General features: G+C 70.4%; 60 protein-coding genes and 1 pseudogene. 33 read left to right on the forward strand and 28 right to left on the reverse strand.

Translation table 11 applies throughout. The annotated features are described in order from the left end of the window. Nucleotides 1-245, forward strand: a 245-nt coding sequence (locus ACWGDE_RS06405; RefSeq protein ID WP_453387832.1) for a hypothetical protein, incomplete at its 5' end; no start/stop codon positions are given. Nucleotides 246-407: 162 nt separating this feature from the next. On the opposite strand, the gene ACWGDE_RS06410 is transcribed toward ACWGDE_RS06405, so the two are convergent. The 3 genes from ACWGDE_RS06410 to ACWGDE_RS06420 all read right to left on the reverse strand — a co-directional run bounded on the left by ACWGDE_RS06410 (nt 408) and on the right by ACWGDE_RS06420 (nt 3,235). Beyond that, on the reverse strand, nt 408-1,616 hold the full coding sequence (locus ACWGDE_RS06410) for a cytochrome P450 family protein (protein ID WP_453387833.1): 1,209 nt from the start codon (nt 1,614-1,616) through the stop codon (nt 408-410). A 153-nt stretch (nt 1,617-1,769) separates the two neighbouring features. Further along, nucleotides 1,770-2,558, reverse strand: a complete 789-nt coding sequence (locus ACWGDE_RS06415; protein ID WP_453387834.1) for an SDR family oxidoreductase — start codon at nt 2,556-2,558, stop codon at nt 1,770-1,772. Nucleotides 2,559-2,659: 101 nt separating this feature from the next. Next, a complete protein-coding gene (locus ACWGDE_RS06420; RefSeq protein ID WP_453387835.1) occupies nt 2,660-3,235 on the reverse strand; it encodes a TetR/AcrR family transcriptional regulator in 576 nt (191 codons plus the stop codon). A gap of 148 nt (nt 3,236-3,383) precedes the next feature. On the opposite strand from ACWGDE_RS06420, the gene ACWGDE_RS06425 reads away from it, so the two are divergent. Both ACWGDE_RS06425 and ACWGDE_RS06430 read left to right on the forward strand, forming a co-directional pair. Continuing rightward, entirely contained in the window at nt 3,384-4,010 is a 627-nt protein-coding gene (locus tag ACWGDE_RS06425; RefSeq protein ID WP_453387836.1) for a TetR/AcrR family transcriptional regulator, read from the forward strand. Next, on the forward strand, nt 4,007-4,450 hold the full coding sequence (locus tag ACWGDE_RS06430) for a PaaI family thioesterase (protein WP_453387837.1): 444 nt from the start codon (nt 4,007-4,009) through the stop codon (nt 4,448-4,450). Before ACWGDE_RS06425 ends, ACWGDE_RS06430 begins: the two co-directional genes overlap by 4 nt. 14 nt (nt 4,451-4,464) lie before the next feature. On the opposite strand, the gene ACWGDE_RS06435 is transcribed toward ACWGDE_RS06430, so the two are convergent. Continuing rightward, nucleotides 4,465-4,641 carry a hypothetical protein gene (locus ACWGDE_RS06435; RefSeq protein ID WP_453387838.1) on the reverse strand — a complete coding sequence of 59 codons (177 nt, stop codon included), beginning with the start codon at nt 4,639-4,641 and terminating at the stop codon, nt 4,465-4,467. Between the two features lie 296 nt (nt 4,642-4,937). Here ACWGDE_RS06435 and ACWGDE_RS06440 point away from each other — a divergent pair, with 296 nt between their 5' ends. The 3 genes from ACWGDE_RS06440 (at nt 4,938) to ACWGDE_RS06450 (ending at nt 7,184) form a co-directional block, all read left to right on the forward strand. Then, entirely contained in the window at nt 4,938-6,596 is a 1,659-nt protein-coding gene (locus ACWGDE_RS06440; RefSeq protein ID WP_453387839.1) for a hypothetical protein, read from the forward strand. Between the two features lie 91 nt (nt 6,597-6,687). Then, nucleotides 6,688-6,924 (forward strand): hypothetical protein, encoded by a 237-nt coding sequence (locus tag ACWGDE_RS06445; RefSeq protein WP_453387840.1) that lies wholly within the window; start codon nt 6,688-6,690, stop codon nt 6,922-6,924. After that, nucleotides 6,924-7,184 (forward strand): hypothetical protein, encoded by a 261-nt coding sequence (locus tag ACWGDE_RS06450; RefSeq protein ID WP_453387841.1) that lies wholly within the window; start codon nt 6,924-6,926, stop codon nt 7,182-7,184. Before ACWGDE_RS06445 ends, ACWGDE_RS06450 begins: the two co-directional genes overlap by 1 nt. Nucleotides 7,185-7,250: 66 nt before the next feature. Here the strand turns inward: ACWGDE_RS06450 and ACWGDE_RS06455 are convergent, their stop codons facing one another. Next, nucleotides 7,251-8,744, reverse strand: a complete 1,494-nt coding sequence (locus ACWGDE_RS06455; protein WP_453387842.1) for an IMP dehydrogenase — start codon at nt 8,742-8,744, stop codon at nt 7,251-7,253. A 382-nt stretch (nt 8,745-9,126) separates the two neighbouring features. On the opposite strand from ACWGDE_RS06455, the gene ACWGDE_RS06460 reads away from it, so the two are divergent. The 9 genes from ACWGDE_RS06460 (at nt 9,127) to ACWGDE_RS06500 (ending at nt 15,628) form a co-directional block, all read left to right on the forward strand. Next, entirely contained in the window at nt 9,127-9,597 is a 471-nt protein-coding gene (locus ACWGDE_RS06460; RefSeq protein ID WP_453387843.1) for a DIP1984 family protein, read from the forward strand. A gap of 383 nt (nt 9,598-9,980) precedes the next feature. After that, nucleotides 9,981-10,454, forward strand: a complete 474-nt coding sequence (locus ACWGDE_RS06465) for a hypothetical protein (protein WP_453387844.1) — start codon at nt 9,981-9,983, stop codon at nt 10,452-10,454. Nucleotides 10,455-10,687: 233 nt separating this feature from the next. Beyond that, nucleotides 10,688-11,731 carry a redoxin domain-containing protein gene (locus ACWGDE_RS06470; RefSeq protein ID WP_453387845.1) on the forward strand — a complete coding sequence of 348 codons (1,044 nt, stop codon included), beginning with the start codon at nt 10,688-10,690 and terminating at the stop codon, nt 11,729-11,731. Next, nucleotides 11,728-12,348, forward strand: coding sequence for a TetR/AcrR family transcriptional regulator (locus ACWGDE_RS06475; RefSeq protein WP_453387846.1), 621 nt, complete (start codon nt 11,728-11,730; stop codon nt 12,346-12,348). Before ACWGDE_RS06470 ends, ACWGDE_RS06475 begins: the two co-directional genes overlap by 4 nt. A 483-nt stretch (nt 12,349-12,831) precedes the next feature. Continuing rightward, nucleotides 12,832-14,103: a phospholipase D-like domain-containing protein gene (locus ACWGDE_RS06480; protein ID WP_453387847.1), complete on the forward strand. Its 1,272-nt coding sequence runs from the start codon at nt 12,832-12,834 to the stop codon at nt 14,101-14,103. Between the two features lie 179 nt (nt 14,104-14,282). After that, a complete protein-coding gene (locus tag ACWGDE_RS06485; RefSeq protein WP_453387848.1) occupies nt 14,283-14,498 on the forward strand; it encodes a hypothetical protein in 216 nt (71 codons plus the stop codon). Continuing rightward, entirely contained in the window at nt 14,495-14,743 is a 249-nt protein-coding gene (locus tag ACWGDE_RS06490; RefSeq protein ID WP_453387849.1) for a hypothetical protein, read from the forward strand. Before ACWGDE_RS06485 ends, ACWGDE_RS06490 begins: the two co-directional genes overlap by 4 nt. A 63-nt stretch (nt 14,744-14,806) precedes the next feature. Further along, nucleotides 14,807-15,097, forward strand: coding sequence for a hypothetical protein (locus ACWGDE_RS06495; protein ID WP_453387850.1), 291 nt, complete (start codon nt 14,807-14,809; stop codon nt 15,095-15,097). A 132-nt stretch (nt 15,098-15,229) separates the two neighbouring features. Then, nucleotides 15,230-15,628 (forward strand): hypothetical protein, encoded by a 399-nt coding sequence (locus tag ACWGDE_RS06500; protein ID WP_453387851.1) that lies wholly within the window; start codon nt 15,230-15,232, stop codon nt 15,626-15,628. An 81-nt stretch (nt 15,629-15,709) separates the two neighbouring features. Here ACWGDE_RS06500 and ACWGDE_RS06505 read toward each other — a convergent pair whose 3' ends face one another. Continuing rightward, nucleotides 15,710-16,117: a ribosomal protein L7/L12 gene (locus ACWGDE_RS06505; protein ID WP_453387852.1), complete on the reverse strand. Its 408-nt coding sequence runs from the start codon at nt 16,115-16,117 to the stop codon at nt 15,710-15,712. Between the two features lie 427 nt (nt 16,118-16,544). Here ACWGDE_RS06505 and ACWGDE_RS06510 point away from each other — a divergent pair, with 427 nt between their 5' ends. Then, on the forward strand, nt 16,545-17,231 hold the full coding sequence (locus ACWGDE_RS06510; RefSeq protein WP_453387853.1) for a DUF4232 domain-containing protein: 687 nt from the start codon (nt 16,545-16,547) through the stop codon (nt 17,229-17,231). Between the two features lie 319 nt (nt 17,232-17,550). Continuing rightward, nucleotides 17,551-17,967, forward strand: a complete 417-nt coding sequence (locus ACWGDE_RS06515; protein WP_453387854.1) for a hypothetical protein — start codon at nt 17,551-17,553, stop codon at nt 17,965-17,967. Between the two features lie 141 nt (nt 17,968-18,108). Here the strand turns inward: ACWGDE_RS06515 and ACWGDE_RS06520 are convergent, their stop codons facing one another. Continuing rightward, entirely contained in the window at nt 18,109-18,480 is a 372-nt protein-coding gene (locus ACWGDE_RS06520; RefSeq protein WP_453387855.1) for a hypothetical protein, read from the reverse strand. 57 nt (nt 18,481-18,537) lie between these two features. Beyond that, nucleotides 18,538-19,131 carry a DinB family protein gene (locus ACWGDE_RS06525; protein ID WP_453387856.1) on the reverse strand — a complete coding sequence of 198 codons (594 nt, stop codon included), beginning with the start codon at nt 19,129-19,131 and terminating at the stop codon, nt 18,538-18,540. A gap of 148 nt (nt 19,132-19,279) precedes the next feature. Between ACWGDE_RS06525 and ACWGDE_RS06530 the strand changes: the two genes are divergently transcribed. Continuing rightward, nucleotides 19,280-19,810 (forward strand): DUF6584 family protein, encoded by a 531-nt coding sequence (locus tag ACWGDE_RS06530; protein WP_453387857.1) that lies wholly within the window; start codon nt 19,280-19,282, stop codon nt 19,808-19,810. Between the two features lie 86 nt (nt 19,811-19,896). Here ACWGDE_RS06530 and ACWGDE_RS06535 read toward each other — a convergent pair whose 3' ends face one another. After that, nucleotides 19,897-20,364, reverse strand: coding sequence for a hypothetical protein (locus ACWGDE_RS06535; RefSeq protein ID WP_453387858.1), 468 nt, complete (start codon nt 20,362-20,364; stop codon nt 19,897-19,899). On the opposite strand from ACWGDE_RS06535, the gene ACWGDE_RS06540 reads away from it, so the two are divergent. The 4 genes from ACWGDE_RS06540 (at nt 20,363) to ACWGDE_RS06555 (ending at nt 22,868) form a co-directional block, all read left to right on the forward strand. Next, complete coding sequence (locus tag ACWGDE_RS06540) at nt 20,363-20,626, forward strand: hypothetical protein (RefSeq protein WP_453387859.1); 264 nt, start codon at nt 20,363-20,365, stop codon at nt 20,624-20,626. The genes ACWGDE_RS06535 and ACWGDE_RS06540 overlap by 2 nt on opposite strands. 369 nt (nt 20,627-20,995) lie before the next feature. After that, nucleotides 20,996-21,388 (forward strand): NUDIX hydrolase, encoded by a 393-nt coding sequence (locus ACWGDE_RS06545; RefSeq protein WP_453387860.1) that lies wholly within the window; start codon nt 20,996-20,998, stop codon nt 21,386-21,388. 260 nt (nt 21,389-21,648) lie between these two features. Further along, on the forward strand, nt 21,649-22,509 hold the full coding sequence (locus tag ACWGDE_RS06550) for an ATP-grasp domain-containing protein (protein ID WP_453387861.1): 861 nt from the start codon (nt 21,649-21,651) through the stop codon (nt 22,507-22,509). Between the two features lie 20 nt (nt 22,510-22,529). Next, nucleotides 22,530-22,868, forward strand: coding sequence for a hypothetical protein (locus tag ACWGDE_RS06555; RefSeq protein ID WP_453387862.1), 339 nt, complete (start codon nt 22,530-22,532; stop codon nt 22,866-22,868). Nucleotides 22,869-23,232: 364 nt separating this feature from the next. Here ACWGDE_RS06555 and ACWGDE_RS06560 read toward each other — a convergent pair whose 3' ends face one another. Both ACWGDE_RS06560 and ACWGDE_RS06565 read right to left on the reverse strand, forming a co-directional pair. Then, complete coding sequence (locus tag ACWGDE_RS06560; protein ID WP_453387863.1) at nt 23,233-23,397, reverse strand: hypothetical protein; 165 nt, start codon at nt 23,395-23,397, stop codon at nt 23,233-23,235. Nucleotides 23,398-23,511: 114 nt separating this feature from the next. Then, on the reverse strand, nt 23,512-24,114 hold the full coding sequence (locus ACWGDE_RS06565; protein ID WP_453387864.1) for a DUF6529 family protein: 603 nt from the start codon (nt 24,112-24,114) through the stop codon (nt 23,512-23,514). Between the two features lie 308 nt (nt 24,115-24,422). On the opposite strand from ACWGDE_RS06565, the gene ACWGDE_RS06570 reads away from it, so the two are divergent. Continuing rightward, on the forward strand, nt 24,423-24,605 hold the full coding sequence (locus tag ACWGDE_RS06570; protein ID WP_453387865.1) for a hypothetical protein: 183 nt from the start codon (nt 24,423-24,425) through the stop codon (nt 24,603-24,605). A gap of 85 nt (nt 24,606-24,690) precedes the next feature. Here ACWGDE_RS06570 and ACWGDE_RS06575 read toward each other — a convergent pair whose 3' ends face one another. After that, on the reverse strand, nt 24,691-25,314 hold the full coding sequence (locus ACWGDE_RS06575) for a histidine phosphatase family protein (RefSeq protein WP_453387866.1): 624 nt from the start codon (nt 25,312-25,314) through the stop codon (nt 24,691-24,693). Nucleotides 25,315-25,989: 675 nt separating this feature from the next. Between ACWGDE_RS06575 and ACWGDE_RS06580 the strand changes: the two genes are divergently transcribed. After that, nucleotides 25,990-27,225: a serine hydrolase domain-containing protein gene (locus ACWGDE_RS06580; RefSeq protein ID WP_453387867.1), complete on the forward strand. Its 1,236-nt coding sequence runs from the start codon at nt 25,990-25,992 to the stop codon at nt 27,223-27,225. 406 nt (nt 27,226-27,631) lie between these two features. On the opposite strand, the gene ACWGDE_RS06585 is transcribed toward ACWGDE_RS06580, so the two are convergent. Then, nucleotides 27,632-28,168 carry an SMI1/KNR4 family protein gene (locus tag ACWGDE_RS06585; protein WP_453387868.1) on the reverse strand — a complete coding sequence of 179 codons (537 nt, stop codon included), beginning with the start codon at nt 28,166-28,168 and terminating at the stop codon, nt 27,632-27,634. Between the two features lie 125 nt (nt 28,169-28,293). On the opposite strand from ACWGDE_RS06585, the gene ACWGDE_RS06590 reads away from it, so the two are divergent. Beyond that, the gene (locus ACWGDE_RS06590) at nt 28,294-28,557 is read left to right on the forward strand and encodes a DUF2695 domain-containing protein (protein WP_453387869.1); all 264 of its coding nucleotides are present in this window, start codon (nt 28,294-28,296) and stop codon (nt 28,555-28,557) included. Between the two features lie 178 nt (nt 28,558-28,735). Next, nucleotides 28,736-29,407 carry a hypothetical protein gene (locus ACWGDE_RS06595; protein WP_453387870.1) on the forward strand — a complete coding sequence of 224 codons (672 nt, stop codon included), beginning with the start codon at nt 28,736-28,738 and terminating at the stop codon, nt 29,405-29,407. Between the two features lie 13 nt (nt 29,408-29,420). On the opposite strand, the gene ACWGDE_RS06600 is transcribed toward ACWGDE_RS06595, so the two are convergent. Together ACWGDE_RS06600 and ACWGDE_RS06605 are read right to left on the reverse strand one after the other, a co-directional pair. Further along, nucleotides 29,421-29,801 (reverse strand): VOC family protein, encoded by a 381-nt coding sequence (locus ACWGDE_RS06600; RefSeq protein WP_453387871.1) that lies wholly within the window; start codon nt 29,799-29,801, stop codon nt 29,421-29,423. A gap of 233 nt (nt 29,802-30,034) precedes the next feature. Continuing rightward, nucleotides 30,035-30,727, reverse strand: a complete 693-nt coding sequence (locus ACWGDE_RS06605; RefSeq protein WP_453387872.1) for a DUF4386 domain-containing protein — start codon at nt 30,725-30,727, stop codon at nt 30,035-30,037. Between the two features lie 139 nt (nt 30,728-30,866). Between ACWGDE_RS06605 and ACWGDE_RS06610 the strand changes: the two genes are divergently transcribed. Further along, entirely contained in the window at nt 30,867-31,550 is a 684-nt protein-coding gene (locus ACWGDE_RS06610; protein WP_453387873.1) for a TetR/AcrR family transcriptional regulator C-terminal domain-containing protein, read from the forward strand. Between the two features lie 27 nt (nt 31,551-31,577). Here the strand turns inward: ACWGDE_RS06610 and ACWGDE_RS06615 are convergent, their stop codons facing one another. Next, complete coding sequence (locus ACWGDE_RS06615) at nt 31,578-32,693, reverse strand: serine hydrolase domain-containing protein (protein ID WP_453387874.1); 1,116 nt, start codon at nt 32,691-32,693, stop codon at nt 31,578-31,580. Nucleotides 32,694-32,948: 255 nt separating this feature from the next. On the opposite strand from ACWGDE_RS06615, the gene ACWGDE_RS06620 reads away from it, so the two are divergent. Then, on the forward strand, nt 32,949-33,833 hold the full coding sequence (locus tag ACWGDE_RS06620; protein ID WP_453387875.1) for an AraC family transcriptional regulator: 885 nt from the start codon (nt 32,949-32,951) through the stop codon (nt 33,831-33,833). 121 nt (nt 33,834-33,954) lie between these two features. Here the strand turns inward: ACWGDE_RS06620 and ACWGDE_RS06625 are convergent, their stop codons facing one another. The 3 genes from ACWGDE_RS06625 to ACWGDE_RS06635 all read right to left on the reverse strand — a co-directional run bounded on the left by ACWGDE_RS06625 (nt 33,955) and on the right by ACWGDE_RS06635 (nt 36,471). After that, entirely contained in the window at nt 33,955-34,080 is a 126-nt protein-coding gene (locus ACWGDE_RS06625) for a hypothetical protein (RefSeq protein ID WP_453387876.1), read from the reverse strand. Nucleotides 34,081-34,239: 159 nt separating this feature from the next. Next, nucleotides 34,240-35,262 (reverse strand): sigma-70 family RNA polymerase sigma factor, encoded by a 1,023-nt coding sequence (locus ACWGDE_RS06630; RefSeq protein WP_453387877.1) that lies wholly within the window; start codon nt 35,260-35,262, stop codon nt 34,240-34,242. A gap of 603 nt (nt 35,263-35,865) precedes the next feature. Further along, nucleotides 35,866-36,471, reverse strand: a complete 606-nt coding sequence (locus ACWGDE_RS06635; protein WP_453387878.1) for a hypothetical protein — start codon at nt 36,469-36,471, stop codon at nt 35,866-35,868. A gap of 383 nt (nt 36,472-36,854) precedes the next feature. Between ACWGDE_RS06635 and ACWGDE_RS06640 the strand changes: the two genes are divergently transcribed. The 3 genes from ACWGDE_RS06640 (at nt 36,855) to ACWGDE_RS06650 (ending at nt 39,026) form a co-directional block, all read left to right on the forward strand. Then, entirely contained in the window at nt 36,855-37,337 is a 483-nt protein-coding gene (locus ACWGDE_RS06640) for a hypothetical protein (RefSeq protein ID WP_453387879.1), read from the forward strand. A gap of 330 nt (nt 37,338-37,667) precedes the next feature. Continuing rightward, a complete protein-coding gene (locus ACWGDE_RS06645; RefSeq protein ID WP_453387880.1) occupies nt 37,668-37,925 on the forward strand; it encodes a hypothetical protein in 258 nt (85 codons plus the stop codon). 108 nt (nt 37,926-38,033) lie between these two features. Then, nucleotides 38,034-39,026: an AraC-like ligand-binding domain-containing protein gene (locus ACWGDE_RS06650; RefSeq protein WP_453387881.1), complete on the forward strand. Its 993-nt coding sequence runs from the start codon at nt 38,034-38,036 to the stop codon at nt 39,024-39,026. Here ACWGDE_RS06650 and ACWGDE_RS06655 read toward each other — a convergent pair whose 3' ends face one another. Further along, the gene (locus tag ACWGDE_RS06655) at nt 39,027-39,989 is read right to left on the reverse strand and encodes a hypothetical protein (RefSeq protein WP_453387882.1); all 963 of its coding nucleotides are present in this window, start codon (nt 39,987-39,989) and stop codon (nt 39,027-39,029) included. A gap of 421 nt (nt 39,990-40,410) precedes the next feature. Between ACWGDE_RS06655 and ACWGDE_RS06660 the strand changes: the two are divergent. Beyond that, nucleotides 40,411-40,831 (forward strand): annotated as a pseudogene (locus ACWGDE_RS06660) (IS5 family transposase); the annotation flags it as partial. Nucleotides 40,832-40,837: 6 nt separating this feature from the next. On the opposite strand, the gene ACWGDE_RS06665 reads toward ACWGDE_RS06660, so the two are convergent. From ACWGDE_RS06665 to ACWGDE_RS06675, 3 genes are all read right to left on the reverse strand, one after another. Then, on the reverse strand, nt 40,838-41,155 hold the full coding sequence (locus ACWGDE_RS06665) for a DUF2625 family protein (RefSeq protein WP_453387890.1): 318 nt from the start codon (nt 41,153-41,155) through the stop codon (nt 40,838-40,840). Between the two features lie 352 nt (nt 41,156-41,507). Beyond that, on the reverse strand, nt 41,508-42,098 hold the full coding sequence (locus ACWGDE_RS06670) for an SMI1/KNR4 family protein (protein WP_453387883.1): 591 nt from the start codon (nt 42,096-42,098) through the stop codon (nt 41,508-41,510). 97 nt (nt 42,099-42,195) lie between these two features. Then, a complete protein-coding gene (locus ACWGDE_RS06675) occupies nt 42,196-42,618 on the reverse strand; it encodes an SRPBCC family protein (protein ID WP_453387884.1) in 423 nt (140 codons plus the stop codon). Between the two features lie 23 nt (nt 42,619-42,641). On the opposite strand from ACWGDE_RS06675, the gene ACWGDE_RS06680 reads away from it, so the two are divergent. Beyond that, nucleotides 42,642-43,106 carry a MarR family winged helix-turn-helix transcriptional regulator gene (locus ACWGDE_RS06680; RefSeq protein WP_453387885.1) on the forward strand — a complete coding sequence of 155 codons (465 nt, stop codon included), beginning with the start codon at nt 42,642-42,644 and terminating at the stop codon, nt 43,104-43,106. Between the two features lie 190 nt (nt 43,107-43,296). On the opposite strand, the gene infA is transcribed toward ACWGDE_RS06680, so the two are convergent. The 5 genes from infA to ACWGDE_RS06705 form a co-directional block, all read right to left on the reverse strand. Beyond that, on the reverse strand, nt 43,297-43,518 hold the full coding sequence (gene infA / locus ACWGDE_RS06685) for a translation initiation factor IF-1 (protein ID WP_401180220.1): 222 nt from the start codon (nt 43,516-43,518) through the stop codon (nt 43,297-43,299). Between the two features lie 80 nt (nt 43,519-43,598). Continuing rightward, nucleotides 43,599-44,396: a GNAT family N-acetyltransferase gene (locus tag ACWGDE_RS06690; protein ID WP_453387886.1), complete on the reverse strand. Its 798-nt coding sequence runs from the start codon at nt 44,394-44,396 to the stop codon at nt 43,599-43,601. Nucleotides 44,397-44,724: 328 nt separating this feature from the next. Beyond that, complete coding sequence (locus ACWGDE_RS06695) at nt 44,725-46,578, reverse strand: methyltransferase (RefSeq protein ID WP_453387887.1); 1,854 nt, start codon at nt 46,576-46,578, stop codon at nt 44,725-44,727. A 194-nt stretch (nt 46,579-46,772) separates the two neighbouring features. Continuing rightward, nucleotides 46,773-48,005, reverse strand: coding sequence for a 4-hydroxybenzoate 3-monooxygenase (locus ACWGDE_RS06700; protein ID WP_453387888.1), 1,233 nt, complete (start codon nt 48,003-48,005; stop codon nt 46,773-46,775). 259 nt (nt 48,006-48,264) lie between these two features. Continuing rightward, the gene (locus tag ACWGDE_RS06705; protein ID WP_453387889.1) at nt 48,265-48,831 is read right to left on the reverse strand and encodes a DUF4291 domain-containing protein; all 567 of its coding nucleotides are present in this window, start codon (nt 48,829-48,831) and stop codon (nt 48,265-48,267) included. Nucleotides 48,832-48,968 lie beyond the last annotated feature (137 nt).

Below are 48,968 nucleotides of genomic sequence, written 5' to 3' on the forward strand. Positions count from 1 at the left end.
CCCTCGCCGCGGAGGTGGACGCCCCGGGGCTCGAACCGACCGAGCGGGGCCTGCTGGTCATCCTCCGCCTGTCACACCCGCCCGACGCCGCCGAACAGGAGGCCCTGCGGGACGCGGGCGTGAACGACACCGGCACCGGCCGCACCATCGTGACGGCGACGCTGTCCCGCCAACAGGTCGAAACCCTCTCCCAGCAGCCCTGGGTCGTCTCCCTGGCCCTCTCGACGAAGCGCCGCCCGACCTGATCCGGAAGACACGCCCTGACCGCGGCGCGCCGTTCGCCCCGCTTGGCGGTGCGCCCGCCCGGGCGGACACGGCAAGGCCCGGCCGCCGGCGGCCCGACGGGGACGCACCCCGTTCAGGCCGCCGACGCAACCGCATCGCCCGACACGGGCGCCCGCAGGGGCTCACCAGCGCACGGGCAGCTCCCGTACGCCGCGGATCAGCATTCCGGGCACCCACGCCGGCGCCCCGCCCTCGGCATCACGGGCCAGGGTCGGGAAGCGCTTCAGCAGGGAGCGCAGCGCGATGCGGCCCTCCATGCGGGCCAGCGGCGCGCCCAGGCAGTGGTGCAGGCCGTGGCCGAAGGCGATGTGGCCGCGGGCGTCGCGACGGATGTCGAAGCGGCCCGCGTCCTCGAAGCGGGCCGGGTCGCGGTCCGCGTCGGCCATGGAGATCAGTACGGTGGCGCCCGCCGGGATCACCACCCCGCCCATCTCCACGTCCACCAGCGCGAGTCGCTCGGTGGAGTTCTCGACCGGGCCGTCGTAGCGCAGCATCTCCTCGAGCGCGCCGTCCAGCAGCCCGTCGAGGTCCGCGCGCAGGGCGGCGAGCTGCTCGGGGTGGTCGAACAGGGCGCGCAGGCCGTTGCCGATCATGTTGACGGTGGTCTCGTGCCCGGCGATGAGCAGCAGGACGCTCATCCCTATCAGCTCGGGCGCGGTGAGCCGGTCGCCGCCCTCGTCGACGGCGTGGATCATTCCGCTGAGCAGGTCCTCGCCTGGGGCGGCGCGCTTGGCCTCGATGAGCCCGGTCAGGTACTGGGGCATCTGCGCGTACGCGGCGGCCTCGGCCTCGGGGCCGGTCGGCGCGACCATCTCGTTGGACCAGGAGCGGAAGGCATCGCGGTCCAGCTCCGGAACGCCGAGCAGCTCGCAGATGACGGTCATCGGCAGCGGGAAGGCGAAGGCGTCGACCAGGCCGGTCCGGCGCCGGGGGTCGGCCTCCATCGCGTCGAGCAGTTCGTCGGTGATCTGCTGGATGCGCGGCGCGAGGGCCTCGATGCGGCGCGGGGTGAACTCGCGGGAGACCAGGCGGCGCAGCCGGGTGTGGTCCGGCGGGTCGGCCATCAGCATGTGCGCGAGCGCGGGGTGGTCCTGGTCGGCGTTGATGATCTGGCCGACGTTGCCGGAACGGCGCCAGTCCCGGCTCAGCCGTGGGTCGTTGAAGGCCGCGCGGCAGGCGTCGTGTCCGACGACCAGCCAGGTCTCGCGGCCGCCGGGTGCGCGCACCTGGTGGACGGGGCCCTGCTCACGGAGCTTGGCGTAAACGGGGTACGGGTCGCGGACGAAGTCCGGGCTGATGTCCAGTAATTCCACGATGGGCTGTTGCGTCATGTTCCATTCCCCCTGAATCGAGCATGTGTTGCGACGTTGTGTGGCGGTACGTCACTTGTCCACCATAGCCCCGGCCTTGCCGATCCGGCCGTTCCGGGAAGCGGCCTGCCGGCCCGGGCGCCCGCGTGTCAGGCACCCGGGCGCGGCCCGATCTCAGGCGGCCTTGAGGGTGCCCCCGTCGATGACGTGGTCCGCGCCGTGGATGCTCGCGGCGCGCTCCGACAGCAGGAAGGCGACCAGGTCGGCCACCTCCGCGGGCTCGGCGATGCGCCCCGAGGAGATGCCGAACTGCCCGGGCAGACCGGAGAGCAGGTCCCCGTGGCCCACTCCGAACGACGCGGCCACCTTGCCGCCGAAACCGTCCGGGTCGGTCCACAGCGGACTGGCGACGACACCGGGGGAGACGGTGTTGACGCGGACGCCGCGCGGCGCGAGCTCCTCGCTGAGCCGCTTCCCGAACAGGGTCAGCGCCGCCTTGGCCTCCGCGTAGCCGACCGGTGAACCGCCGGGCACGCGGGCGCTGATGGAGGAGATGTTCACGATCGCGCCCTTGCGTTCCAGGATGCTCGGCAACGCCGCCTTGGTGGTCCACACCGCGCTGAACAGGTTGAGATCGAAAATCCCCTGCCACTGGTCGTCGTCGACGTCCAGGAAGCCGGCGAGCGACAGGCCTTCCGGGTCGCCCGCCCCGACGTTGTTGACGAGGAAGTCGATGCCGCCGACCGCGGCCAGCGCCCGATCGACGACCGACCGCGCACCCTCGCGGGTGCTCAGGTCGACGGCCACGGTCGCGGCGGCGACCTTCTCCAGCTCGGGGGTGACGGTCCGGGCGGCGCCCACCACCCGGACACCCTCCGCGGCCAGGGCCTGAGCGATCGCGAGGCCGATGCCGCGACTGGCGCCGGTGACGAGAGCGGTCTTCCCGCTGATACCGAGTTCCATGACTTCCCCATTCGTGGTTCTGCGTTCTTGGATGACGGATTCTTGAACTGGAGGTCTAGAATTAGGGCGCAAAAAGCCCCCGCGGCACGAGGTGTCGTGCCTCAGAGGCCCGCCAGGGCCGTGTCGATGATCTGATGCAGGGCCGGCCGGTCGAACGTCTTGAGCATGACGCGCAGCCCGGCGAGGGTCGTGTGGAGGAACAGCGCATACGCCTTGGCGTCGACGCTCCGGTCGACGTCGCCGTCCCGCTGGCCTTGCTGGATGCGGGCGGTGAAGAGCTCGATGTTGCGCTCCTCCATGCGGTGCGCCGCGCGGGTGGCTTCCTGGTCCTGCCCGCCGAGTTCCTCGACCGTCTTCTGGGCGAGGCACCCGCGACGGGCGGGCCCGTCCAGGCTCATGTCCACGAGCATCACGAAGTGCGCGCGGATGCACTCCTTCGTGGTCCCCGGCCGGGCGAGGGACTCCTCGGTCGACTCCGAACACATCCGGCCGTAGAGGTCCAACACCTTGCCGAACAGCTCGCGCTTGGAACCGAAGGAGTGGTACAGGCTGCCCTTGGCCACTCCGGTCGCCTCGGCGAGGTCGGCGGGGGAGGTGCCGGCGTAACCCTTGGTCCAGAACGTCTCCATCGCCTGCGCGATGACCACGTCCGGTTCGAAGCCCTTCGGTCTGCCCATGCCGGCACTGTAGTGATTTTTTGACCTGTGGGTCAAGTACTCGCGGCGTGGCAGGTTCCTTCTTGCATGTTCTATGGCATACCGCATAGGTTACCGACAGGTAGCCCACCAGGTGGGCCGCGTTGTCGTCGGGAAGGCGGTGGAACCGGTGAGTCCGCGCAAGAGCGACAGCCGTGACCGGATGATCCTCAGCGCCGCCGTTCTCCTGCCGGAGTACGGGGCGAGCGGGACCAGCATCGACCGGGTGCTCGCCCACAGCGGAGCCCCTCGGGGTTCGGTGTACCACCACTTCCCCGGAGGGCGGACGCAGCTCATCGACGAGGCGGTGGCCCTGGCCGGGGACTTCATCGCGGGTCTGATCGACTCCATGACGCAGGCGGAGGATCCGCTCGATGCCATCGACGCGTTCTTCGTGCTGTGGCGCGACCGGCTCGTGGAGAGCGGCTACCGGGCCGGCTGCCCGATCGTGGCGGTGGCCGTGGAGAGCAACGACGACGCACCCCAGCTCGCCCGCTCCGCCGCCGCGGTCTTCGCCCGCTGGCAGGAGGCCTTCGCGGCGCTGTTCGTCCGGGAAGGTCTGAGCGAGGAACGCGGCCGGAGGCTGGGTTCCTTCGTCATCGCCGCGGTCGAAGGCGCGGTGATCATGTGCCGGGCCGAGCGGAGCACCGCCCCGATCGAGGCGGCCGCCGCCGAGATCCACGACCTCCTCCGGTACGCCCTGCGGGAGCGCCCCGAGGCGGCCGACCAGTACCCCATCCAAGGAGAACGACCGTGACCACCACCGACCTCGCCGCCCTGACCGGCCTGGAACTGATGCGCTGGGTGCAGACCGAACGCCCCGCCGACATCCCCTCCATCGGCCGACTGCTCGGCATGCGCTTCGACGAGGTCGAACACGGCCGCATCGTCATCTCCCTCGATACCCGCCCGGACTTCGCCAACCCCCTCGGCACCGTCCACGGAGGCATCGCCGCCACCCTCCTCGACTCCGCCATGGGCTGCGCGGTCCACACCACCCTCCCCGCCGGCACCGGCTACACCACCCTCGAACTCAAGGTCAACTACATCCGCGCGGCCCGTACCGACGGACAGGTACTCACCGCCGAGGGCACCGTCATCCACGCGGGCCGCCGCACCGCCACCGCCGAGGGCAAGGTCCTGGACGACCAGGGCAAGCTGATCGCCCACGCCACCACCACGTGCATGATCTTCTGAGGTCCTTCGCGCGCTCAACCGTCCCCGTCCCCTCCCTCCTCCTCGGGCCGGCTCGCAGGGCGTCGGCGCCGCCAGGCGCGCAGGGCCGCGGCCGACGCCGCGAGGACGGCCGCGGTCACCAGTTGTGAGGGCACTTCGGTCAACAGCCCTTGTGCCAGCAGGTCGATGGAATGCTGGAGTGAAGTGGGCATCGGCAGATCTCTCCAAGACGCAGGGGGGCGCCGCCTTCTGTCGGCGACCGATGATCGGCCGCCTTCGACGTTCGGCGGCGCTCCACAGCCTTCATCTGCTGAGATGGACGGGTCCAGTTGTCCGGGCGGGCGTCCGTACAAGCCCGAACAAGCCCGGTTGTCCGCTCAGGCGTCAGGGGGAAGAGTTGCCCAGGGGAGGACAGAGGAGGACCCGCCCGTGGGGGGTCCTGCGCGGCTCGACGGACGAAGCCAACAGGCTGGCACGGCTTCTCCGTACCTGGCTGGACGAGTCCGACATGCGGGTCGACGACGTCCTGTCCCAGCTGACTCCGGAACACTTCTCCAGCGGCAGGATCCCCAGCCGCACCACCGTGGCGGAACGCCTGGCAGGAGTCGGACTCGACTCCGATTTCGTCGAGGCGATCGCGGACGTCTGCTCGAGCAGCGAAACGGCACGACTCCACCGGATGGGCCAGGTCGGCTCCTTACGGGAGTACGGGGCCACGGCCGAACGCGAGCAGCGGAAGCAGGAGCCGCCGGGAGGACGTACTGACGACGGCGGCTCCGAGCTGGCCGCCGAACTGGTCGTCGTCCAGAAGAGATCCATCGAAGTCTCCGACAAGCTGATGCGCGCCATGGAACGAGCCACCGAGCTCGAACGGGAGCGCAACAGCGCGAACCACATGGTGCTGTTGCTCCTCACCATGGTGGAGAAGCTCCAACGGGACATCACGACGCTGGCACGCGAGCGGGACCGGCTCAGGACCACCGCGGCCGACGCCTCCTTGCGGCAGGTCCGCGCACGCCTCGTCCGGAGCGAGGAACAACGTACGACGGCCGAGTCCGAGCTGGAACGTGCCCGCGCGGAACGCCACAAGGCCGATCTCCTCGCCGAGGAAGCCGCGGACCAGGTGCGCATCCTCACCGAGGAACTCGAACGCCATCGAGGACGTTTCCCGGCGCATGAGACGGAAACCCGCGGAGCCATGACGGCTCCTCCTGCCCTGCGCGAGGCGCTGGACACCGATCCCGACGACATCGACGACGCCCTGGCGAAGGCCGCCCGCCACCTCGACGACAGAGCCCACCGCCTGGATCGCCTCGCCGACGAACTCCACCAGGACAGCTCCCCGGACGGCGAGGCGGACATCGAGGCGGACAACGAGGCGGACAACCCTCCCACCAGCGGCATCGTTCCGGACTACTGGGTCGGCGACGACCGCCCCGGCCAACCAGCCGGCCCACCGGCCGCCCACATTCCCGGGCTGGTCAGCGGCCTCCGGGGGAGGGGCCGCCACGGCGACGCCGTACAGCTCCTCAACGCCGTCGGACAGCTCAAGGACAGCACGGGGCTGCGGCAGGTTCTCACCGTCCTGCGCGAGGCGGGGCAGGAGTACGACGCGGACCTCGTTCTGGCGGCGGTGGGCCGCCTCAGGCTGTCGGCAGACGTGCCCGACGTACTCGCCCACCTCACCGAGCCCGACAGAATGCGGATTCTGGACGCCGCACACCGGGAGCGCCCGCTCCCGCAGGTCCCGTCGCTGATCGAGGCCCTGAGCGGTGCGAACCTTCATGAGGAAGCCAGTTACCTCTCGACGGCGCTCGGCGCCGGTCAGGAGGGTTCCGATCAGCACCGGTTCCACGACGCGCCACCCGGGGGGTACGACGACTCCGAACTGATGTTGGTTCTCGAGGAACGCGGGGGCGTATCCCTCGAACTCACCCGGCGGTCCACCTACGGCCTGGGCTTGACCACAGTGGTCCGCACAGTCGGTGGGGCGAGGAAGGAATCAGGTCTCCCCCTGTTCCCCTTGCGTGTCTTGAACTACTGCCTGAGCCCCAGTTCGGTCGGCCAGATAGCCCAAGGGTTGGGCCTTCCGTTCGGGTTCACCCAGAGCGTCGTGGAGGAACTGGTGGCGGCCGGGCAGCTCGTGATCGTCTCCGGGGCCGAATGAGGCGTGCCCCCGGGTTGGGCGAGACGGCAGCGCCCGGTGGCCGTCCGGCGCTACGGTGAACGCGCAGCCACACCACCGCCTGGAGCCCGCCATGAACGACCGCGAACACGACCAGCCGCCGGCCACCGAGCCCCGGGCGACCCCCGGAGGATCCGACTCCCTCCTCGCGTACGCCGCCCGCACCCGCGCGAAGGCGAACGACCTGGCCGCCTTCCTCGAGGACGTCGCCGTCAACGGAGTGCCGGGACCGGAGGCCACCACCCCGTGGGAACTCGTACGTGACCGTCGCCTGGCCGAGCTCGACGCCGAGCGAGGACACGTCGCCTGATGGGCCGGCACACCGGCCGCCGCGCCAGGATCACGTTCACCGACAGCGCCACTGACCAGATAAACAAACTGGGCCGCCAGGAGATCCACGCCCTGGACCGGGCCCTCGCCGCCCTCTCCGTCGACCCCACCATGGGCGACCCCATCCCCGGGTCCACCCCCGAACTCCACCGGTACGACGACGACCTCGAGGAGGTCACCGTCATCTACTACGTGACCGTGCTGCGCACCGTCGTCGTCGTGGCGTACGTAGAGGCCTGAACGAACCTCCCCCCAGCAGCCGCGGCCGAGTCGCCGGACACCGCGGCCGCTGGAGGGAGTACGGGGTCAGACCGTCGTCGGGGTGTCCCGCAGGGTGACGTTGGCGTGGCTCTCCTGGAAGCTCTGGTCCGAGACGAGGGTCAGCCTCGCCGTGGACTGGAACTCCGGCAGGGTGGTGGAGCCGCAGGAGACCATGGTGGTCTTGAGCTTGGCGACGGTCAGGGCGAGCCCTTCGTTGAGGTCGCCGGCGTAGGGGACGTAGCCGTCCACACCCTCCTCGAACACCAGCCCCTGGCCTCCCTGGCCGTAGCGCTGCCAGTTGCGGGCCCGGTTCGAGCCCTCACCCCAGTACTCCTTCACGAAGCCGTCGCGGGTGGGCAGCTTCGCGCCGGCCGCCTGGTCGAAGCGAGCGAAGTAACGCCCCATCATGACGAAGTCGGCACCCATCGCCAGCGCCAGGGCCACGTGGTAGTCGTGCACCAGGCCGCCGTCGGAGCAGATCGGTACGTACTCGCCGGTGCGTTCGCGGAACGCGTCCCGGGCCGCCGCGACGTCGAGCACGGCGCTGGCCTGGCCGCGGCCGATGCCCTTCTGGTCCCGGGTGATGCAGATGGAGCCGCCGCCCACCCCGACCTTGACGAAGTCCGCTCCCGCCTCGGCGAGGAACGTGAACGCCTCCCCGTCGACCACGTTGCCGCCGCCGACCGGGATCTCCGGATAGTGCTTCTTCACCCAGGACAGCGCCTGCGCCTGCCAGTCGCTGTAGCCGTCGGACGAGTCGAAGCAGAGCGCGTCCGCGCCGGCCTCGAGCAGGGCCGGGACGCGCTCCTGGTAGTCGTGGGTGTTGATGCCCGCGCCCACGCGCAGTCGCTTGGCGGCGTCGACGATCTGGTTCGGGAAGCGCTTGTTGTCCGCGTAGTCGGAACGGAACACCAGATGCTGCAGGTGGCCCTCGGCATCCAGTACGGGGAGGCAGTCCAGGCGTTCGTCCCACAGCCGGGCATTGGCTTCGGAGAGCGTGATGTCGGCCCCGGCATGGGCCAGTTCGGCGATGGCGGTCATCCGGCCGCTGACCGGTCCGTCCAGATCATGACGCTGGGGGTGGAAGTCCCGGGAGGTCACCAGGCCGAGCAGACGGCCGGTGGCGGTCCCGTCGTGGGTGACCGCGGCGGTGCTGTGACCGGTGCGGCGCATGACGTCGACCAGCAGGCCCAGGCTGTCCTCGGGGCGGACGTTGGTGTCGCTGGTGACGAACCCGGCCTTGAAGTTCTTCACCTTGCGGACCGCCGCGACCTGGTCCTGGATCGTCTGATTGTGGTGCAGGAAGCTGAGACCGCCGTTGCGGGCGAGCGCGATCGCGAGATCGGGCGTGCTGACGGCCTGCATGATCGCGGACGTGAACGGGGACTGCAGCTCGATCGCCGACGCCTCGCCCGCGATGTGCCGTACCAGGGGCGTGCGCAAGTCGACTGTCCCGGTCGAACAGTCGGTCCGAGTCCGGTTCGGCAAGAGCAGAAACTCGTTGAACGTCCGCGAGACCTCGGCGATGATCTGTGCCACTCGTTCCTCCTGACCCGTCGGCCGGGGCCCGACTGCCCCGCCGTGAGGGACCGCCCCCGTTCCGGGGCCCGGGCAGGCAGAGACCGGCACGGCAGTCGTGGAGGTGCCACCAACCGCGGCAGAGCCCTGACCGGCCCGTTGATCGAACGGGGGTACGGTCGTGACCAGGCATCTTATCGAATGGCCCGGCCACCGCACGAATCGTGGCCGCCGCAGGCAACCGCCCGGCCCGCCCCGGCCGTTGACCGGAGACAGCAGGTGCCTCGTCGTGGCTTGCCGAGCCTGCCGAGCAGGTCCGGTCCGTGGCGTGACGTAGGGTGATCGCCGTGGCGGTACCGCAGTACCGCACGACGGACGGCACCACGGGACGGGACCTACCACGATGAAGCTCGGCGAAGCACTGGCGGAGCGTGCGGAAGCGGTTCGCCGCGTCGAACAGCTGCGGGCCCGCATCGTGGCCAACGCCCGGCACCAAGAGGGCGAAACCCCCGCGGAGGACCCGGCAGGGCTGCTGGTCGAGGTCACCGAGACCCTCGACGCCCTGGAGTCGCTGATCCGGCGCATCAACCGGACCAACGCGGCCGTCGACATGGGCTCCGACGGCACCCTCACCGACGCCCTCGCCCGGCGCGACACCCTGCGCCTGCGCCACTCCGTGCTCACGGCGGCCGCCGACGCCGCCGCCGGCAGCGGGGACCGCGGCTACGGCCGCCAGCTGCGCTCCGAGCTGATGGTGCTCCCCGCGCTGCCCGTCGCCGAGCTGCGCGCCCGCGCCGACGACGCCGCCCGCAAGATCCGCGAGATCGACGTGCGCATCCAGCGCACCAACTGGGAGGCCGACCTCCTGGACTGAGACCCGCGATGTGGAGCAGGTAGTCGCTCCGGAGGCGTGCACAACCGAGGGCCGGCGGTTACCGGCCCGGCTGGCGCGCGGAGAGCAGCGCATCGGGTTCGACTCCCGAGACGACAGTGCAGCTCAGCAGCGTGACGAGTCACCGTGCATCGCGCACATTTCATCACCACGTGCAGATCCGGTCGTGACGAGGGCGGGTTCGGGGCATCCGCATCGCAGGACGGCGCCCGGACGGGGAGCGTGAGCTCCCGGTCCGGGCGCTGTGTCGTGCACGGGGAGGCGGGCAGTCGGAGTCAATCTGGAGACCTGTTGCCGAGTTCCGGAAGGCCTCGCCACCCCCGCCACCTCACCACCGAGACCGACAACCCGAGAGGAACCAACCCTTGACGTCCATATGGCCTTCGATCGTTGCCGTACTCGGTACCCTCGCCGGCGCCCTGACCGCCGGCCTGCTCCAGCACCGTTCGGCACGCAGCGCACGCGCGGAGGAGCGCGCCGACGCCCACAGCCGGCACCAGCTCGACGCCGTCACCGAGTTCGCGGCCGCCCTGGACGCTCACCGCTCGGCGATGTTCCATCGGGAGCGCCTGGCCCTGGCCGAGGCGGGGGCCGAGCAGCAGTTGGAGGCCCAGACGAGGTCCCACGACACCCGGGCGGCCATCACCGCGCCCCACATCCGCCTTCAGGTCCTGGTCCCCGAGCTGTCCGGCCCCGCCCAGCAGGCCGCGGATGCCACGTACGCCCTGCGCAAGGCCGTGGACCGGGCCGAGTTGGACGCCCGGCGGCATGAGGCCAAGGAGGCATCCGTCGCCTTCATCGCCGCGGCCGCCGGGCTGTTGAGCCCCGACAACCGCTGACCGAGGGCGACCGCTGACCGAGGACGACCGCGGCCGGAGCCCTGGCCGTCCGGTCGTCCCGCGCCTGTCCAGCCTCGGCGATGCCGAGCCCTCTCGCCTTCCGCTCCATGAACTCCCCACATCGGGCGACGAGTTGATCCGTAGCTCTCGTCCGTACAGTCTTGCCACACCGTCGATAACGTTGTTATTTTTTGAGCACAACGTTTCTTCGAAGCGTCACTGGGGGGTTGGGAATGGACGTCACGATCCTGGACGACGGTACGGAGACGGCCGTCGCCGCGCAGGTCGGCCCGGAGGGCCGGATCCTGCTGACGCCGGAGGCGGCCGAGCGGGCTCTGGGCTGGGTCCGCAAACCGCACGGCTGGTGCCGGGACGAGCTGTGCGTGCCCTCGTACGCCGCAGCCAAGGCCGAACACGAGGGCCTGCTCGACCCGGTGGCGTTCGCCGAGATCCTCGACCGCCCGGCGGCGACCGACACCGGAGTCGTGGCCATCGGCGTCTCGGCGCAGGAGCGTTCGCTGACGCTCGCCGGGACCACGGCCCCGGACTTCAGCCTGCCCGATGTCGACGGTGTCCGGCACGCGTTGAGCGATCTGCGCGGCCGCAAGGTCGCCCTGGTCTTCTGGGGTTCGTGGTGCGGCTGCCGCTACGACCTCCCCGAATGGGAGCGCCGGCATGCCGCTCTGGCCGAGCACGGCTTCAGTGTCCTCAGCGTCGCGGTGGACCGCCGGATCGCCGACGCGGCGCCGTGGATCGCCGAGGCGGCCGTCACTCACACCGCGCTCGTCGACACCGACGGCGCCGTCGCCGACCTCTACGACGTACTGAACGTCCCCACGGTCCTGTGGATCGACGAGGAAGGCCGCATCGTCCGCCCCCACGACACCCAGTTCGCGACCGACCTGTTCCGTGAACTGTCGGGCCTGGACTCCGGGGCGGCCCTCGCCGCACTCGACCGCTGGGTCCTCACCGGCGAGACGGGACTGTCGGCGGAGGACGTCGCCCTGCACACCCGCCGCGCCACGGCATCCCAGCAGTCGGCCCGCACCGAGGCGGCTCTCGGCCTCTGGCTGCACCGCAACGGCCGTACGGCCGAGGCCGAACGGCACTTCGCACGCGCCGAGCAGCTCGCACCGGAGGACCTCACCATCTGGCGCGGCACGATGCCGCTGCGCGGCGTGGACCCGATGGGCGACGAGTACTTCGCCAAGCGCACCGCGCTCACCGAGGCGGGCATACCGATCTACCGTCCCCTCGGCGACTGGCAGCCGACGTGACCGGCGACCTCTTCACCCGTACCCAGGCCCGCGGCCAGGAAGCGATCCGAGCCGCCCTGCTGGACCTCGCGGCCCAGCTCCTCGCCGCGGAAGGGCCGGCCGCGCTCACCATGCGCCGCATCGCCACCGCGGCCGGCTGCTCGACCACGGTCCTCTATCGCCACTTCGGCGCGAAGGACGGTATCGCCGAAGCCCTGTACCAGGAGGGCTTCGAACGCCTCCGCCACCGACTGGAGAGCGTCCCGGCCCACGACGACCCACCCGTGCGGCTGGCCGCCCTGGGCCGCGCGTACCGCGAGAACGCCCTGACCGAACGCAACCTGTACCAGGTGATGTTCGCCGGTCTCATCCCCGGCTTCACCCCCACCGAACGGGCCCGTTCCATCGCCACGGCAAGCCTCGAAGTCCTGCGCGAAGCCGTGCGCTCCTGCGCGGCGGCCGGGGTCTTCCGCCCGGACGTCGACGTCAACGAGGTGACGGACACCATCTGGGCGGCCGCCCACGGATCGATCAGCCTGGAGCTGGCCGGCCACTTCACCGCCGAAACCGCGGAGCTCCGGTACCAAACCCTCACCAGGGCAGCCGTATCCGCATTCCTGCAGGTGCCGGGAGCGTGACCTCACCCGTGGGGTGGCCGGAAGTCGACCGAGGCGAGTGAACAGGCGGCTACCTACTGGTAACTTGCACGGGTTGATCAAGGTCGGGGCCGTGGCCGACCACGCTCCCGGCCGGAGCCACCCCCCAGTTCAAGGAACCACATTGGCACGCACCGTCCGTACGACGGCCCTCGTCTCCACCTCGGCCCTCGCACTCGGCTTCTCCCTCCTCGGCGCCACCGGCGCCACCCCCGCGTCCGCCGCGGAGGCGCCCACACCGCACCTGGACTCGATCGAGCAGACCCTGCGTCAGGTCTCGCCGGGCCTGGAGGGCTCGGTCTGGGAACGCACCTCCGGCAACCGGCTCGGCTCCTCCACCCCCGGGGGCGCCGACTGGCTTCTCCAGACCCCCGGTTGCTGGGGCGACGCCGCGTGCACCGACCGGCCCGGATCTCGCCGCCTCCTGGAGAAGATGCGCCAGACATCGCCGCCGCCCGGCAAACGGTGGACATCTCGACGCTGGCGCCCTTCCCCAACGGCGGCTACCAGGAGGCGATCGTCGCGGGCCTCAAGGAATCCGCCCAGAAGGGCAACCGGCTCAAGGTCCGCGTCATGGTGGGCGCCGCACCCATCTACCACTCCACGGTGATCCCGTCGTCCTACCGGGACGAACTGCTCGCGAAGCTCGGTCCGGCCGCCGCGGCCAACATCACCCTCAACGTGGCCTCGATGACCACCTCGAAGACCGCGTTCTCCTGGAACCACTCCAAGTTGGTCGTGGTGGACGGCAGTTCGGTGATCACCGGCGGCATCAACAGCTGGAAGGACGACTACCTCGAGACCACGCACCCCGTCAGCGACGTCGACCTCGCGCTGTCCGGGCCCGCAGCGGGCTCCGCGGGCCGCTACCTGGACTCCCTGTGGGACTGGACCTGCCGCAACAAGAGCAACTGGGGCTCGGTCTGGTTCTCCGCCTCGTCCGGCGCGGACTGCATGCCCTCGCTGCCCCGCCCCGCGGCCCCGGAGGGCGGCGGGAACGTGCCCGCGCTCGCCGTGGGCGGCCTCGGCGTGGGCATCCGCCAGAGCGACCCCACCTCCTCCTTCCGCCCGGTCCTGCCCACGGCAGGCGACACCAAGTGCGGGATCGGGGTGTACGACAGGACCAACGCCGACCGGGACTACGACACGGTCAACCCGGAGGAGAGCGCCCTGCGCGCCCTGGTCTCCAGTGCGACCTCGCACATCGAGATATCCCAGCAGGACGTGCACGCCACCTGCCCGCCCCTGCCCCGCTACGACGTCCGCCTCTACGACGCCCTCGCCGCGAAGCTCGTCTCCGGCGTGAAGGTCCGCATCGTCGTGAGCGACCCGGCGAACCGCGGCACGATCGGCAGCGGCGGCTACTCGCAGATCAAGTCGCTCTCCGAGGTGAGCGACGCCCTGCGCGGCCGGGTGACGGCCCTGACCGGTGACGGCGGCCGGGCACGGACGGCCCTGTGCGAGAACCTCCAGCTGGCCACGTTCCGCGCCTCCGACCAGCCGACGTGGGCGGACGGCAAGCCGTACGCGCAGCACCACAAGCTCGTCTCGGTCGACGGATCGGCCTTCTACATCGGCTCCAAGAACCTGTACCCGTCCTGGCTGCAGGACTTCGGCTACGTGGTCGAGAGCCCGGCCGCGGCCGGACAGCTGAAGAGCGACCTGCTGGACCCGCAGTGGCGCTACTCCCAGGCCACCGCCACGTACGACTACGCCCGCGGCCTCTGCCAGGGCTGACGTCCCGCGCTGCCGGCCGGTCGGTCGCACGGCTCGCCTCCCTCATGGGGGGGGCGGGCCGGCGGCCCCGGCCGGCGCGAAGTCGCCTATCGTGTCTCCGGGCCTTGGGCTTGCCGGAAACGGGGATGCCGCCGAGGGGCTCGCGCTCCTACCCTGGCGGAGAGGAGCGGGGGAGAGTCATGGCGGAGAAGAAGCCGATGCAGCCGATCGCGGGGCTGTGGATTTCCGGCGTCGTCGGGGTGGTGTGGTGCGCCGTGCTCGCGTTCTGGGTGCTGGCCGTGCCGGAGCCGTTCGAGATGCCGGGCGGGCTGGCGCCGGTGATCCTGGCGGTCGGCGCGGTCGTACAGCTCGGCATGGCGGCCATGTACGCCGTACGGATGCGGCGCACCCGGTGACGGACCGCGAGCGGGTACCGGCCGACCACCGCGATCCGCAGACCTGGTACGCCCGGGGCATGGTCCTCCTCGCCCTGGGCGCGTTGCTGCGCCTGGTGGTGTGGGCGAACCGCCCGCCGCAACCGTGGCTCCTCCTCGACTTCCTCGACGGACTCGGTTACGCCCTCCTGGCTTCCGGCGCGCTGCTCTTCGCCCTCGGAGTGGTCCTGCGAGTGGTCCTGCGGGTGGCGCGCCGCCGCCGCTGACGTCCCGGGCCGTGCGCGCGATGCGCCGGCCTGCTCTCGCCCCGACGCCGATACGCTGAGCACATGAGGAGCGGGCAGCCGGACCTGGACGAGATCGAGGCGTGGTTCGCCGCGGTGGTCGAGGGGCGCACGAGCCGGGACGCGGCTGACCGGTGGGCCGGGCAATGGGCCGCCGACGACACGCTCGACTGGGACGAACTCTCCTGGTGGGCACTGAGCCTCCTCCACGGGATCGATCTGCGACCGGGTCCGGGAGAGCCGTACCTGCACGACGACGAGCAAGTACGGGGATGGCTGGAGGCCCTCCGCCGCCGCCGAGCAGGTCGGGGGCGACCTGAGGATGAGCCGAGTTGATCCTGCTGTTCCAGCAGGGATGCCCGCATCCAAACCTCCGAGGTGCCAGTCAGGCTCGCCCCCCCCCCGCATTCGCGATCGCCGGGCGGGAGTCCGTCCCCTGGCCCCACCCTTCGACGACCAGGAGTGCACATGTCGATCGAGCTCGACCACCCGGAGTTTCCCTACGAGGAGCCCCCTGGCCGGATCACCTGTCAGCAGAAGCCCTGGAACGGCGTCCTCGTAGCCTTGGACGGGATACCTCTCCAGCGCGGCGACAAGGTCACCTTTCACGTCACGGTCTGCAGTGATGCCCATGGGGACACCGCGGCCGCGGAGGACCGGGGCATCGTGAGCGTCACCTCCGACACCACCTCGGCCGCCTACACCATCCCCTGGGGCGGCGTTCTGGACACCGTCACCGAGGGGTCCATCGTCGCCTTCTACACCGTCGCTCCGGCCGACGGCAGCGCGCCATCGACCTCGGAGGCCGCCATCGTCCGCTACTCCCGTTTGCAGCCGGGCGGCGCCATCTGCGGTCCGGACGACTGAGCCGCGTTAGGCAGGCCTTGGCGGTGGGGCCTTCCTGGCGGAGAGGAGTCGCTGCCCCGAGCGGAGCCTGGGGTGTGTCCTTCAGGTCGAGTCGGCTGGTCGACCGGTCGCCCAGCAGGTCTCGAGGGACTCTGGGTCCATGAAATGCGCCTCGTTGGTGGGGAAGGCTCCCCGTCTGATGGTGCGGCCGCAGCAATCGCAGAGCAGTGTGATGCGGGCGTGGGCGCCTGCGTCCTCGAAGACCCGAACCGCCGAGTCGGCGCCCCCGCGGCCTCCGACCAGCGTGATTTCTACGGGTGCGCCGTCGAGCAGAAGTTTGCTGTTCCAGAGACTGAGGCCGGTTATGGTCCGTGCCGCACGGACTGCCTCCATTCTGCGGTCCCCTGCCTCTGTCAGCAGCACACGGAATCCTGGTTCCTCCACACACCCTCCCCGGCCTTCCACGACTTCTCCCGCAAGTGAATCACCACCGCAACTGCGGTGTGCCATGGGCGGGTCGGTTGCTTCGCGGCGGATGTCCTGAATTCAGCCTCAGGATTCTCGGCTCCTCTTCGTTCCGGACCCTAGGGTCGAGCTTCCAGTGGCGGGGCCGATTCGGCTCCCGCCGTCCAGAGATCGCCGAGGAGGGGATGAACCTCCCCATCGGCCGGGATGAAGGGGCTTCTTCACCTGGCAAGGCCTACCCCAGCGTGCCCACGTGACCCTGGCGGCCGCCTGGCTGGCGGCCCTGGCCCGGACGAGCCGGCCCCCGACCCCGGCGAGCGGGGTGCTGCCCGCCGGACCCGGTGATCGTAGATGCGTCCCGGACACGTCACGGAACCGCCACAGCGCCGCGTAACGCAGAACCGGATCCGACGTGATGCTGTGTTCTCCGATGTGTGCCGGCGCGGGCCGGTTGTGAACCTGAGGAGAGCTCATGCAGTACTCGGCTGGTATCGGCAGGACCGCGGCTGCGCTGATCGCGGCGGTGGCGGTGACCGCCCTGGCAGGGGGCTGCAGCCCGTCCGAGGACGACGCCGCGAGCGCCGGCCCGTCGGCGCCGCCCGTGAGCTCGCCGTCGCCCACGCAGAGCGCCGGGTCCTCCTCCGCCGGGGGCACGGGCGGCGGCTCCGGGCATGCCACCCCCAGCCCTTCGGCACCCGCCTCGGGCGGCGGGGCGAAGCCCTGTACCGCCGAGCAGGTGAAGGTGTCCGATGCCCACCAGGCCGCCGTCCGACCGACGGGTACGGGAACCGGAGCCGCCCTCGTCTCGGTCACCAACTCCTCGACGCACACCTGCACGCTCACCGGATTCCCGACGGTCGCCGGAGCCGGCAACGGCTCCCCGGACCGGAACAACCCGCTCGCCACCACCCACACCGGGTCGTCCGCCACGGTTTCCCTGGCCCCGGGCGCCCGCGCCTGGACGAAGCTGACCTTCGTCAACGTGCAGGGCGAAGCCGATGGTTACTGCGTATCCGGCACGACGCCGGTCACGTACCCCACGCTCGTCATCGGCGTTCCCGGCGCGGGCTCGCACCAGATCGCCATGGACGACGGGGTGTTCGCCGAGTGCGACAACAAGGTGACGGTCACCGCGTACTCGTCGACCAAACCCTCCTGAACACAGCCGCCAGGCGCCCTGCCCGACGGGTTACGATCCCGGACACACACGGGGGGTGCTCATGCGCTACGGATTTCCGGCTGCTTTCGGCGCGGCTCTACTGCTGGTCACGGCTTTGACGGGCTGCTCGGGAGGTACGGGGGGCTCGGCAGCGCCGGCTCCCTCCGGCGCCTCCACGCCCATGGCCACGCCCATGGCCACACCCATGGCTACGCCACCACCCTCGCCTCCGGACCTGACCGCGGTGATCGGCCGGACGCGTAACGCCTTGATGGCGTCGGGGGCATCGGGAGCCGATGCCCCCGGTGCTCAAGGCCTGATGCTGGTCGAGGCATGGGCGACCGGCGCCGCCTACGCGTGGGAGACCCGTGACCGGCGACTGTGCTGGGCCTCGTCCAACGAGGTCGGGTTCTCGGAGCAGGGCTGCAGCACGGCACCCGAGCCTGTCGCACCCTCGAGAGGCGTGGACCCCGTGACCGTCCTCTTCACTGACGGCTGGGTCCAGCTCTTCGCCGCGGACCACCAAACAGTGACCTCGGCGACCTGCGGCAAGGCACCCCTGGAGGTCCGCCGAGTCGGCACCGTCGCGGACGGAACCCGAACGCTGTACTCCGTGTGGTTCCCGACTTACACGAAAGGCAGCATCGAGCTGTCGCTGAGCCACGACGGCACGACGTCGAAAGCCCCGTTCCCCCTCGGCGGCCTCGGCGACCGCACCTGCGAAACGGACTCCTGAGCCTTCCCCGTACAGCTAAGGGGGAGTCAGATCCTCGGAGCCATGCGATGGCGGTGTGTGTGGGCGCGAAGACTGGACGAGGTGAGTTGCAGGACCCGGTCATCCTCATCTGGTCGGCCTAGGTGCCCCGAACCCGGCTGGCTAGACCCAGCCGTCGTCGAGGTGGATCGTCCAGGTTTCTCCCACTGCTTTCTTCAGTTCGACCATGGCCGCAACGTCCGTGATGACTGCTGGTGCGTCGGACAGCCGCAGCGGGGAATCCGGGACACCGTGCCGGGTGTAGGTCGGCAACTCGCCGTGACAGCTGAAGGCGTGGAGTGGCGGGAGGCCAGGGTTGAACCATGCAGGGCGATGTTCCTCCGCCCACGCGGCTGCGGCGTCGACGCGGTTCACTTGTGCCAGGAGGTACTCGGGGGCGGGCCCGCCGCTGAACTGTACGAGGAATCCCGCGGTGTCGACGGCCCACCAGTCCCACGTGAATCCAGGACGAGGGTGCCGCAGGATCGTCGCCATGCCGCCACCGTACCTACGCAGGCACAACCCTGGGGAAGGTGATCCACAGGAAATGGCTTAGCCGTTGTAGGCCTTGATCGATGCCGCCGACCTGGCGGCCTGCTCGATCTTCGCGCAGTAGGCCGCGCGGGCTTCCTCGTCGATCTGCTTCTCGTGTTCGGCGCGCAACCCGGTCCGGCCGTCGAGGCCCTCGCGCAGAATGTCGGCGTGCCCGGAATGCCGGATGGACTCGCCGAGGACATGGACCATGACGCCGAACAGATTCGTTTCGGCATGCGGCTCCGGCCACCACGGCACGTGGCCGGGGGCGTCGAGGGGGAGCTCGTTGATCGTCGCGTCCGAGTGTTCCCACGTGCGCCGGTAGAACCCGATGATCTGATCGCGGGTCTCGTCCTCCGTCGCCCACAGATCGCTGCCGTTGGAGTCCTGCCACCGGGGCAGCGGTTCAGGGGAAGGCCGGTCGAAGACCTCCCCGAAGTACCTGGCCTCGACGCTGGCCACGTGCTTGACGAGGCCGAGGAGGTTGGTCCCGGTCGCTGTCAAAGGTCGGCGGGCGTCGTACTCGGACAAGCCGTCGAGCTTCCAGAGCAGCGCCTCGCGGTCCCGCCGCAGTCTTCCGTGCAGGGTGTCTTTCGCGAACTCATCGATCATGCGGCATGAGCCTGCCATGGGCTGGTCGTGTTCTCAAGCGGCGGCGTCTCGTCTGCGTGAGCGCCGGCAGGATGTCGTGGAGAGCGAGTGCGAGCTGAGTGGCGAAACCCGGTCGACGCAGGTCAGCGCGGTACCCGATCATGCCTGCATGCCCCTGAGCGAGACCCTTGCCCGAGTCGACGCAGACCTGGCCGCCGGCCGGGTTCCCGTTGCGCGCCAGCGTTTGCGCGGTCTCGTCTCGTCCTTCCCGTACGACTTGACGCTCCGCCGGCGTCTGGCCGAGGTGTACCGGCTCTACGGCGACGCCGCCGAGGCCGGACGCTGGACGTACCTCGAAGTGGACCGTCACGACGACGAGACCGCCGCTTTCGAGGCGCGGTACGGGTCTCCGGCGTGGCGGATGAAGGCCCTCGCCTGGCGAGGCCCCGAGGCGATGGCCGCCACGGTCTTCGCGGAGGGGCAGCTGGCCGCGGTGCGGGCCGCCTGCGCGGAGGAACTGGGGCACCCCGTCGACTGGGACGACCCCGCCTCCTACCGCGACGGCCTGGAGGAGCACTACGAGGCGCCGCCTTCCGAGCCGTGGTCGGTGAGCGAGGTCCTGGCGGGCGTCGGCTGCCTGGTGGGGGTCCTGGCGTTCCTTGCGGTCTGGGTGAACGGAGTCGTTGCGCTCTTCGACTGACCCACAAGGCCGCCCGGCCGTGGCCACTGTCCGGAGCCAAGGCCGAGACAAGCCTGGGGCCTGGGGAGGCGTCCTGCGGGCTCAGGTCACGGTGCGAGGGGAAACGCCGTCCGGGCCAGAGTCTGTGCCGCGAGGCGGACGTCGTTCTCCCAGGCCCGAAAATCCTCAGGGGGCAGATGGTCGAGGTAGTACTCGTAGCCCACGGCCCGCACGAATGCGCGTTCAGGCTCTGTCAGCGACGCGATCCCCTTCCAGACCCGAGCTGCTGCGTCCTTCGGCGATATGGCACCAGTGGACAACCGCGTGGCCGTGTGATGCAGGAGGCAGCGTTCAGCGGTCTCGTTGTCGGGGATCAGGATCCCGAGCTGGCGCATCGCCTCTTCGAAGAGCGTGTTGATCTCGGTTGTGTCCGCGCGCCGAGGAAGTCCGGCCAGGTCGCGCAGCGAGGGAGAGTCGTAGCCGGCCGCCAGTAGGTGGGCTGCCGCCATCGGCAGGTTTTCCGGATAGATCAAACTTGCGACGTACTGCCAGGCGGTTGTGGCGGGGTGGTCCATGAGAGCATCCTGCCTGCTCGCACCACGTCGGACGAGCGAGTTCCTCGGCCACCTGCGGGCGCCGCTCAAGCACAGCGGGCTGCTCCTCGCATGGGCGGACGACGCTCCGCCGCATCAGTGGGTGACCGCGTACGACGACCGAGCGATCCGCTTCTACGAGCGCCACGGGTTCACGCTCACCGGTGAGCGCGAACCCGTGGCGCGGCAAGCTGCCCAACGTCCGGATGACCGCGATCCGCTGTCGCATCCCGGGATCGTGTGAGACGAAGCCGGCGGCAGCGGTCGGCGGTCGGCGGTCGGCCGGGCGGGTGGTCGTACTCGTGGCTCCAGGTTGAATCCTGCGGCCCCTCGCTATTGACGCTTGCGACTCCGCGTGACGCCGGCCGCGACGGTCGTGGCGAAGATCCAGCCCGCCGCGACGAGGAGGTAGGAGTTGCCTCGTCCCAGGGCCGGATCGTTGTCAGAGGCTCGTCGTACGCTCCGGAAGGTGACGCAGCACTTAATCGATCCACGCACTCTCGAAGCCGCCGTCCGTGACGCGCGGGAAGCTCTGACCGAGTACGACGATGCCTTGAAGTGGCTGCTCCGTCCCGGCGTGTCCCGGGACGGTCCGCTCGCTACGGAGGCGTGGGTGTTCGACGCGACGTTGACGCACGTCCTGATGGTGAATCACCGTTGGCGTGGGTGGGTGGCGCCGGGCGGCAAGGTGGATCCGGGGGAGACGCCACGGGAGGCGGCCACGCGGGAGCTGTTCGAAGAGACCGGGCTGGAGACGGAACTTCACGGGGTCGCGGCCGCCGTCACCGTACGCTCGTATCACCCCGACTGGCCGGCCGTCATGGGTGCGTCCTTCATGGCGGTCGTCGACCACCGGACTCCGCCGGCTCCCGAGGAGGGGCAGCCCGCAGCCTGGTTGCGGCTGGACGAGCCCTGGGAGGGGTACTTCCCTGAAGATCGTCTTCGGATGAAGCAGTGCGTGGACTGGATCAGAGAGGGCCTCGTGACGATGACACCCGCCGGGTGAGCTCCGCCCTCGCAGGACGGCCGCCGCACGTTCGCAGGACCAGGGGGGCGCTGACCGTTGATGGTGCTCGTAGCCAAGAGCTGCCGGAGCAATGCCGAAATGTCGCACAACCGCGAAGGGCTACGAGTCGCCGTCCGGCCTGTGAGGGACGGGGAGCGCGCCCGGTCCTCGCTATCTTGCTCAATGGAAATGATCGCGGCGAACCGGTGGGGGCGGGCATGGCGGGAGCGGGAGTGGAAGCTGGTTCGGAGCGGCGGCCTGTGCGGCGGGTCGCTCTGGCCACCGACGGGTGCGGCCGGGAGCGGGACGCGGAACTTCCGCTGCTGGTCGCGGCGTTGCGCGAGAGGGGCCTCGACGCGTCCGCGGTGAGCTGGGACGAAGACGGGTACGACTGGGCCCAGCAGGACGCCGTGATCATCCGCTCCACCTGGGAGTACACGGGCCGGCTGCCCGAGTTCCTCGCCTGGGCCGACCGCGTCGGTGCCGTCACCGCGCTGCACAACCCCGCCCACGTGGTGCGCTGGAACAGCGACAAGACGTACCTCGCGGAGCTCGCGGCGCGCGGGGTCCCGACCGTGCCGACCCGGTTCATCGCGCCCGGCGACGATGTCCGGCTGCCGGAGCGCGGCGAGATCGTGGTCAAGCCGTCGGTCTCGGCCGGCGCCCGCAACAGCGCCCGGTACACCGAGGAGCAGCGGGACGCGGCCGAGGCGCACGTACGGCTGCTGCACAAGGGCGGCGAGACCGCGATGGTGCAGCCCTACATGGAGCGGATCGTCGACGGCGAACGCGCGCTGGTGTTCCTGGCCGGCGAGTTCAGCCACGCGATGCGCAAGGGGCCGGTGCTCACGGACACGGGACGCGTGGACAATGCGCGGGTACCGCACCCGGACCTGGTCGTGCACGTCCCCGACGCGGCCGAACGGGCCGTGGCCGAGGCGGCGCTGGCCGCGGTCGCGACCCTGGCGAGCGGGCCGCTGCTGTACGCGCGGGTCGACCTCGCGCTGACCGGGGACGGATCCCCGGTCGTGATGGAGCTGGAACTGATCGAGCCCAATCTCTTCCTGACCACGGCCCCGGGCGCCGTCGACCGCTTCGTTGAGGCCGTCGTCCGGCTGTGACCACCTGCGAGACTGGCGCCATGGCACATGATGACGCGACGGGCCTGAAGCTGGCCTTCCTCTTCGATCCAGAGCCGGAGAGGTGGGGCTTGCGCGGCGACCCCCACGTATGGCGTGCCCTTCGCGACCACCTGTCCGGCACGGACGTCCCGCCGACGGTCGCCGAGGTGGCCGGCCTCCTGCGGGCAGCCTTCAGCGAGGTCGTGGGGCTGGACCTCACCGACGAACCGGCGTCGTCCGTGTACCGGGAGCAGTACAGCCACGGTGGCATGTCCAGCGGCATGATCTCGCTCGACACCTGGCGCGAGAGGCTGATGCCTCTGCTCACCGAGCGTGCGAGGACACTGCTGGAGTCCTGATCCGAGCCGGTTCGCGCACACCGTCCACACCGCCACGGCGAAGAGTGCGCCGGCGGTCAGGAACTCAGCAGTCGTACCGGTGGACCGTGGGCCAGTCGGGACAGGAACGGCAAACGAAGACGTAGACGCCACCTGCGTCGCCCAGGTCCATGCCGTGGCTGCCGTCCCGCAGAGTGTCGGACACTTCCCAGCCGGATCCGGGACGGGTCCGTTCCTCGACCGGGAGCCGTCGCCCGCACGACTCACTCGCAGAGATCGTCAGGAGGTGCTCCAAACGGTCGCCGCAGTCGCAGTGGGGCCAGCTCGGAGGCTGGGTCCAGCCCGGATAGCCGCCGACCTTGCTCTGGTTGGTGGTGAACGCGTCCTAGTAGGAGATATCGGTGGCCTTCTCCAACTCGTCGCTCCACTCCCCGACGCGTTCGGACAGGCCCGGCGGCAGGTCCCAGGTCGGGTACTCCATGGTCCGGGTGGGGTGCACCACGCAGGGCAGTGGCACGTACTCGTCGCCGAACTCGTACGGCTGCGGCATGGCCACGGGCTCCGGCCCCACCACTGCGCCAACGGCAACGTCATCGACCAGTCGAAGTAGCACGCCGCCGTCCCCTTTGTCTTGGTCGGGGGTGGCGCACCCCCAGCGTCACGTCTACGCCGGTGGCAGGCGGTGGTGTCCGAGGGACAGCAGCGGGACGCTGTTTCCGTTGAAGTGCCACAGCGCGCTCGAGTACCAGAGGACCACGAGCACGACCGCCAGCGCGCCCCCGGCCAGCGGCAGGGCCCAGCCCGGCAGGCGGCGGCTGTGCACCAGCAGGACCTTGGCGGCGAACGCCCCGTAGAAGAAGCAGCCCGCGATCGAGTGCAGTGCCGCGCGCGAGCCGGTCAGCTGCACTCCGTACGCCCGCACGCAGTGCACCGCGATCGGGACGGTGAGGGCGAACAGGAGCACACCGACGATCCGGTGGGTGATCGGGACCGGGCGCGGCACCCGGCGCACCCCGGGCAGTCGGCGGTACATCCACAGCGCCAGCAGCAGCTGGAGAGCGGCCAGCCCCAGGACTCCGGTGGCGAGCTGGGCCTTGAGACGCATGGCATCGGCGTCCGCCCGGCCGAACAGTGTCACGGTGTAGTCCGGCGTGTTCGCCCGGCCGAACAGGAACACGGCGGCGAAGACCGCGGCGGCCACCGCGAACGCCAGTACGAGGGCGAGCCTGCCTCCCGGGCGGCGCAGAGCGGGCCTGGCGTGGGACATGGTGTTCCTCGTCTCGGAACGCTGAGAGTGGGTGGTTTGCCATCCCTTGTACTCGCCCGGCGCGGCGGATGGCGGCCGACGCGGCCGTAGCGGGCCCGACTCCTCGTCGGCGCGGCCGAAGAACGCGGCGGCGTGGGCGGCATGGCTCGCCCTCACCACCGCCGCCCTCGCCACCGTCGGCACGCTGCTCGGCTCGATCGTCTCGGGGCGCTTCCAGGAGCGCGCCGCCGAGCGGTCCGTCCGCAGCCCTGCGCGAGGAGAGTCACCGGACCCCGGCCGCCGTCACCCGACCGCTGCTCGCGCTGCGCGTGCTCATCGCCGACCAGGCCGTGCGCGCCGCGGTGGACGAGATGTTCAGCCTGACGTACGGGATGCGGCAGCCCTGTGCGACCCGGGAGGAGCTCTCCGTTGCCCGCGGGGCCGCCAAGGACGCCGAGGACGCCGAGGACGCCTTCGTCGACGCGGCCGCCCGCTGCATCCAGGGCATCTGACCCGGCGGCGCCCCGCCGGTGGGTGAGCCGGGCGCCGTCACGGGGTCTTCGTCCGATGGCTGCCTGCGACGGGGGATCGCTGCTCTCAGATGTGGAGCTCGGGCGGGAAGCCGGTCCATCGAAGGTCGGCGGGGAGGTGGCCGGTGTCGTTGAAGAGGAGGACGGACGGGGGTCGGCCGGGCGCGTAGCGGATGACGGTGAGCGCGGCGTTGGCGTGGTTGATGCCCATCCAGCGCCACTTCGGGGCGTCGAGGGCGTCCCGGATGAGCCAGCCGATGAGGAAGTTGTGGGTGACGACGAGTTCGTGGCGCGGCTCGTCGCCCGCTACGGGTCCTGTGAACCGAGCCAGAGCCTCCTGGGCCAGGCCGGGGCCCTGCTCGCGTTCCTCGGCCGGGAACTGGGCCAGGTGGCCGAGCATGGCGTCGGCCGACTCCGGCGGAAGCTCCTCGCGCTGCGGCATGTAGGGGATGTAGTCGCCGGCCGGTCCGGAACGCCGCAGAGGAACACCGTCGAGCTGCTCGCAGACCAGCTGCGCCGTCTGCTCCGCGCGCGCGAGCGGGCCGTGGTGGATCGCCGTGAGAGGGGCTCCGCGGAGCCGCTCCCCGAGCAGGGCGGCCTGCCGGCGACCGCCGTCGGTCAGCTCGCTCTCGTCCGATGAGGCCTCACCGTGCCTCGCGAGGTACAGGTAGCGGGCAGCTGTTGCCGTCATGGGCGAGTCCTCCGTCAGGGTTCACGATCTTGCGAACATCTGGACGGACGCTGACGTGCGCCATGTGGTTCCGAGCAGCCTCTGGCCCAGGGCGACGCAGCTGACGCACCGGGCGACCGCACAGCCCCGCCGGCCCACGCTGCTGGGCCGGGAGCCCTCCGTCCCGGAGAGGTGGGCGATCCGTGCCGGCGGATGGCGAACAGGGGGGACGCGCCCAGAGCGTCATCTGGACGCGCAACGGCTGGGGGCGTCGACGTATCAGGCGCGTTCGAGGACGCACCGCACGGCGCCGAACCGAGAGGCACCGGACGGTGCGCCCGCCGCAGCGGGCCGCTCCGGGTCACGGTGAAGTCCGCTCCAGGATGCGGGTGATCAAGCAGGTCGGCGGAGTCCAGCCGAGTGTTTCCGAGGGTTGAACCCGCGCGTCGGCATGGCGTACGGGCGGTAGCGAGGTGGCCGGGCAGGTGCGCATCGATCGCATGCCCTTGGCCCGGCTCTCGAGGGCGGCGAGGTCAACTTCTTCCAAGACGGGGCGGCTCATCCTGCGTACAGTCACGCCTCCCGAGTGCCCATTCGATCCGCCATGAGGTCGGTGGGCCCCGGTCCCTTCCGTTCACGCACGTCCACCCTCGCCCGGCCCTCAACCCGGTCCGGGCAGCACCCATGGGAGCCCCTATGCGCAGATTACGCACGTCCCTGCTCGGCGCCGTGGTCGGCCTGGCCGTCCTGGCCGGCACGGCACAGGTGTCGCACGCGTCGTCGGACACGCCGTCGGGAACGGCATCGGGAACGGCATCGGGAACGGCGTCGGGCACGGCCGCGCTCACCCCTGCCCAGCACTTCCAGAGTGCCGCCAACGCCGGTATCCAGCTCGGGTATCCGGGGGTCATGGCCACGATCGTCGACGGAGCATCGAGGACCTACGTCACGGCCGGGTCGAACGTGCGCGGTTCGTCGACCCCGCTGGACCCGGCCGCGAAGTTCCGGATAGCCAGCAACACCAAGACGTTCACCGCCGCGGTCGTCCTCCAACTGGAGGCCGAGGGCAAGCTGTCGCTGAGCGACACGGTCGCCAAGTGGCTGCCGAACGCGGTCAACGCGAACGGCTACGACGGCAACACCATCACCATCAGGGAACTGCTCAACCAGAACTCGGGGTTGGCGGATTACATGCCCGCCTTCAACACCGACTACTACCTGATGCGCAACGTCAACACGCACTACACGCCGCAGCAGCTCGTCAGCACGGCGCTGGCCCAGAGGCCGCCGAAGCCGCTCCCCAGGACCTTCGAGTACGCGAACACGAACTACGTGCTCGCCGGAATGATCATCCAGGCGGTCACCGGCAACTCCCCGTCGGTGGAGGTCACCAACCGCATCATCACCCCGCTGAACCTGACCGGTACGAGCTACCCGGAATCGTCCGTGGACATCTACGGCAACTTCCTCCGCGGCTGGATGTGGCCGGCGGTGTGGTTCGGATGGCAGCCCCCGATCGCGGACGCGACCCGGTCCAACGTCGAACTGTTCGGCCCGGCCGGTGCGATGATCTCCACCCTCCAGGACCAGGCCACCTTCGAACGCGCCCTCCTGCAGGGGCAGGTGCTGCCGCCGGCCCAGCTGGCCGAGTGGAAGACCGGTGTCCCGATCGGGGCGGGGACCCTCAACCAGTACGGTCTCGGCGTCACCCACTGGCAGCTCCAATGCGCCAACGGCCCGGGCCCGTTCGTCTGGTCGCACGGCGGTGACGTGATCGGCTACCACAGCCGCTGGTTCGCCAGCGAGGACGGCACCAAGCAGTTGTTCTACGTCGCGAACGAGCACCACGGCCTGAACTACGACCAGAGCGCCGGAAAGCAGAAGCTGATGGAGGGGGCCCAGAACGCCATGTGCGAGCTGCTCAAGCCGTAGCGCTCACCAGGCAACCACCCTTCCCCGGCCCGCCGTTGTCCGGCGGCCGGGGTGGGGCACCTCCGCACGCAACCGCGGCGCGAGCTGGGGATCGCCATCCCTGCCCACGACCCGGATGCAGGATCCACCGGGCGGTGCGGACCGCGTAGGTGTCCGCGGGCAGTCGGGTGAGGAGCCTCGCCACCGTCGGTGCGTCGGCGCCGCCCAGCAGCCACGGCAGCATCATCGGCGCGTCCTGGGCGGCTCCGACCAGGCGGTCCGGCTGCTCACGGACGAGACGCTGACCAGCGTGGCTGACGTACGCATCGTCGCGGCGGGGGATTCGCCCGTGCACCGCGGGGAGGAGACGGCAGGGCCGCAGCACCGTCCCGGTTCAAGCCCGACCAGGCCTTCCCGGGCACCGGCACTACATGTCGAAGGGTTCGTAGCGGGCGTGGGCCTCGGGCCAGGCGCGGTCCATGAACGGCGCCCGGTCGAGGCCGTCGAAGCAGCGCATCACGAAGCCGGTGAAGGTACCGCTGGTGCGGTACCACTCCGCGCACTCGCTGCCGACCACGATCTCCCAGTTGTCCGGGTCCGGGTCGCTGACCAGGAAGTAGTACTCGCTGCCGTGCTCGTCGTGGCCCCAGCGGATGAGCCCGCCCGGGTCGGGGTGGAAGGGGAAGGGGTAGAGGTCCTCCCATCCCCGGCGTGCGTCGCGCCAGGAATCCAGGGACCAGTAGTCCTCGAGCTCGGCAGGGGTCATGAGCCCCGTCGGCCGGCCCAGGTGGAGGTACCCGTCGAGGGTCCCCGGCCCGTACACGTCCATGAAGGCCTTGTAGTCCGCGGGCAGCGTGACACCGAGGTGCCGTTCCGAGGCCTCCCAGACCTCTCGACGGGGCCAGCCCCATGCCTCCTCCGGCTCACCGAGCAGCGCCTGGAGGCGTTCCAATGGCGATGGCATGTCTTCCCCGCTCTGGGGCCGTGCCCGATGCGGGTTCTGGTTCGGGCGGGTTCTAGAGTCGGTGTTTTGGCGGGTTCGATGAGAAGCGGGTTGTGCAGATGTCATCCGAGAAGGATCGCCGACGGATGCTGCGCGACGCCTACAAGGCAGAGCGCAAGCGTGACGAGTGGGATGTGCTGGGCATCGACCGGGAAGAGCTCGATGATCTCCTCGAACACCTTGAGGTGAGCCTCGCCGATGCGGAATGTGATCACACGCTGAAGTTCTCCCGGGCCTGGGCCGATTCCAGGTCGCTGGCATGGCCCGAGCTGGAGTCCGGTCTGCTGGCCGCCGGCGGCGGTTGTGACTGCGAGGTGCTCTTGAACGTGGATCCGGACGAGAAGCTCTGACACCGACACCGACACTGACCTTCTGGCGAAACCGCCACGTCAACCACGGCTGCCCGCGGAACCTCGCCGCTCAGGGCTGGCCCGCCCGCTGCCTCTGAGCGGCGAATGCGATCATGAGGGCCGGACAGCGCCGCCGTGCGGCGACGTGGGGGAGGGACTGAGCGTGGCCCAGGGGCGGATGACGTACAACGTGCGGTACGCGACGTCCTTGCCGGTCGTCGTCCGTCGCGGCGACGGCGAGGGGCGCGAGGGGGATGTCGCCGTCGGGCTGCTCTGCCGCGTACCCGAGGGCCACGGAAGTGCCGCGCACCCCTCCGCCCGTACCTTCGACGTCGTCGGAGAGGGCCAGACCGCGATAGCCCGCGTGTCCACGGAGGAGACGAGCTCGCGCGTGAGCGGACGCCCCGCCGTGTACCGCGTCGACGATCCGTACGGCGCCCCGCTGGGCCGGATCACGTACCGGCGCGGACGTGCCCTGCTCGGCGCCCGGGCGCGCTGGACCGTCGAATCGGTGACCGGACACTCCCTGCGCGGCCTGCGCGGGCGCCTGTTCTGGTGGGCGGTGTGGTGGCCCCTCGGCCTGCCCGTGAGCCTGGTGTGGCTGATCCTTTCCCTGCTCGGCGAGGGCGACGGAGCCTTCGGCAAGCCGCGCAGGGTGATCTGGCGCGACTCCTCGCGCCGGGCGCACATCGTCTTCCGTGGGGTCGCGGACGAGTACCGGGTCCTCGACAGGAGCTGGGACCCCCGGCTGGTGGCCGCACTGCTCGGACTGCACCAGTCGTACGACCCGTCGGAAGGCGGCGGCGCGGACGGCTGGTACGCCGGTTCCCGCGGTCCGGTCCGGCCGTGAGGGGGCGGCGCTGTCAGCCGGGGAGTTGTTGCAGGGTCCATCCGTTGCCGTCGGGGTCGTTGAACGCCGCGTAGGAGACGACGGGCTTGCCCGGTGCCGTCATGTCCTGCACTTCTGCGATGTCGACCCCGCGCGCCAGTAGCTCTTCCCGGGCGGCGCGGATGTCGTCGACGACCAGGTGCAGGCCCTGGACGGAGCCCGGGGGAGTGGAGACGACGCCGACGCCGATGGCGATCGAACAGGCGGAGCCCGGGGGCGTCAGCTGGACCACGCGGAAGGCTTCGGTCGGGCTGAAGTCGAGGTCGACCTTGAAGCCGAGCCGATTCGCGTAGAAGTCCTTGGCGCGGTCGACATCGGCGACCGGGAGGGGGATCAGTTCGAGCCGGTAGTCCATGCTGGCGGTTCCCTTCGCGCACTCGTGTGGACGGCCCTCGGCGGGCACCCCGAGTGTTCCAGGTGCCCCCACCGTGGGTACCCACAACAGACCAATCGGGCCGCGGAATCGCCGCCTTGCCGCCGCGCCGCGCCACACCGCGCCACACCGCGCCGCACCCCACCCGCACGGCCCCGGCCGGTCAGCGCCCGCGCGTCGCCCCGGACGGCGCCGACGTCAGCCTCGGGTCGGCCTCACCCGCGGATACCGGCCAGGATCGGCGCGTCCGCGTCCGCGTCCACGTCCGCCGGGGACGCGCCGGCTGAGGCGGGCCGGAACCCCTTGACGAGCAGCCACCCCGCCAGCCCCAACTCCCACGCGAACACCGGGAGGGCGGCGACCGACCCCGCCACGGAGAGCTGCTCGTAGGCCCCGAACATCACGGCGACGGCCGAGGCGCAGATCAGCGGCCCGCCGACCAGCCCGAGCACGGCGATGAAGCGCGGCACGAGCCGTGCGCGGTAGGCCACGTACGCGAGCAGGACGGTGTTCAGGCCGAGGGCGATGTTGGGCCCGAGCAGGAACGTCCAGTCGTGCACGGCCAGGAGCGCGACGTCGGCACCGGCCGCCGGCCCCGCGTCCCGCCGCAGGGTGACGAGCGCCAGGACGGAGACGATCCCGAGGGAGATGACGGCCGCCTCCATCAGCCGCCCGAAGGCGTACCCGAGCGCGAGCCCCTCGCCGTGGCGCCGCAGGACGGGGAACAGTGCCGCCCCGGTACCGGCCACCGCCACCACGAGCACCACTTCGCAGATCACCCCGAGCAGCGCCCGCGTGTCGGCGCCCTCCGGGATCCGGCCGTCCGCCGCGCCCAGCAGCGGGCGGTACAGCACCGCCCCGGCTATCGCGGCGACCTCGGTCAGCAGGAACAGCGACCCGGTGGCCACCGCGGTTCTCCGGTCCGGACTCATCTTTCGGTACCCCTCACTTGATGGTGGTGTACGCCGTACACCTGGCGGCAACCATAGGTGTACGGCGTACACTCGTCAAGGAGAGGACGCCGTCGAGGAGGGAAGGCCGCACCGAATGACCCGGCAGGAAGCCACGCACGCGCAACGGATCCCCCTGAACAGGGACCGCGTCCTGCGCGCCGCCGTCGTGTTCGCCGACGCCAACGGCATCGACGCGCTCAGCATGCGCAAGCTCGCGCAGGAGCTGGACGTCGTACCGATGGCCCTCTACAAGCACGTGGCCAACAAGGAGGAACTGCTCGACGGCATGGCCGACGCCGTCGTGGACGAGATCGACCCGCCGGCCCCGGGCCCCGACTGGCGGCACGTGGTCCGGGAGCGGATCCTCTCCGCCCGGCGGGTCCTGCTGCGCCACGCCTGGGCGGCCCGTGTCATCGAGTCGCGGACCGGCCCCACCCCGTCCGTGCTGGCGTACCTGGACTCGATGGCCGGGAGCTTCCGGGACGGCGGGCTCTCCGCCGACCTCACGCACCACGTCATGCACGCGATGGGCAGCCGACTGCTCGGCTTCAGCCAGGAACTGTTCGACACCTCGGGTTCCGCGGGCCCACCGGACCCCGGGCTGGCGGCGCGCTACCCGCACATCGCGGAACTGGCCGCGACGGCCGCGCACGACGGGGGCTCGACGGTCGGCGGCGGCTGCGACGACCAGTTCGAGTTCGAATTCGCCCTGGACCTCCTCCTGGACGGATTCGAGAACCTCCGCCGCCAGGGCTGGACGTCCGCGCGGAAGGGGTAGCGCGCACGGGGTTGCCCCCGCGCCCCGTCAGTGCAGTCCGCCGTACGCGGCCATGATGATCTCCATGCCGCGGTTGTCCTCCTCCCGGTCCCGGTCGGTCATCCGGTTCATCACGTAGGCCACCGTCATGCGTGCGTCGGGATCGCTCACGACCAGCGAGCCGCCCCAGCCGCCCCAGCCGAAGGTGTTGCCGAACCTGCCGAAGCCCACGGTCCAGGACATCGGCGTGCGCAGGACCCGGTCGTCGCCGCGGAACACCTCCTGCCAGGCGGGCTCACAGCCCTGCGGAGACAGCAGCCGCACTCCGCCGGCCGATCCCCGGTTCGCCAGTACCGACTGGACGAGGGCGACGGACCGGGCGCTGCCGAAGCCGTTCACCGCGGGGATCTGCGCGCGACGCCAGGGCAAGGAATTGACGTCCCTGACCCGGATCGCGGCACCGGTGTTCTCCCGGCGCGTGCCGTCGAGCCCGAGCGGTGCACTGGCGGAGTACTCGTCGGTCAGGGAGGACGGCGGGATGAGCGGTGCGACGCGGTGGTCATGCTCGGCCGAGAGCCCGATGTGGAAGTCCGCACCCAGCGGCCCCGCCACTTCCTCGGCGAAGAACTCGCCAAGAGTGCGGCCGGTGACACGGAGGACGATCTCGCCGACGAGGAACCCGAAGGTGAGCGCGTGATAGCCGGCGGCCGTTCCGGGGTCCCATTCTGGAGCCTGCGCGGCCAGCCCTGCCGTCACGCCCTGCCAGTCGTAGAGCTCCTCGACCGCCGTCAACCCGGACAGGTCAGGCAGGCCCGCGGTGTGCGACAGCACATGCCGTACCAGCACGCTCTCCTTGCCGGCCGCGGCGAACTCCGGCCAGTAGGACGCGACCGGCGCGGACAGATCGAGCAGGCCCCGGTCGGCCAGGATCAGCGCACACAGGGCGGTCATGTTCTTGGTCGTCGAGTTCACGCAGGTGAGCGTGGTGCGCTCCCAACGGACGGACCGGCTCGCATCGGCGTACCCGCCCCAGATGTCGACCACCGGCTCGCCGTCCACGTAGACGGCCGCCGAGGCACCCACATCGTCCTTGCCGAGCAACGCCGCAAGTGCCTCACGGACCGCGGCGAACCGCGGCTCGCAAACTCCCTCGATATCAGTCATGGGTGCAAGCCTCCGGCGATGCCGGGGACGCCCGCCCGACAGTTCCCGCACGGGTTATGTCGGGCGAGGGCGCGCCGGAGCCCTCTCGACTCCCTCAAGACGCCTTGACGGCCGCGCCAGGGACTGGACCGCCAGGGCTGCGCACGCGGGGAACAACCCCGGCTTAGGCTCGGTGCCGGCCGCTGCGGCCCCCGCTGCTGCTGGCCAGGGTGGGCGTTCGTACGGCGGAAGCACAAGGGCGAAGGACGGATGCACGTGCTGGAGCGGCTGAATCAGGCGCTGGACCACCTGGAGACCTGCCTCGACCGCGAGGTCGACATGGCCGAGGTGGCCCGCATCGCCGCGGTGTCGGAGTACCACTTCCGGCGGCTGTTCTCCGCGCTCGCCGGAATGCCGCTCCCGGTCTACGTACGGCGCCGGCGGATGACGCTCGCCGGGGCCGAGGTGCTGGCCGGGGAACTGACCCTGCTCGATGTCGCGGTGCGGTACGGGTACGGCTCGGGCGAGGCGTTCGCCCGCGCGTTCAGGTCGGTGCACGGCATCGGGCCGGGGGAGGCCCGGCGCACGGGTGCGGTGCTCACGGCACAGCCGCGGATGTCCTTCCGTGTCGTCGTCGAAGGGGGTACGGCCATGCGGTACCGGATCGTGGAGAAGGAGCCGTTCCGGGTCGTCGGCAGGAAGGCCCGGGTCCCCCTCGTCCACGAGGGCCTGAACGCGGCCGCCGCGGCGCACCTCGCGAGCCTGGACGAGCAGGCGATCGTACGGATGAAGGAGCTGGTCCACCGGGAGCCGGAGGGTGTCCTGTCGGCGGTGGTCCACCTGACCGACAGCCGGGAGGAGGGCGCCGAAGTGGACTACTGGATCGGCGTGGTGGCCAGCCCCGGGGCGGCCGCGGAGGAACTCGACGCCCTCGACGTACCGGCCGGAACCTGGGCGGTCTTCGACAACCACGGGCCCTACCCGAGCGCCCTCCAGGAGCTGTGGCGCGACGTGTTCACCCAGTGGTTCCCCTCGAACCCGTACACGACCCGGCCGGGCCCGGAGCTCCTGCGGACGCAGCCGGTAGAGGTCGGCACGGAAACCGCTTCCCAACTGTGGATCCCGGTGGACCGGATCGGCCGCGGCAGCTCGGGGGCGTGAGCCCAGAAGTGCCCATTGGATGCATGTCCGTCTCGGCGTGCCCGAGTACGAGCTGTGGCCTGAAGGCGAGGCTCCGCAAGGGAACGGGGAACGTACGGATCCCGGTCGAAGCCGGCATCGCTCAACGGTTGTCGCGGCGAGCCCAGAGCGGTCGCTCCCGGGCGTTGGGCGACTGCGGCGCGGTGAGCACGGCGGCCGCTCCGATCGTGTCCTCTGCGTTCTCGGCGGTGATGATCGCCTCGATCATCAGGGGCACATGGTCCGCAGAGTCACCGCAGCCCCACGTATGCCTCATCGCCTGCCCGTCGACCTGATCATCCGGGGGTTGTTCCCCGGCGGTAAGTGTCTGCGGCGCCGGTGCTGCGTGTGGGCTGTGGCCCTTGGCTCTCGTCCCGGTCCGCGTCCTTCACCGGCTCGTCGAGGACGCGGCCAAGTGGGCGGGCTCGGGCGCCGAGTCGGGCTGCGCCTCGCCCAGGTGGTCCGGCAGGCCGAAGAGGGGGAAGAGGCGGTCGGTGTCGCGGTAGGCCGTGATGCCGCTGATCCGGTCGTCGCGGAACTCGACGACCTGGAGGGCCCAGGGTACGTAGCCGGCGCCGTCCGCGTGGGGGCGGTACTGGCCGAACGCCGGGGAAGCGTTCGCCATGGTCGGGACCAGACGTGAGCCGCGGCAACCGATCGCGGGGCCGGTGAGCCACGCGTGGATGTCGGGGGTGCCGCGCATCCACTTCGCGTACGGGGGCAGGCACAGCGTGGCGTCGACGTGCAGGAGCATGTTCAGCTCCTCCATGTCGTAGCGGGAGAAGGCCGTGGCGTACCGGTCGGCCAGCACCTGGCGGACGCTGTCGCTCGAAGGCTCGGCGGCCGGACCGTCCGTCGCACCGCGGCGGTCGGCCAGTGTGGCCCGGGCCCGCTGCAGGGAGCTGTTCGCCGAGGCGACGGTGGAGCCGTGCAGGTCGGCGACCTCGCGTGCCGAGAAGCCCAGGACGTCCCGCAGGATCAACGTGGCCCGCTGCCTGGGCGGCAGGTGCTGCAGCGAGGCGACGAACGCCAGCCGGACCGATTCGCCCGTCGCCGCGGCCGTCTCGGGATCGCCGCCGGGGCAGGGTTCCACCCACAGGACGGAGTCCTGCGGGGGCGATGGAGGGGTGTCGCCCCCGCTCGGACCGGACAGGTCCATCGGCAGCGCCCGCCGCTTGCCCGCCGCGAGGGCGTCCAGACACACGTTGGTGGTGATGCGGTACACCCACGTACGCAGCGTCGACCGGCCCTCGAACCGGTCGGTGCTCCGCCACGCCCGCACGAGCGCCTCCTGTACGGCGTCCTCGGCCTCGGCGTACGACCCCAGCATCCTGTAGCAGTACCCGGTCAGCTCCCCGCGGTATTCCTCGAGCCCCTCCGCCACAACGCCGGGCGCCCCGGTATCCCCCATGCCGCACTCCTTCGAAGAGACAGTCCCAGGCCGCTGACCTGGCCCTCCACTGTAGGAGCAGGCTCCTTGGGCGAAGCGAGGGGCTCCTCATAGGACTTGCTCGGGAGAGCTGGGCACACGTAGCTGGGCGGACGGGCCGACGTACTGCGGGGTTCACATGGCTGTGCGGCTCGTCGTGTACCCGGCGGCCAAGCCGGACCCGGGTGTCACAGGCCTTTCCTTCGTGGACTTCGCGCGATTCGCCTTGGCGGCGCTGAGCACGGTGGGCGCCGTGACGATGCTGCTGGCGGTCTGCGCGGGCCTGGGGCACGGTGGTGCTCGGTCCGATCGCCCTCGTCGAGAGCCTGGTGGCGGGCTTCTTCGCCCTGTTGATGCCGACGCCGCCGATCCCGGAGAACTGGGAGGCCCCGCGGCAGCCGGCCCCCGTCCGCGGGAGCCGGTGCAGGCGGGGCGACGGTGCCGAGCGGCACCACCGGTGCCACGTCGGGCGGCTTCCCCTGCTGCCCGAGCGGTGGTGCAGCGGCAGGCAGATCTCGCGGGTCCAAGGTCCAACGCCCCCCCCGTTGGTGTCCTCGTCACGGATGTGGAGCCGGACCCCGCTCTCTACCTCTCGGTGGTGCCGTCCTCGCCGTCGATCTCGTAGATCCGCGCCGGAAGGCGTTCACCGGCCCAGTCCAGGCCGACGCCCAGGTCGAACCAGTTCCGGTCCCTGCGGACCTTGGGCGGAGCGAGGTTCACCGCTGCCCAGGAGAACACCCCCAGGAGGATGGAACGCCCGTGCTGCGTTGAGCGCACGGACAGCGCGAACGGCGCGGCGAGTGCCGCGCGGGTGACCACCATGACCCGTTCGTTCTCGGCAGGTTGACGTCCACCCGTGAGGAACTTGGGCGTTTCCAGGATCTTGACCCACTCGACGACCGCGTCCGCGACCTGGGCGCGCAAGGACTCCTCGATGCCCTCCCGGACGGCGGCCGCGGGATCGTCGCCGAGCCAGCCGAGCCAGTGATCAGGATCGGTGAGCTTGCTGAAGTCGTCTTGTGGCACCCCGTGACGGGGATTCTCCTGATACTCGCCCGTCAGTTTCCCGTCACCGTCCACCAACCAGGCACCGCGGATCGCCTCGGGGGGTACGTAGCCGTTCGGGTCGTTGATGTACGTCGGGTCGATCTCGGCGACGCTGCCACCGGGATTCTCGGCAGCGGCGGCCAATAGGGCCGGCTCGTTCGGTATGCCCTTGCGTCGGCTTCGCGAGCCAAAGAGCCCCACGTTCCCCCACCCCCACCGCTGTGTCCGCCTCGTTCACCGTGATTCTGCCGTAGCGGTCAGGGCCGCATGCCGGGGCCCCTATGGCTTTGGCGAGCTCGTCGGGTGTGAGTTCGGACGTCTGGAACGATGTGCCCGTGCATGCTGGCGATCGGGTGGGCGAGGGTGTCTCCGCGGAGCTCGCGGCGTTCCTGCGCGGTGCGGATGACGGCCGCCCGGTGAGGATCGCTCCTTCCGCGTGCGGGTGCGGAGGCCGTGAGTTCTTCGTGTTGGTCAATGGGTCCGCAGCGGAGCGGGAGCGGCAACGTTCGCCGGGTTAGGTTTGCCGCATGACCGAACTTCCCGGTGGCGGCAGCGTCGCCGACACCTATCGCCACGCACCGAAACTGATAACGCCCGCCGACGACTTGCGCCTGCCCGGCGCCCATCTGAAGTGGTACGACCTGCGACGGGCCGAGCTGGATCTTTCCGAGGAGGAACGCCGGCAGGCCCGTGACTTCCTCCTCTCCGCGGAGCTGCCGTTCGACGACGAGCTGGGCTTCGTGATCCTCCACAAGTGCACGCCGACGTTCTCGTTCCTGCTGGTGCAGACCTGGCGCGGCGAGAACGAGCTCTGGGAAACGGTGTTCGCGAAGAACGACGGGCCGTTCCAGCTGCACACCTTCCCTGGCAACCACCGCGGCACGTTCTGCGTGTGGGAGATGGGTGCCGTCTGGCACGAGACCCAGGCCTGGACTCGGTACCTGGGCTCCGAGCGCGACGATCGGGCGAGGAAGGCTTATGTCGAAGACCGGTTCACCGGCATCGTCTGAGTGACGGGTCCCGGTAGCCGCGGCCGGTTCATCACCGCGCCGATCGGATCAGGTCGAGGTCACATGTTCCTGAACTGCGTGTGGGCGGGCGCCAGTTGTCGTCCTGGTGCCCGTCCAGCGCTGCCCCTCGTATGTTCGCCCCGTGTGGGGTCGGCGGATCCGCGAGCTCGGAGGTATTCCCAAGGACGACGCTGCCTGGACAGGTAGAATTTCCTGGTGCCACTCTTCACCTGCGCGAACTGCGGGCATCCGCTCACCGGAGATCTCCAGAAGGCGCGGCCCGCGCGAGAAACCGGTCAGCGGTCCAGTCATCGGATCGCCCCTCCGCGGATGGCCCGTGGAACCTACGCGATCAGCCAGGACGCCACGCTCTTCATCCTGCATCCCGACGACGTACATGGAACGGCTCCGCACCCGGACGACGAGCGCCACAACGGTTGCTGCGGGCTCGACGGCCAGGACGGACCCAATCTTGTCTGCGGAGCCTGTGGCGCAGATGTCGCCACCAAGCAGTCGGACTGCTGGACCCAGAACCTGGTGGCCCTGACCGCCGACGCGGTCGTCAGCGGAGCCGCGTTTCCAGCCTGAACGCGTTGACTGCCCGACGCCACGCGGAGAACGAACCATGCGTCGTCTGGCACCCCGCTGTCGCATGCTTGATCCCTGCTGAAGAGGCCGAACAGGTGGGGGCGCGGAATGTGGTCAATGGTGTCGTCGGGAGGGGTGCCGGCCAGGGAACGCTTCGACTGGTTCTCCGACCTGATCTCGCGCGAGGTGATGCCCGCCGCGCTCAGCAGCGATCGGCCCGCCGACTTCCAGGGCGAGGCAGCCGTGCTGGACCTGGGGCAACTCCGCGTGGCGAGGTTCGCCCTGTCACCCCTGCGCTCACGTCGCACGGCGGCGATGATCCGGAGCGGCGACCCGGAGCTGTACCAGCTGGCGCTGATGAGGCAGGGCGCCACGTCGTTGTCCCAGCACAGGAACGAATGCACCGTCGGTGCCGGGGACCTCCTGCTCTGGGACACCTCGAGGCCCTCCGACAACGAGATCCTCACCAACGGCGGCCCGGTGCGCGTGATGATCCTGCAAATCCCCCGGAACGTGCTGCCGTTGCGCACCCAACGCCTCGACCAACTGCTCGCCCGCCGCATACCGGGCCGTCGCGGCATCGCAGCGATCCTGGCCTCCTTCATGACCGCCCTCGAGGACCACGGCCCCGAGTGCACGCCGGCGGAGCTGCGCCGGCTCGACACGGTCGCCATCGACCTCGCGACCGCCTGCCTGGCACAGCACCTGGACTCCGAGGAGCAGCTCCCCGCCGAAGTCCGTGCCCAGGCCCTCCTGCAGCGGATCTACGCCTTCATCGAGCACAACCTCAGCGATCCGGATCTCACCCCGTCCGTCATCGCGGCCCGCCACAACATCTCCGTACGCAGTCTCCACCAGCTCTTCCAGAGCCAGACGGAGAGCGTCAACGTCCGGATTCGCCGGCGCCGCCTGGAGCAGGCCCGCTCCGACCTCGGCCGCCCCGAACCGGCCTCCCAACCGGTGCACGCAATCGCCGCCCGCTGGGGCTTCAGCGGCCCAGTGGTCTTCAGCCGTTCCTTCCGCGAGGCGTACGGGCTCAGCCCAACCGAGTTCCGTGCACTGTGCCTTGAGGAATCCCGCGCCAACCGTACGATGCGCTGATCAGCCCCTCGTCTCGACGCGCGCCGGGAGGTCCTCGATGCGGGAGCGCGGACGGACGAGCGTCCGCATCATCGCCGCGCCTGCCACCACTGCGCAGAGGTGCAGCACGACTCCGACGGCAGCGTTCTCCGGTGGCATGACATCGGCCCGATCCGCCGCCACCACGTACAGCATGAGGGGGAGCTTCCAGGCGCTCCATGCGAACAGCGAGCCTGATCCGACCCACCCGAGCAGCAACGGGATCCAGCGCGGCAACCCGGCGGGACGCGCCCGGGCGACCGTCCAGACGGCAGCGGATCCGGCGAGCGCCCAGAACCCCCATACGGCGGTCAGCACGTACCCGTCGGTGGTCCGCTGGGCCGGGCGGGCGATGCCCAGGGTGCCGCCGGCCGCCCAGTAGAGCCAGACCAGGCCCACCGCGGCACCGACGAAGGCCGCCCACGGCGGCACCGCACGCGGACCGTCACCGACGCGCCCGATGAACGCGTCCGGCCAGCGGCGCCGCAGATACGCCGGCACCGCGAGAGCCAGCCCCAGCCCCATCCCCGCGAAGCCGAACTGGACGAGTACCCCTTCCCAGACCGGCATGACGGGGTCATCACCGCCGCCACCGCCGCCGCCCTGCGAGTCACCGCCCACATTCAGGAGCGCACTCAAGAGACCGAAGGGCAGCACCGAGACGAGCAACCCCGAGCCCACCCAGGAACAGAACGCGACCAGCGCCCCCGGCACCCGCATCCCCCACGGCCGCACCAGCGCGAGTGCCAGAGCGATCCCGATGACCGCCATGCCGACCGTGACGACGTTGAGCACCACCCACTCCGCCAGGCCGAACCCCTTGCCGACCGGCAGCACCCCCACGAGGGAGCCGGCCACCCACGAGACTTTGATCAGCAAGTACGGCGACAGGGCCAGAGCCGCGCCATATGCCGCGTTCCGCCCAACCCGATCCCAGCGTTCCACCCGGACGCTCCTTCTGTCGGCAGGTACCCAGCCTCCGGCCTCACCGCCCCGGCCACGTCCGCCGCCGGACGTATCCACCTCCCCCGCCCGGGGGAGGCCACGGGCGGCAACCGGCTACCGAAGGACCACGCCGAGAATCCTCACGCGCAGGTTCGTTGCGCTCCGGCTAGTCGATGACGGCGGCGCTCGATGCCCTCGCGGTTCTGCACGTCACCACCAGCCGGCCGGCCGGAGCGGACTACGGCCGGTTCGACCAAGGGGCCGTCTCAACTGGGTTGATCACTAGGCTCGCTCTTGTGACATCGTGGGTGGCGCGGCCGGTTCCGGACGGGTCGGGGGAGTTGTTTCAGCGGGTGGTCCCCGGCTGCTCCGGTGCGTCCCCAGAGCGGTGGCCGACGGGCAGGTTCGCCGAGTGGAGCTCGGCACGAAAGGCTCAAAGATCCACTTGATCGCCGAGCGGTCCGGTCTGCCCCACTCGATCGGGGTCTCCGGCGCGAACACCCACGACAGCCAGCCTTGAATCCCTTGTCCGCGGCATCCCGCCCATCCGATCCCGTCGCGGACCGCGACGACGGCCCGCCAAACTCCATGGCGACAAGGGGTACGACTCCGACCACCTGCGAACGTTGCCGCGCTCCCGCAACATCACCCCGCGCATCGCCCGGAAAGGCATTGAACCCTCTCAGCGCCTGGGTCGCCACCGTTGGACAGTGGAACGAACGGTGGCCTGGCTCGCTGGATGCCGCCGTCTGCACCGCCGCTACGAGCGCAAGGCCGAACACTTCCTCGCGTTCGCCGGCATCGTCGCCACCCTCGTCTGCTACCGGCGTCTGGACAGGTGAGCCGGTTCATGCGACGCCGAGGAACCCCGGGTCAGCGCCGTCGAACTGAAGGCATGAGTCTCGGCTCACGCCAAGGAGTTCCGCCATGGGCACCGCGCGACGGCTGGTCGCCGACAGGTCCTGGCGGGCCTCGGCCGACCACAACGGCGGGAAGAACGACAGTCCCTGCCGGCCCTCCAGCGCTGCGACCTCACTGCGCCAACCGTCCCACCGCAGGCTTTCATAGAACTCCTGGAGTCCTCCGGAGAAGATCCAGGACAACCATGCCGAGTGGCCGGCGCCCAAGGCCTCCCAGCCGAGCGCATCAGGGGCGAAGTAGATGATCTCGCCGGGATCACCGGGCCGACCGGCCTCACGGGGGTGACCCCCCCGTTGAGCGCGAAGACCCCGCCCAGCACGTCGTGCGCAACCACGAGACCAGCGCCGGGCGACTCTCCCCGGAAGCGTGACGCTTCCGCGAACGCTTCCCTCCGCACAGAATCAGGCAGCAGACTCACCCTCACGGCCTTCGTCGTGGTCACGTGCACCTTGGTCGGAGCACATGATCAGACGAGGGCCGCCCCCACGTCCGGCGAATGCCCAGGTGAGCGACCTAGTGCGAGACGTCGTTCGATGCCGGATGCCACATCGATCCAAACCTGCCGATGCGAGTGCAGTCCACCGGACTTGACAACGCTCACCAGTCGATCTCTCCGTCCTCGGCTACGGAGGGATGGGCGACGGGATCGAGCCGGTCGGTCCGATCGTGGTGTTCCATGGCCTCAGCCACCTCGTGGAGCCAGGTTCCAAGGCTCGGCCACCCCAGGAAGTAGGCATAGTCGGCGTGCGGGGCGCGACCGAGATGGTCACGCCACAACCCCGGGCCCGCATCGATGAAGTGCTCATCGCCATCGCCGCCAGCGAAGGGGATCCACTCCGTTCCCCACCAGGGAGTCTCCTGCTCGTCTGGGTCGTCCTCACCCTCCCAGATCGTCATGCGCCTCTGTCTCACGTCGGCGATTGCATCCGTGGAGTACAGCGGGCCGCACGGCAATATGCCGAGATAGGACGAATCCCCGTCGTGGCACAGCAGTGACGCGCGCAGGTCGGTGGGAAGACGTAGGCCCAACGCGACTTCGAGCTGGTCGACGGCATGCGGCGAAGCCGGAGGAGCAAGCTCTGCGAGTCGAGCGGGCGCATTCCGGGCCAGCCATGTGTCGATGCGCTGCCAGGAGGTGGCAACGGGAGGAATCACCGGCGTGATGCCGATCCGAGGCGGCTCAATCATGAGCTGAAGCATCTCACCCGGGTTCAGCAGCAGGCTGCGAGGTGCAGGTTACGAGCGCTTCTCATGTGCTTGGGCGGGCTGGAAGATAAAGAACAAGCTAAGGGCGGGCGGAGCTGAGTTCGCGGGCGTAGGAGGCGAGGGCGGCAAGCTGATGGGGGAAGTCGGCGCCGACGACTTCGGCTGATGGTTCCTGCATGGCGATGGTGAAGGTGACTCGGCATCCACCGGCGCCGTCGGGCTCGATGCGGTGGGTGAACCGGCTGGGGACGTCGTTCACGGACACGTCGTCGCTGTAGCCCACCCCGGGAATCACGTCTACGAGCGTGGTCCTCGCCGGTGCGGGCATGAACCCGAACTTGATCCACTGGATGGTGCCGTCGATGAAGGGGCCGTCCAGGGTGACGGATTCGACCCGTTCGTCCCATGCCGGGTGATGTTCGGTCGGGCCGGAGAGGATCTCCCAGATGGTCTCCGGTGACACGTCAGGCATCTCGAGGGTGTGCGAGTGGTGGTAGGTCACCGTGCGATGATACACATTAGTATGTGGCACATAATAATTTTGAAGCTATCGATGTAGTCCAGGCCTGGGCCCGTCTGGAGCGTGCTTTCGCCAAGCTCAACCAAACCCTCGAGCGCGACTACGGCCTGACCGGCCAGCAGCTGGCAGTGTTGCGGATGGTCGCCGACTGGGCCGGCCCTGGTCAGGCCGTGCCTCTGGCGACACTGCGCGAGCGTCTCTTCATGCATCCCGCCACGATCGGACAGCTGCTGGACCGGTTGGCCGATCGAGGCTTGGTCGTACTCGCGCCGGACCCGCAGGATCGCCGTCGGCGCCTGGTCCACGTCACGGAGCAGGGGGGCGGGGTGCTGGCCACCGCTCCGCTGGCCGGTCCGGTGAGGCTGCGTCATGTAGAGGTCGAACCCGAACGGCTGGGACGCCTCGCCGAGGCACTGGACGACGCCGTCGCCCTGTTCGGGCTGCAGGATTACGGGCCCGAGCGCCGGTGATCGGCGTCCGGCGGCAGCCGGCAGTGGGCCCGCCCTCGAAGGATCTGTACGGGACCTGCGGCCACCGGCTGATCTTCGGTCTTCACGCACCGACGATCAGCGGTGGCCGCGCCCGTTACCGGACAGGCCCCGACCAGTAAGACTTCGATCCACAGCTGGAGTACTGGACGGACTCCTGGAACGGCGCCCGTTACCTGTAGCGGTAGAGGATGCGGCCGCGGGTGAGGTCGTACGGGCTGAGTTCCACGATCACCCGGTCGAACGGAAGGATCTTGATGTAGTTCTTCCGGATCTTCCCACTGATGTGGGCGAGCACCTTGTGCCCGTTCTCGAGCTCCACCCTGAAGTTTGCGTTACGCAGACACTCGATGACGGTGCCCTCGGTCTCGAGGGCGCCTGCTGCTCTTGGCAAGTTCGCTCACTTTCCCGTTCTGTGACGGTGTGGTTGGCAATGAAATGAATGGCGGTGTGGACAGTGGCCCCGGCGGGGCGTCAGCGGCGCACCAACTCAAGGTTACGACTGGCAAGTTGAGCTCCGGCGCTCGTGAACAAGGCCAAGGCCGCTTCGTTGGATTCGTCGACTTCGGCCCGCACGGTCGCGACCCCGGAGAGGTGCAGCCCGCCCAGGACCGAGGCCAGCAGCGCCCTGGCGATGCCGCGGCGGTGCTCATCGGCCCGAACCGCGATCAGGCCGATGCGCGGTTGCCGGGGACGGGGAGCCAGTCGGACCATCCCCACGTAGCGATCGGCCTGGACTGCCACCGCGTACTTCGACGGGTCCACCACGGTGACCCCGGCCGGGAGCGGAATCACCTCGGCCGGCATCCGCCGCCAGCCGACCGTGGCCTCGACCTCGTCGCGAATGGCCCGGTCCAAGGCGTACAGGGGTTCCTGCTCCGCCTCTCCGAGGGGGACGATCCGCACGCCCGAGGGCGGTTCTGCGAGGCCGAGCCCCGTGGCCGCGGGGTCGGTGGGCACGATGTACTCGCGCTCCCGCCTTCCGATCGCGAAGCCGGCCCGTTGCCACCCGGATGCCGAGTCGAGGTCGCCCTCGTCGACCAGCGTGTGGAGGGGGCCCGGGAGGTCCGCCACCATTGCGGCGGCGAGGTGGTCGAAAGCCCCGGTGTGCCATGCGTCGATGCTGAGGAAGAGACGCCCGTCGGGCCGGCTCGTCGCATCGCCGCGGCCGACCGGCCGGTCGCCTTCGAGGGCATGCCATTCGTGTTCCGCGACCCGTGTGATCGCTACGGCGGGATCGCCCGCACGGGGAGTGGAGGATGCGGGATTCATAGGTTTCGGCCCTTCGGGAGTGCCTTGTCGTTGAGGCACTCCCGGCGACGCCTGCGTCAGCCGCCCACCGTGACGGAAAGGGGGAGTGCCCACCTGCATACAGCGTTCATGGGTCACACCTCCTTCGTTCGGTCACGTCCTCCGGCACCGTACAGACCGGTGACCGGTGCGGCCAAATCCTTTTCGCCGTGGACGGGAGCCGGGTGCCCGGCTCAGCCCTCCCCAGGAGTCCGGCCCAGCGCGGGTCGGTCAGGGATGGCGTCCTGGCCGCGCCACGTCCCAGGGCCCCGCGTGCCGTGGGACGTGGGGCGTGATCATCGCGGGCCGCTCAGCCCCGGGACGAAGGCGCCGGCAGCCGGGTCGCGGCGTCCGTGGCCGTCTTACGGGCGTGCAGGACGCTCGCGCCCAGAGGCAGCGGTGAGTGGCCGACGAGACGGAGGCCGGCGTCGTCGAGCAGTTCCGCGTAGTGGTCGGCCCGGCGCTCGCGCCCGCCGACGTTGCACATCATGTGGAGGTCCCAGGCCGTGGCCAGCGACGGCGAGCCGTCCGACGGCAGCAGCCGCTCCACGACGAGCAGGTCGGCGTGGGCCGGCATGGCCCGGGCGCAGTCCCGCAGGATCTCCCGGCAGCGGTCGTCGTCCCAGTCGTGCAGCACCCGGGACAGGACGTACACGTCGCCGCCCGCAGGCACGTCAGCGAAGTCGCCCACCCGGTAGGTGCAGCGGGCCCCCACGCCCAGCGCGTCGAGGTGCCGGCGGGCGGCCTCCGCGACGTGCGGGCGTTCGAGCAGGACGCCGTCCAGGGAGGGGCGCGCCGTCAGGATGCGGCCGAGCAGCTCGCCGGTGCCGCCCGCGACGTCCACGACCGTCCGGCGGCGGGGTACGGCGTGGGCTTGAGCGCCGATCTGAGCGCCGACCTGGGCGCCGGCTTCGGCTCCGGCCGCGACGAGGACCGGGTGCGCGGGCAGCGGATCGAACATGCGCCCGCTCGCGGCCATGGACTGGTCGAAGCGTTCACCGAGTTCGGGCTGGCGGGCGAAGTAGTCGAAGTGGTTCTCGCCGAAGAGCTGCTCGAAGCCGGTCTGCCCGGTGCGCACGGCATGGACCAGCAGCGCGAACGACTGGTAGAACGCGCCGCCGTACATGAGGGCCAGCGACCGCATCGACCCCGGCGAGTCCGCGTGCAGCAGTACCCCGAGTTCCGTGAGGCGGAAGCCGCCCGGCTGCGCCGCCACCACGCCCAGCATGGCGAGGTAACGCAGCAAGGTGGCGAGGTTGCCCGGGTCGGCCTCGACGGCCCGAGCCAGGGCATCCACGCCGATGACGCTACGGGGCCCCGTGCCGGCCCCGGCGTCCATCGCCTCGGGCAGCCGCAGTTGCGCGCACGCCGCGAGGGCTTGGGTCGTCCAGGCGCCGGTCATCAGGCGCAGGAGCGTTTCCGCCGGCTGACCGTCCTGGCAGGCGGCGAGGTGGGGGGTGAGTACGCTGCGGTGGTCGCCGCTCGCGTAGAGCTCGACCCGCCGGTACCCGGCCTTGGAGTCGGGGGGTGCCCCGACGTCGACCACCGTGCCGTCCTCGTGCGGGTTGTAGCCACCGCCGTCGGCGAGCGCACCGTGCCGCGCGAAGGTCTCGCACAGGCCGCGCAGCACCAGCGGGTCCGGCCGCTCGACCTCGAAGGCGAGGTGCGCCTCGTGGTCCCAGGCCCGCTCGTGCACGGCGACTTCCGTCAGCTCCGAGCCCGGCGGGACGGACAGGGCGAACACCTCGACCATCCGGCGCTCGCCGTCGGTGCAGTGCACCGAGGGGCGAAGAATCCTTACGTCCAGTTCCCCGGCCTGGCGTCGATGACGCAGGGCCAGCCGCTCCCGTACGACCACGCTCGGCTGCGCCACCGCGTCCCCGTCGAGTCCGCAGGCGGTCAACTGCTGCCGCAGGGAAGGGTCATCGGGCGGAAAGACGAGCAGCGCGGCGTGCGCGAAGCGGCAGCGGTCGGCCAGCGCCCGCAGTTCCAGGCCGTCGAGACCGGGCAGCAGGAGGCGCAGCAGGGTGGCGGTGTCCTGGTGTCGGACGAAATCGACCGCGGCACTCAGGCGGGCGGTGTCGCCGGGGGCTTCCGCAGGCGGGACCTCGGCGGCTTCGGTGGCCTCGATGGCCTCTGCGGGTGTCGAGATCGGTGTCGTCATGGAATAGACATCCTCGTTCTGGTCCATTGAGGTACTCGGGAGGTGCTGGACGTGCTTCGGTGGGGGAGGAGCGGCGGGAGCGCGGGGGCGGCCGGGGCGGGCAACGGAGGCGGCTCGCGGGCATGGGGAACGCACGCACGGCAAGCCGAAGGACCGGCCGGTCTCAGGGGTCTGGGTGACGAGGGGCCGGATGCTCAGAGGCCGACGTAGTTCTCCGCGAACCAGTCCTGCTGGGTGCGCGAAGTGCGCAGCGCCTCGATCCGGGAACGACGCAGCCGGTCCTGGAAGAGCGAGCCGTTGCCCGGGCCCTCCTGCGGGGTGCCCGCCTCAGGCTCGGCGTGCAGCAGCCGGATCATCCAGTGCGAGAACTCCTGCGCGCGCCAGATGTACGCCAGGCACTGCGCCGAGTAGCGGTCGAGCGGGGCGGGATCGGAGCGCGTGAGGGCGGCGGTGAGGGCGTGGGCGAGGATCTCCGCCTCGAGCACCGCGAGGTTCGCGCCCTTCGCGGCGGACGGGCTGATCAGGCTGGCGGCGTCCCCGACGAGGAAGAGCGAGCCGTGGCGCAGCGGCTCCAGTACGTCGGACTCCAGGTCGACGACGGTGCGTTGGGTGATCGGGCCACGCCGGAGCGGTCCGTGGTCGGCCGCGCCCAGGCGCAGCGCGAGTTCGTCCCAGATCATGTCGTCGGACCAGGCGTCGGGGGTGGTTCCGCGCGCGATCTGGAGGTAGTACCGCGTGACCTCGGGGGAGCGGGCCATGTGCCCGGCGAAGCCCCGGGGGTGGATCGCGTAGCCCACGGCGTCGAGGCTCGGCGGCGCCTCGGTGAGGAGACCGAGCCAGGTCACGCCGTGGTCGCGGTGGTAGCGGCGGACCGCCCCGGCCGGGAGCGAACGCCGGGAGGCGCCGTGGCGTCCGTCGCACCCGGCGACGTACCGGGCGTGCCACCGGCTCGGGCGGCCGTCCGCGTCGTGCACGTCGACCGCGGGCCGCGTACCGTCGGCGTTGCGCACGGCGTCGGCCTCGGTCTCGAAGTGGATCCGGCCGCCGTTGGCCAGGTACCGCGCCAACAGGTCGGTGACCAGCTCGTGTTGCGGATAGACGGTGTGCTGCTCGCCGGCGCCGAGGCGGCTGTAGTCGAGCCGGAAGCGATCGTCCTCGGTACGGAACTCGCAGACTCCGTGCTGTTGTCCGCGGCGCCGGAGGCCCTCGGCGAGGCCGTGCCGATCGAGGAGGCGCACGGTGTGCTCGGCGAGATAACCGGCGCGCGCCCTGGTCTGTACGTGCTCGCGGGCGGCCCGCTCCAGGATCACGCAGTCGACTCCGGCTACGAGTAAGAGGTTCCCGAGAACCAGCCCCGCGGGCCCGGCCCCGAGGACGACCACGTCGGCCGAGTCCTGTGGCGTTCGGGTGTTCTGACCTGCTGTCATGAAGGTGGATCATAAGCGCAGGAAACTTAGCGGATTGACATAAATCACCCGAATGCCACAGTGACGGATGGGGTTATTGAGGTCTGAGGGACAGCAGTGAACGAGAGGGCCCTACGGCACGAGCCCGCCCCGGACGCCAGGATGAGCCGCCGGGCGCCGATGGGTAAGCGGCGTAGTCCAGGCACCGGTTGACGATCCGGGGCGTTTGTCGAAAGCGCTCGTCGCGCGGTGATCATGGGCGGATCCCGCCGGCCCGTCGTCATCTACCCGGGGAAACGATCTCCTCCAGGGTGCGGGGCAGCGGATAGGTACGCTCCGCAGGGAGCAACCGCTGCGCCTTGGCGGCCTGCCCGGTTTGTATCAGTGCGGAGGCCTTGCGGATCTGGGGGGTGAGGTCGGTGAGGCTGACGATCCAGTCGTCGGTGAACGTGCGGATCAGGTGGCGGCTGATGCCGACCTGGATGCTGTAGTGGTTCAGTGCCGTTCCGCGCGGCGAGCGCTCCGGGTCCCACTGGACATGAACGGCTGCCCGGGCCACTGCCGCCGGGTCGGCGGTCGTCAGCACGGCCTGGGACAGGGCTTCCTCCCAGCCCTCCCGAGTGATCCGCACCGCGAGAACACGTTCCTGGCCCGGCTTGCGGGCCCAGTTGCTGCGGTGCATCAACCACATGAACGACGGCTTGATCCACGTCATTCGGTGGAACGAGAACGGCGCAACGAAGCGGCCCGCCCGCAGTGCCGCGTCGGCGATGGCAGGCGAGTACGCCTGGTAGACCACGATCGTGCGCGCATCGTGGTCGGCGCGAATCTGATACTGGGGCGTCATGCGCCGCACCCTGCCAGCTGGTCCGTCGGGGGGGCGAGGCAAATTCGCCTCACCCCGCCGCGGCAGGTCAGTCCGTGCCGACGACCTTCACGGTGACCGGGGTACCGGCCTCGACCGTGCGGCTGACGGTGCAGAGC

The organism is Streptomyces sp. NPDC054956 (assembly GCF_053609185.1).

Coding starts and splice junctions, on each gene's coding strand:
- ACWGDE_RS06410 (WP_453387833.1), bottom strand. CDS start 1,616: ATGACGCAACAGCCCATCGTGGAATTACTGGACATCAGCCCGGACTTC.
- ACWGDE_RS06415 (WP_453387834.1), bottom strand. CDS start 2,558: ATGGAACTCGGTATCAGCGGGAAGACCGCTCTCGTCACCGGCGCCAGT.
- ACWGDE_RS06420 (WP_453387835.1), bottom strand. CDS start 3,235: ATGGGCAGACCGAAGGGCTTCGAACCGGACGTGGTCATCGCGCAGGCG.
- ACWGDE_RS06435 (WP_453387838.1), bottom strand. CDS start 4,641: ATGCCCACTTCACTCCAGCATTCCATCGACCTGCTGGCACAAGGGCTG.
- ACWGDE_RS06440 (WP_453387839.1), top strand. CDS start 4,938: ATGCGGGTCGACGACGTCCTGTCCCAGCTGACTCCGGAACACTTCTCC.
- ACWGDE_RS06445 (WP_453387840.1), top strand. CDS start 6,688: ATGAACGACCGCGAACACGACCAGCCGCCGGCCACCGAGCCCCGGGCG.
- ACWGDE_RS06450 (WP_453387841.1), top strand. CDS start 6,924: ATGGGCCGGCACACCGGCCGCCGCGCCAGGATCACGTTCACCGACAGC.
- ACWGDE_RS06460 (WP_453387843.1), top strand. CDS start 9,127: ATGAAGCTCGGCGAAGCACTGGCGGAGCGTGCGGAAGCGGTTCGCCGC.
- ACWGDE_RS06470 (WP_453387845.1), top strand. CDS start 10,688: ATGGACGTCACGATCCTGGACGACGGTACGGAGACGGCCGTCGCCGCG.
- ACWGDE_RS06485 (WP_453387848.1), top strand. CDS start 14,283: ATGGCGGAGAAGAAGCCGATGCAGCCGATCGCGGGGCTGTGGATTTCC.
- ACWGDE_RS06495 (WP_453387850.1), top strand. CDS start 14,807: ATGAGGAGCGGGCAGCCGGACCTGGACGAGATCGAGGCGTGGTTCGCC.
- ACWGDE_RS06500 (WP_453387851.1), top strand. CDS start 15,230: ATGTCGATCGAGCTCGACCACCCGGAGTTTCCCTACGAGGAGCCCCCT.
- ACWGDE_RS06505 (WP_453387852.1), bottom strand. CDS start 16,117: ATGGCACACCGCAGTTGCGGTGGTGATTCACTTGCGGGAGAAGTCGTG.
- ACWGDE_RS06510 (WP_453387853.1), top strand. CDS start 16,545: ATGCAGTACTCGGCTGGTATCGGCAGGACCGCGGCTGCGCTGATCGCG.
- ACWGDE_RS06515 (WP_453387854.1), top strand. CDS start 17,551: ATGCTGGTCGAGGCATGGGCGACCGGCGCCGCCTACGCGTGGGAGACC.
- ACWGDE_RS06520 (WP_453387855.1), bottom strand. CDS start 18,480: ATGGCGACGATCCTGCGGCACCCTCGTCCTGGATTCACGTGGGACTGG.
- ACWGDE_RS06525 (WP_453387856.1), bottom strand. CDS start 19,131: ATGATCGATGAGTTCGCGAAAGACACCCTGCACGGAAGACTGCGGCGG.
- ACWGDE_RS06530 (WP_453387857.1), top strand. CDS start 19,280: ATGCCCCTGAGCGAGACCCTTGCCCGAGTCGACGCAGACCTGGCCGCC.
- ACWGDE_RS06540 (WP_453387859.1), top strand. CDS start 20,363: ATGAGAGCATCCTGCCTGCTCGCACCACGTCGGACGAGCGAGTTCCTC.
- ACWGDE_RS06535 (WP_453387858.1), bottom strand. CDS start 20,364: ATGGACCACCCCGCCACAACCGCCTGGCAGTACGTCGCAAGTTTGATC.
- ACWGDE_RS06555 (WP_453387862.1), top strand. CDS start 22,530: ATGGCACATGATGACGCGACGGGCCTGAAGCTGGCCTTCCTCTTCGAT.
- ACWGDE_RS06560 (WP_453387863.1), bottom strand. CDS start 23,397: ATGCCGCAGCCGTACGAGTTCGGCGACGAGTACGTGCCACTGCCCTGC.
- ACWGDE_RS06565 (WP_453387864.1), bottom strand. CDS start 24,114: ATGTCCCACGCCAGGCCCGCTCTGCGCCGCCCGGGAGGCAGGCTCGCC.
- ACWGDE_RS06575 (WP_453387866.1), bottom strand. CDS start 25,314: ATGACGGCAACAGCTGCCCGCTACCTGTACCTCGCGAGGCACGGTGAG.
- ACWGDE_RS06580 (WP_453387867.1), top strand. CDS start 25,990: ATGCGCAGATTACGCACGTCCCTGCTCGGCGCCGTGGTCGGCCTGGCC.
- ACWGDE_RS06585 (WP_453387868.1), bottom strand. CDS start 28,168: ATGCCATCGCCATTGGAACGCCTCCAGGCGCTGCTCGGTGAGCCGGAG.
- ACWGDE_RS06590 (WP_453387869.1), top strand. CDS start 28,294: ATGCTGCGCGACGCCTACAAGGCAGAGCGCAAGCGTGACGAGTGGGAT.
- ACWGDE_RS06595 (WP_453387870.1), top strand. CDS start 28,736: ATGACGTACAACGTGCGGTACGCGACGTCCTTGCCGGTCGTCGTCCGT.
- ACWGDE_RS06600 (WP_453387871.1), bottom strand. CDS start 29,801: ATGGACTACCGGCTCGAACTGATCCCCCTCCCGGTCGCCGATGTCGAC.
- ACWGDE_RS06610 (WP_453387873.1), top strand. CDS start 30,867: ATGACCCGGCAGGAAGCCACGCACGCGCAACGGATCCCCCTGAACAGG.
- ACWGDE_RS06615 (WP_453387874.1), bottom strand. CDS start 32,693: ATGACTGATATCGAGGGAGTTTGCGAGCCGCGGTTCGCCGCGGTCCGT.
- ACWGDE_RS06625 (WP_453387876.1), bottom strand. CDS start 34,080: ATGATCGAGGCGATCATCACCGCCGAGAACGCAGAGGACACGATCGGA.
- ACWGDE_RS06630 (WP_453387877.1), bottom strand. CDS start 35,262: ATGGGGGATACCGGGGCGCCCGGCGTTGTGGCGGAGGGGCTCGAGGAA.
- ACWGDE_RS06640 (WP_453387879.1), top strand. CDS start 36,855: ATGACCGAACTTCCCGGTGGCGGCAGCGTCGCCGACACCTATCGCCAC.
- ACWGDE_RS06645 (WP_453387880.1), top strand. CDS start 37,668: ATGGCCCGTGGAACCTACGCGATCAGCCAGGACGCCACGCTCTTCATC.
- ACWGDE_RS06650 (WP_453387881.1), top strand. CDS start 38,034: ATGTGGTCAATGGTGTCGTCGGGAGGGGTGCCGGCCAGGGAACGCTTC.
- ACWGDE_RS06670 (WP_453387883.1), bottom strand. CDS start 42,098: ATGATTGAGCCGCCTCGGATCGGCATCACGCCGGTGATTCCTCCCGTT.
- ACWGDE_RS06690 (WP_453387886.1), bottom strand. CDS start 44,396: ATGAATCCCGCATCCTCCACTCCCCGTGCGGGCGATCCCGCCGTAGCG.
- ACWGDE_RS06695 (WP_453387887.1), bottom strand. CDS start 46,578: ATGACGACACCGATCTCGACACCCGCAGAGGCCATCGAGGCCACCGAA.
- ACWGDE_RS06700 (WP_453387888.1), bottom strand. CDS start 48,005: ATGACAGCAGGTCAGAACACCCGAACGCCACAGGACTCGGCCGACGTG.
- ACWGDE_RS06705 (WP_453387889.1), bottom strand. CDS start 48,831: ATGACGCCCCAGTATCAGATTCGCGCCGACCACGATGCGCGCACGATC.